This window comes from Streptomyces sp. NPDC015144 (assembly GCF_043079735.1).
GTDB lineage: Bacteria > Actinomycetota > Actinomycetes > Streptomycetales > Streptomycetaceae > Streptomyces.
In genome coordinates this window covers 54,694-104,399 of record NZ_JBIBUU010000024.1, presented here as the reverse complement: position 1 = coordinate 104,399, position 49,706 = coordinate 54,694, and the positions used below count along the sequence as shown (strand labels likewise).

At 73.4% G+C, this 49,706-nt stretch carries 47 protein-coding genes and 2 pseudogenes (1 of these 49 running past the window's edge); 23 read left to right on the top strand and 26 right to left on the bottom strand.

All coding sequences use genetic code 11. The annotated features are described in order from the left end of the window. The 3 genes and pseudogenes from ACF08W_RS30865 to ACF08W_RS30855 form a co-directional block, all read right to left on the bottom strand. Window positions 1-81: pseudogene (locus tag ACF08W_RS30865) on the bottom strand (electron transfer flavoprotein subunit beta); the annotation flags it as partial. 204 nt (window positions 82-285) lie between these two features. Then, on the bottom strand, window positions 286-792 hold the full coding sequence (locus tag ACF08W_RS30860) for a flavin reductase family protein (RefSeq protein WP_352274541.1): 507 nt from the start codon (window positions 790-792) through the stop codon (window positions 286-288). 196 nt (window positions 793-988) lie between these two features. After that, a complete protein-coding gene (locus ACF08W_RS30855; protein WP_392281286.1) occupies window positions 989-1,339 on the bottom strand; it encodes a TlpA family protein disulfide reductase in 351 nt (116 codons plus the stop codon). 194 nt (window positions 1,340-1,533) lie between these two features. Between ACF08W_RS30855 and ACF08W_RS30850 the strand changes: the two genes are divergently transcribed. Beyond that, the gene (locus ACF08W_RS30850) at window positions 1,534-2,256 is read left to right on the top strand and encodes a lysophospholipid acyltransferase family protein (protein ID WP_352274539.1); all 723 of its coding nucleotides are present in this window, start codon (window positions 1,534-1,536) and stop codon (window positions 2,254-2,256) included. A gap of 75 nt (window positions 2,257-2,331) precedes the next feature. On the opposite strand, the gene ACF08W_RS30845 is transcribed toward ACF08W_RS30850, so the two are convergent. The 3 genes from ACF08W_RS30845 to ACF08W_RS30835 are packed head-to-tail and all read right to left on the bottom strand — an operon-like array spanning window position 2,332 to window position 5,578. Further along, entirely contained in the window at window positions 2,332-3,414 is a 1,083-nt protein-coding gene (locus ACF08W_RS30845) for a threonine aldolase family protein (protein ID WP_392281285.1), read from the bottom strand. After that, window positions 3,393-4,154, bottom strand: a complete 762-nt coding sequence (locus tag ACF08W_RS30840; RefSeq protein WP_352274537.1) for an SDR family NAD(P)-dependent oxidoreductase — start codon at window positions 4,152-4,154, stop codon at window positions 3,393-3,395. The genes ACF08W_RS30845 and ACF08W_RS30840 overlap by 22 nt, the downstream gene beginning before the upstream one ends. 26 nt (window positions 4,155-4,180) lie before the next feature. Then, the gene (locus tag ACF08W_RS30835; protein ID WP_392281284.1) at window positions 4,181-5,578 is read right to left on the bottom strand and encodes a DUF6421 family protein; all 1,398 of its coding nucleotides are present in this window, start codon (window positions 5,576-5,578) and stop codon (window positions 4,181-4,183) included. Window positions 5,579-5,855: 277 nt separating this feature from the next. Here ACF08W_RS30835 and ACF08W_RS30830 point away from each other — a divergent pair, with 277 nt between their 5' ends. Beyond that, a complete protein-coding gene (locus tag ACF08W_RS30830; protein ID WP_392281283.1) occupies window positions 5,856-6,539 on the top strand; it encodes a glycerophosphodiester phosphodiesterase in 684 nt (227 codons plus the stop codon). Window positions 6,540-6,576: 37 nt separating this feature from the next. On the opposite strand, the gene ACF08W_RS30825 is transcribed toward ACF08W_RS30830, so the two are convergent. Continuing rightward, a complete protein-coding gene (locus tag ACF08W_RS30825) occupies window positions 6,577-7,140 on the bottom strand; it encodes a GNAT family N-acetyltransferase (protein ID WP_385213307.1) in 564 nt (187 codons plus the stop codon). Window positions 7,141-7,221: 81 nt separating this feature from the next. Here ACF08W_RS30825 and ACF08W_RS30820 point away from each other — a divergent pair, with 81 nt between their 5' ends. Then, on the top strand, window positions 7,222-7,608 hold the full coding sequence (locus ACF08W_RS30820) for a VOC family protein (protein ID WP_385213310.1): 387 nt from the start codon (window positions 7,222-7,224) through the stop codon (window positions 7,606-7,608). A gap of 8 nt (window positions 7,609-7,616) precedes the next feature. On the opposite strand, the gene ACF08W_RS30815 is transcribed toward ACF08W_RS30820, so the two are convergent. Further along, window positions 7,617-9,029 carry a PLP-dependent aminotransferase family protein gene (locus ACF08W_RS30815; protein WP_392281282.1) on the bottom strand — a complete coding sequence of 471 codons (1,413 nt, stop codon included), beginning with the start codon at window positions 9,027-9,029 and terminating at the stop codon, window positions 7,617-7,619. A 104-nt stretch (window positions 9,030-9,133) separates the two neighbouring features. Here ACF08W_RS30815 and ACF08W_RS30810 point away from each other — a divergent pair, with 104 nt between their 5' ends. From ACF08W_RS30810 to ACF08W_RS30780, 7 genes are all read left to right on the top strand, one after another. Further along, the gene (locus ACF08W_RS30810) at window positions 9,134-10,387 is read left to right on the top strand and encodes a Tm-1-like ATP-binding domain-containing protein (protein ID WP_385213316.1); all 1,254 of its coding nucleotides are present in this window, start codon (window positions 9,134-9,136) and stop codon (window positions 10,385-10,387) included. A gap of 57 nt (window positions 10,388-10,444) precedes the next feature. Beyond that, window positions 10,445-11,269, top strand: coding sequence for a phosphoenolpyruvate hydrolase family protein (locus ACF08W_RS30805; protein ID WP_392281281.1), 825 nt, complete (start codon window positions 10,445-10,447; stop codon window positions 11,267-11,269). Between the two features lie 140 nt (window positions 11,270-11,409). Then, window positions 11,410-11,979, top strand: coding sequence for a DUF5134 domain-containing protein (locus ACF08W_RS30800; protein WP_352274529.1), 570 nt, complete (start codon window positions 11,410-11,412; stop codon window positions 11,977-11,979). A gap of 85 nt (window positions 11,980-12,064) precedes the next feature. Next, window positions 12,065-13,000, top strand: coding sequence for a M56 family metallopeptidase (locus tag ACF08W_RS30795; protein WP_392281280.1), 936 nt, complete (start codon window positions 12,065-12,067; stop codon window positions 12,998-13,000). Window positions 13,001-13,082: 82 nt separating this feature from the next. Continuing rightward, the gene (locus ACF08W_RS30790; RefSeq protein WP_392281279.1) at window positions 13,083-13,772 is read left to right on the top strand and encodes a phosphatase PAP2 family protein; all 690 of its coding nucleotides are present in this window, start codon (window positions 13,083-13,085) and stop codon (window positions 13,770-13,772) included. Between the two features lie 60 nt (window positions 13,773-13,832). Next, the gene (locus tag ACF08W_RS30785; protein WP_392281278.1) at window positions 13,833-14,537 is read left to right on the top strand and encodes an HAD family hydrolase; all 705 of its coding nucleotides are present in this window, start codon (window positions 13,833-13,835) and stop codon (window positions 14,535-14,537) included. A gap of 66 nt (window positions 14,538-14,603) precedes the next feature. After that, window positions 14,604-14,783 carry a hypothetical protein gene (locus tag ACF08W_RS30780; protein ID WP_352274525.1) on the top strand — a complete coding sequence of 60 codons (180 nt, stop codon included), beginning with the start codon at window positions 14,604-14,606 and terminating at the stop codon, window positions 14,781-14,783. A 4-nt stretch (window positions 14,784-14,787) separates the two neighbouring features. Here ACF08W_RS30780 and ACF08W_RS30775 read toward each other — a convergent pair whose 3' ends face one another. The 3 genes from ACF08W_RS30775 to ACF08W_RS30765 all read right to left on the bottom strand — a co-directional run bounded on the left by ACF08W_RS30775 (window position 14,788) and on the right by ACF08W_RS30765 (window position 16,874). Then, window positions 14,788-15,159 carry an ArsR/SmtB family transcription factor gene (locus ACF08W_RS30775; protein ID WP_392281277.1) on the bottom strand — a complete coding sequence of 124 codons (372 nt, stop codon included), beginning with the start codon at window positions 15,157-15,159 and terminating at the stop codon, window positions 14,788-14,790. A gap of 134 nt (window positions 15,160-15,293) precedes the next feature. Continuing rightward, window positions 15,294-16,391 (bottom strand): NADH:flavin oxidoreductase/NADH oxidase, encoded by a 1,098-nt coding sequence (locus tag ACF08W_RS30770; RefSeq protein WP_392281276.1) that lies wholly within the window; start codon window positions 16,389-16,391, stop codon window positions 15,294-15,296. An 87-nt stretch (window positions 16,392-16,478) separates the two neighbouring features. Beyond that, complete coding sequence (locus ACF08W_RS30765) at window positions 16,479-16,874, bottom strand: hypothetical protein (protein WP_385213337.1); 396 nt, start codon at window positions 16,872-16,874, stop codon at window positions 16,479-16,481. A gap of 145 nt (window positions 16,875-17,019) precedes the next feature. Here ACF08W_RS30765 and ACF08W_RS30760 point away from each other — a divergent pair, with 145 nt between their 5' ends. Continuing rightward, a complete protein-coding gene (locus tag ACF08W_RS30760; RefSeq protein WP_352274521.1) occupies window positions 17,020-17,541 on the top strand; it encodes a GNAT family N-acetyltransferase in 522 nt (173 codons plus the stop codon). Window positions 17,542-17,645: 104 nt separating this feature from the next. Further along, window positions 17,646-18,734, top strand: a complete 1,089-nt coding sequence (locus tag ACF08W_RS30755; RefSeq protein ID WP_392281275.1) for a WD40/YVTN/BNR-like repeat-containing protein — start codon at window positions 17,646-17,648, stop codon at window positions 18,732-18,734. Between the two features lie 76 nt (window positions 18,735-18,810). Here the strand turns inward: ACF08W_RS30755 and ACF08W_RS30750 are convergent, their stop codons facing one another. After that, window positions 18,811-19,488 (bottom strand): uracil-DNA glycosylase, encoded by a 678-nt coding sequence (locus ACF08W_RS30750; protein WP_352274519.1) that lies wholly within the window; start codon window positions 19,486-19,488, stop codon window positions 18,811-18,813. A 126-nt stretch (window positions 19,489-19,614) separates the two neighbouring features. Here ACF08W_RS30750 and ACF08W_RS30745 point away from each other — a divergent pair, with 126 nt between their 5' ends. Next, a complete protein-coding gene (locus ACF08W_RS30745; RefSeq protein WP_392281274.1) occupies window positions 19,615-20,661 on the top strand; it encodes an N-acetylglucosamine kinase in 1,047 nt (348 codons plus the stop codon). Window positions 20,662-20,780: 119 nt separating this feature from the next. Continuing rightward, the gene (locus tag ACF08W_RS30740) at window positions 20,781-21,704 is read left to right on the top strand and encodes a hypothetical protein (protein WP_352274517.1); all 924 of its coding nucleotides are present in this window, start codon (window positions 20,781-20,783) and stop codon (window positions 21,702-21,704) included. A gap of 98 nt (window positions 21,705-21,802) precedes the next feature. On the opposite strand, the gene ACF08W_RS30735 is transcribed toward ACF08W_RS30740, so the two are convergent. The 3 genes from ACF08W_RS30735 to ACF08W_RS30725 all read right to left on the bottom strand — a co-directional run bounded on the left by ACF08W_RS30735 (window position 21,803) and on the right by ACF08W_RS30725 (window position 25,313). Next, window positions 21,803-22,879 carry a lactonase family protein gene (locus tag ACF08W_RS30735; RefSeq protein WP_392281273.1) on the bottom strand — a complete coding sequence of 359 codons (1,077 nt, stop codon included), beginning with the start codon at window positions 22,877-22,879 and terminating at the stop codon, window positions 21,803-21,805. A gap of 112 nt (window positions 22,880-22,991) precedes the next feature. Next, entirely contained in the window at window positions 22,992-24,497 is a 1,506-nt protein-coding gene (locus ACF08W_RS30730) for an FUSC family protein (RefSeq protein ID WP_392281272.1), read from the bottom strand. 216 nt (window positions 24,498-24,713) lie between these two features. Continuing rightward, window positions 24,714-25,313, bottom strand: coding sequence for a TetR/AcrR family transcriptional regulator (locus ACF08W_RS30725; protein ID WP_392281271.1), 600 nt, complete (start codon window positions 25,311-25,313; stop codon window positions 24,714-24,716). A gap of 249 nt (window positions 25,314-25,562) precedes the next feature. Here ACF08W_RS30725 and gndA point away from each other — a divergent pair, with 249 nt between their 5' ends. Continuing rightward, window positions 25,563-27,005, top strand: a complete 1,443-nt coding sequence (gndA, locus tag ACF08W_RS30720; protein WP_392281270.1) for an NADP-dependent phosphogluconate dehydrogenase — start codon at window positions 25,563-25,565, stop codon at window positions 27,003-27,005. Between the two features lie 162 nt (window positions 27,006-27,167). On the opposite strand, the gene ACF08W_RS30715 is transcribed toward gndA, so the two are convergent. Together ACF08W_RS30715 and ACF08W_RS30710 are read right to left on the bottom strand one after the other, a co-directional pair. Further along, on the bottom strand, window positions 27,168-28,277 hold the full coding sequence (locus ACF08W_RS30715) for a trypsin-like serine peptidase (RefSeq protein ID WP_392281269.1): 1,110 nt from the start codon (window positions 28,275-28,277) through the stop codon (window positions 27,168-27,170). A gap of 69 nt (window positions 28,278-28,346) precedes the next feature. Next, window positions 28,347-28,421 (bottom strand): annotated as a pseudogene (locus ACF08W_RS30710) (dienelactone hydrolase family protein); the annotation flags it as partial. A gap of 128 nt (window positions 28,422-28,549) precedes the next feature. Between ACF08W_RS30710 and ACF08W_RS30705 the strand changes: the two are divergent. Both ACF08W_RS30705 and ACF08W_RS30700 read left to right on the top strand, forming a co-directional pair. Further along, window positions 28,550-29,614, top strand: coding sequence for a Dyp-type peroxidase (locus tag ACF08W_RS30705; RefSeq protein WP_352274511.1), 1,065 nt, complete (start codon window positions 28,550-28,552; stop codon window positions 29,612-29,614). Further along, window positions 29,614-30,411 (top strand): family 1 encapsulin nanocompartment shell protein, encoded by a 798-nt coding sequence (locus ACF08W_RS30700; RefSeq protein WP_352274510.1) that lies wholly within the window; start codon window positions 29,614-29,616, stop codon window positions 30,409-30,411. Before ACF08W_RS30705 ends, ACF08W_RS30700 begins: the two co-directional genes overlap by 1 nt. A 7-nt stretch (window positions 30,412-30,418) precedes the next feature. On the opposite strand, the gene ACF08W_RS30695 is transcribed toward ACF08W_RS30700, so the two are convergent. Further along, window positions 30,419-31,819: a M64 family metallopeptidase gene (locus ACF08W_RS30695; RefSeq protein WP_392281268.1), complete on the bottom strand. Its 1,401-nt coding sequence runs from the start codon at window positions 31,817-31,819 to the stop codon at window positions 30,419-30,421. Window positions 31,820-32,025: 206 nt separating this feature from the next. Here ACF08W_RS30695 and ACF08W_RS30690 point away from each other — a divergent pair, with 206 nt between their 5' ends. Beyond that, window positions 32,026-33,399, top strand: coding sequence for a tetratricopeptide repeat protein (locus ACF08W_RS30690; RefSeq protein ID WP_392281267.1), 1,374 nt, complete (start codon window positions 32,026-32,028; stop codon window positions 33,397-33,399). A gap of 293 nt (window positions 33,400-33,692) precedes the next feature. Here the strand turns inward: ACF08W_RS30690 and ACF08W_RS30685 are convergent, their stop codons facing one another. From ACF08W_RS30685 to ACF08W_RS30670, 4 genes are all read right to left on the bottom strand, one after another. Beyond that, on the bottom strand, window positions 33,693-34,349 hold the full coding sequence (locus tag ACF08W_RS30685) for an aspartate/glutamate racemase family protein (protein WP_392281266.1): 657 nt from the start codon (window positions 34,347-34,349) through the stop codon (window positions 33,693-33,695). Window positions 34,350-34,392: 43 nt separating this feature from the next. Continuing rightward, window positions 34,393-35,355, bottom strand: a complete 963-nt coding sequence (locus ACF08W_RS30680; protein ID WP_385213940.1) for an alpha/beta hydrolase — start codon at window positions 35,353-35,355, stop codon at window positions 34,393-34,395. Window positions 35,356-35,637: 282 nt separating this feature from the next. Beyond that, window positions 35,638-36,780 (bottom strand): glycoside hydrolase family 3 N-terminal domain-containing protein, encoded by a 1,143-nt coding sequence (locus ACF08W_RS30675; protein WP_392281265.1) that lies wholly within the window; start codon window positions 36,778-36,780, stop codon window positions 35,638-35,640. A 189-nt stretch (window positions 36,781-36,969) separates the two neighbouring features. Next, entirely contained in the window at window positions 36,970-37,854 is an 885-nt protein-coding gene (locus ACF08W_RS30670; protein ID WP_392281264.1) for a GH25 family lysozyme, read from the bottom strand. 501 nt (window positions 37,855-38,355) lie between these two features. Here ACF08W_RS30670 and ACF08W_RS30665 point away from each other — a divergent pair. Then, window positions 38,356-39,222, top strand: a complete 867-nt coding sequence (locus tag ACF08W_RS30665; protein ID WP_385213375.1) for a methylenetetrahydrofolate reductase — start codon at window positions 38,356-38,358, stop codon at window positions 39,220-39,222. A gap of 60 nt (window positions 39,223-39,282) precedes the next feature. On the opposite strand, the gene ACF08W_RS30660 is transcribed toward ACF08W_RS30665, so the two are convergent. The 3 genes from ACF08W_RS30660 to ACF08W_RS30650 all read right to left on the bottom strand — a co-directional run bounded on the left by ACF08W_RS30660 (window position 39,283) and on the right by ACF08W_RS30650 (window position 42,525). Further along, entirely contained in the window at window positions 39,283-39,981 is a 699-nt protein-coding gene (locus ACF08W_RS30660; RefSeq protein ID WP_392281263.1) for a L,D-transpeptidase family protein, read from the bottom strand. A 133-nt stretch (window positions 39,982-40,114) separates the two neighbouring features. Continuing rightward, window positions 40,115-41,926 carry a choice-of-anchor A family protein gene (locus tag ACF08W_RS30655; RefSeq protein ID WP_385213380.1) on the bottom strand — a complete coding sequence of 604 codons (1,812 nt, stop codon included), beginning with the start codon at window positions 41,924-41,926 and terminating at the stop codon, window positions 40,115-40,117. Window positions 41,927-42,054: 128 nt separating this feature from the next. Then, window positions 42,055-42,525 (bottom strand): hypothetical protein, encoded by a 471-nt coding sequence (locus tag ACF08W_RS30650; RefSeq protein ID WP_392281262.1) that lies wholly within the window; start codon window positions 42,523-42,525, stop codon window positions 42,055-42,057. A gap of 327 nt (window positions 42,526-42,852) precedes the next feature. On the opposite strand from ACF08W_RS30650, the gene ACF08W_RS30645 reads away from it, so the two are divergent. The 3 genes from ACF08W_RS30645 to ACF08W_RS30635 all read left to right on the top strand — a co-directional run bounded on the left by ACF08W_RS30645 (window position 42,853) and on the right by ACF08W_RS30635 (window position 47,290). Continuing rightward, window positions 42,853-43,767, top strand: a complete 915-nt coding sequence (locus tag ACF08W_RS30645) for a diiron oxygenase (protein ID WP_385213386.1) — start codon at window positions 42,853-42,855, stop codon at window positions 43,765-43,767. A gap of 53 nt (window positions 43,768-43,820) precedes the next feature. After that, window positions 43,821-45,470, top strand: coding sequence for an FAD-dependent oxidoreductase (locus tag ACF08W_RS30640; RefSeq protein WP_392281261.1), 1,650 nt, complete (start codon window positions 43,821-43,823; stop codon window positions 45,468-45,470). A gap of 203 nt (window positions 45,471-45,673) precedes the next feature. After that, a complete protein-coding gene (locus ACF08W_RS30635) occupies window positions 45,674-47,290 on the top strand; it encodes a chitobiase/beta-hexosaminidase C-terminal domain-containing protein (RefSeq protein ID WP_392281260.1) in 1,617 nt (538 codons plus the stop codon). A 49-nt stretch (window positions 47,291-47,339) separates the two neighbouring features. Here the strand turns inward: ACF08W_RS30635 and ACF08W_RS30630 are convergent, their stop codons facing one another. Next, on the bottom strand, window positions 47,340-47,867 hold the full coding sequence (locus tag ACF08W_RS30630; protein WP_352274498.1) for a DoxX family membrane protein: 528 nt from the start codon (window positions 47,865-47,867) through the stop codon (window positions 47,340-47,342). Between the two features lie 233 nt (window positions 47,868-48,100). Here ACF08W_RS30630 and ACF08W_RS30625 point away from each other — a divergent pair, with 233 nt between their 5' ends. After that, window positions 48,101-49,706, top strand: partial view of an FAD-dependent oxidoreductase gene (locus tag ACF08W_RS30625; RefSeq protein ID WP_385213398.1) — the 5' portion only. It continues 410 nt past the right edge of the window; 1,606 of the gene's 2,016 nt are visible here — the first part of the coding sequence; it begins with the start codon at window positions 48,101-48,103; its stop codon lies off the right edge, out of view.

Sequence of the window (49,706 nt, the reverse complement as noted above, 5' to 3'; positions counted from 1 at the left end):
CACCGTCAGATCATCAGCGAAACGCCGGTCACCCGTCGCATCCGGCACATACTTCACACAGACAACGATCCTCAAGCTCACGCCGGCTCTCCTACTGCATCGTCTTTTCCGGGGGCTGCCTTGTTGCTCGCAGCATAGGCGCCTGAAGGGGCGGATTCCGGTCGGGGCGACCGACGCCCCGACCGGAAATATTACTAGTCAGTACACCCAGCGGACGGCACATCGGCAAGCGCGCGTACCTGTGACATGCCCAACGTACGACGGACTCGTGCCGTCGGGGAGGAATCAGTCCCGCAGCGCGTTGAAGCGACCCTGGTGGTACAGGAGCGGACGGCCGCTCCCGGCCGGGTCGCCGACCACGGCCTGGGCGATCACGATCCGGTGGTCGCCCGCCGGAACCCGGGCGACCACGCGGCAGACCAGCCATGCCAGTACGCCGTCGAGCAGCGGCACCCCCTCGGGGCCGCTGCGCCAGAAGGTGGACGGGCCGAACCGGTCGGCACCGCTGCGGGCGAACGTGGCGGCCAGCTCCCGCTGGTGCTCACCGAGTATGTGGACGCCGACGTACTCGGCCTCGGCCAGGACCGGCCAGCTGGAGGACCCGGTTCCGGCGCCGAAGGAGATCAGCGGCGGGTCGGCCGCGACGGAGTTCAGGGACGTGGCGGTGAAGCCGACCGGCCGGTCGCCGGCCGCGGTGATCACGGCCACCCCGGCGGCGTGCTGGCGGAAGACGGAGCGGAGGAGTGCGGAGGAGGCCTGGACCGGAGAGCCGATTTCGGGCGAAGCCGTCATGGAGATGTCCTTCTGCGGTGGAGACGTACGGGGCCGTGGTTGCTCAGGCACCCGGACAGCGCGCGCTCGCGTTACGGGCGAGATCGACGTGGGCCCGGCCGTAGAGAAGGGGTTCCGGCGGCATAGCGTCAGACTGACGATTCGTGGCCGGTGCCGTCAAGGGCGTCCCGCGATGTGGGAGATGCGTCACGGCCCGTCACATCACCCGTCCCAGCGCGGCGACCACGTCGACGGTGCGCGGCTGGCCGACGGCACGGCGGACGATCCGGCCGTCGGCGTCGAGGACCAGCACGGTCGGCGTCCGGCTGATCCCCAGCTCCCGTACGAGTCCGAGGTGGGCCTCGGCGTCGATCTCGACGTGGGCGACGCCCGCCACCATGCGCGCCACCTCGGTGAGCGTGCGGCGGGTCGCCCGGCAGGGCTGGCAGAACGCGCTGGAGAACTGTACGAGCGTGGCCCGCTCGCCCAGTTCGGCGCCGAGCCGGGCCGCGTCCAGCGGTCCTACTTGCGACTGCCCGTCCACCCTCGGCCTCCCGTCAGAGTTCATCACAAGGGCTCAGCACCGCCGGCCACCGGGGCATTCCCGGAGGCCGCACGTGACGAGAATCTCGCCTCCCGAGCCCCTTGAGACTGGCCACCGCGTCGCGCATGGGGCACGATCGGCGCCATGCCGCAAACCTACGGCTGCGTAACTTCCGCCGGGAGAATCCTCCTCAGGCGCTGAAGAAGGGTCTTCCCCAGATGGCAGAACTCGTCTATCGACCGGTCATCGGCGCCGCTCGCACGTTTTTCAAGGCGCTTGACCTGAAGATCGACACCCAGGGTTCCGAACACATCCCGAAGACCGGCGGCGCGGTACTGGTAAGCAACCACATCAGCTATCTCGACTTCATCTTCACCGGCCTCGCGGCCCTGCCCCAGAAGCGACTCGTCCGGTTCATGGCGAAGGAATCGGTCTTCCGGCACAAGGTCTCGGGACCGCTGATGCGCGGGATGAAGCACATCCCCGTCGACCGCAAGCAGGGCGAGGCCGCGTACGCGCACGCGCTGGACTCGCTGCGCTCCGGCGAGGTCATCGGAGTGTTCCCCGAGGCGACCATCTCGGAGTCGTTCACGCTGAAGAGCTTCAAGTCGGGCGCGGCACGGCTCGCGCAGGAGGCCGGTGTGCCGCTGGTCCCGGTGGCGCTGTGGGGCACGCAGCGGCTGTGGACCAAGGGGCGGCCGCGCAATTTCAAGCGCCAGCACGTTCCGGTGACCATCCGGGTCGGCGAGCCGGTGGAGGCCCCCGCCGACCAGTACGCGGGTGCGATCACCCGGCGGCTGCGGGAGCGGGTCCAGGAGCTGCTGGAGGCGGCCCAGCGGGCCTATCCGGTGCGGCCGAAGGACGCGGGCGACACCTGGTGGGTGCCCGCGCACCTCGGCGGTACGGCACCGACCCCGGCCGAGGTGAAGGGGCGGAGCTGACCCGGCCGAAACGTCACTGTGGCCCGTACCTCCCGGAGATCCGGGGAGTACGGGCCACAGGCCGTACGTGCGCGGCTACTGCCTCGCCATCTCCTCCTTGAGGGCGAGGACGAAGGCGTCGACGTCGTCCTCCGTGGTGTCGAAGGCGCACATCCAGCGCACGTCCCCGGCCGCCTCGTCCCAGAAGTAGAAGCGGAAGCGCTTCTGCAGCCGTTCGCTCACCGCGTGCGGCAGCCGGGCGAAGACCGCGTTGGCCTGGACGGGGTGGAGGATCTCCACGCCGCCCACCGCGCGCACGCCCTCGGCGAGCCGCTGGGCCATCTCGTTGGCGTGCCGGGCGTTGCGCAGCCAGAGGTCCCCGGCCAGCAGCGCCTCCAGTTGCACGGAGACGAAGCGCATCTTGGAGGCGAGCTGCATCGACAGCTTGCGCAGATGCTTCATCGCGCGGACCGCGTCCGGGTCGAGGACGACCACGGCCTCGCCGAAGAGCGCCCCGTTCTTCGTGCCGCCGAAGGACAGCACGTCCACCCCGACGGTGTTGGTGAACGTGCGCATCGGCACGTCCAGCGACGCCGAGGCGTTGGCTATCCGGGCCCCGTCCAGGTGGACCTTCATGCCGAGTCGGTGGGCGTGGTCGCAGATGGCGCGGATCTCGTCGGGCGTGTAGACCGTGCCGAGCTCGGTGTTCTGCGCGATCGAGACGACCTGCGGCATGGCGCGGTGCTCGTCGTCCCAGCCGTACGCCTGCCGGTCGATCAGCTCGGGGGTGAGCTTCCCGTCCGCGGTGGGCACGGTGAGCAGCTTGAGGCCGCCCACCCGCTCGGGGGCGCCGCCCTCGTCCACGTGGATGTGGGCGGACTCGGCGCAGATCACCGCACCCCAGCGGTCGGTCATCGCCTGGAGGGCGACGACGTTGGCGCCGGTCCCGTTGAACACCGGAAAGGCTTCGGCGGTGGGGCCGAAGTGGCTGTGCATGACGCGCTGGAGGTGCCCGGTGTACTCGTCCTCGCCGTAGGCGATCTGGTGGCCGCCGTTGGCGAGGGCGAGCGCGGCGAGGATCTCCGGGTGGGTGCCCGCGTAGTTGTCACTGGCGAAGCCGCGGACCTGCGGGTCGTGGTGGCGCCGCGCGTCGGTCCTTACGGTTGTGGGGTCAGCCACAGGCGCTTTCCGTTCACTTCCGGGGCGGGCCGGTCCCAGACGCCGGCGATGGCCTCGGCCAGCTCCTCGACGTCGGTGAAGCCCGCGAATTTCGCATTCGGGCGCTCGGCGCGCATCGCGTCGTGCACCAGTGCCTTGATGACCAGAATGGCAGCCGCGGTCCTCGGCCCCTCCTCGCCCCCCGCCTTGCGGAAGGCGTCCGCGAGCGCGAGGGTCCACGCCTCGGCGGCGGCCTTCGAGGCGGAGTAGGCCGCGTTTCCCGCGGTGGGCTTGGAGGCACCGGCCGCGCTGATCAGCACGTAACGGCCCCGGTCGCTGCGCTGCAGGCCCTCCTGGAAGGCCAGTGAGGTGTGCTGGACCGTGCGGATCAGCAGTTTCTCCAGCAGGTTCCAGTCGGCGAGGTCGGTCTCGGCGAAGCTCTTGCTGCCGCGCCAGCCGCCGACCAGGTGGACCAGACCGTCGATCCGGCCGAACTCCTTCTCGGTCCGGGCCGCCCACTCCCGGGTGGCGCCGAGGTCCAGCAGATCGACCGTGTCCCCGGTGACGGTGGCGCCGCCGTGGGCGTAGCGCGCGGCGTCGACCGCCTCGGCCAGCCTCGCGGCGTCGGCGTCGGACGCGACGACGGTCGCACCTGCCTCGGCCAGCCGCAGCAGCGTGGCGCGGCCCGCCGGTCCCGCGGCTCCGGCGACCGCGATCACGGCACCTTCGAGAGTCCCGCTGCCCTTGCCGTTTCCGTTCATGGCCACCGCCTCCTCAGACCCGGCGCTCACGCGGCTGCCCGCTCGGCATCCGCGGCGGTGATCCCCTTGGTCGAGGCGATCACGTTCTTCAGCTTCTTGGAGAGCGCCTCATAGAACATGCTCAGGGGAAACTCGTCCGGAAGCACGTCGTCGACGAGCTTGCGCGGCGGCTGCGACAGGTCCAGCGCGTCCGGACCCTTGGCCCAGCGGGATCCGGGGTGCGGGGCGAGGTAGGACGAGACCAGCTCGTAGGCGGCGAACCAGTGGACCAGCTTGGGGCGGTCGATGCCGTCGCGGTAGAGCTTCTCGATCTCGCCGCAGAGCTGGTTGGTGATCTGCGGGGCGCGGTCCCAGTCGATCTTCAGCGTGTTGTCGGTCCACCGGACGACGTCGTGCTTGTGGAGGTACGCGAAGAGCAGCTGGCCGCCGAGGCCGTCGTAGTTGCGGACGCGCTCGCCGGTGACGGGGAAGCGGAACATCCGGTCGAAGAGCACGGCGTACTGGACGTCACGGCCCTGGGGGAAGCCGTCGGCCTCCAGCTTCACGGCCTCCTTGAAGGCGGTGAGGTCGCAGCGCAGCTCCTCCAGACCGTACATCCAGAACGGCTGGCGCTGCTTGATCATGAAGGGGTCGAACGGGAGGTCGCCATGGCTGTGCGTCCGGTCGTGGACCATGTCCCAGAGCACGAACGCCTGCTCGCAGCGCTGCTGGTCGCCGACCATCTCCTGGATGTCCTCGGGCAGTTCGAGGCCGAGCAGCTCGACGGACGCCTCGGTGACCCGGCGGAAGCGGGCCGCCTCGCGGTCGCAGAAGATGCCGCCCCAGCTGAACCGCTCGGGGGCCTCGCGCACGGCGATGGTCTCCGGGAAGAGCACGGCGGAGTTGGTGTCGTACCCCGAGGTGAAGTCCTCGAAGGTGATGCCGCAGAACAGCGGGTTGTCGTAGCGGGTCGCCTCCAGCTCGGCCAGCCACTCGGGCCAGACCATCCGCAGGACGACCGCTTCGAGGTTGCGGTCCGGGTTGCCGTTCTGCGTGTACATCGCGAAGACGACCAGGTGCTGGAGTCCGTCGGCGCGGTCCTTGGCCGGCTGGAAGGCGAGCAGCGAGTCGAGGAAGTCCGGCACGCCGAAGCCGTCGGTGACCCAGCGGCGCAGGTCGGTGACCAGGGCGCGGTGGTAGGCGGCGTCGTGCGGCAGCAGCGGGGAGAGCTCCTCGACCGCGGCGATCACCCGGTCGACGGCGGAGCGCGCGGCCTCGGGGGACGGCGCCCCCTCGGCCTCGAAGTCGATGGAGCCGTCCTTCGACTGCCAGGGCCGGATCTCCTCCACGGCATTCTTGAGCAGGGGCCAGGCGGAGTGGTCGACCACCCGCTGATCCGTAGCTATGCCGCCTCCGGCGGCGCCTTGCACAAGAATTTCCGTCATGTCACTTCCTCCACAGGAGAACCTCGCGTTAAGCAACCGTATCCATGTGGGGTTCTTCGAGACAAGTGGGACTCAGTAAATTATCCTGCGGACCCCCCATGGTCACCGCGATTTTTCCTGTCCGAAGCGGGACTCGTGGCGACTTCCCCGGGATTCCCCGGGACCGTGGTGGCACAGGAGCGGGAGCTTGCTCCGACTGCCTCGCCGACGTCATGCCGGAGCGTCCGGTGGGTAGGAGACCGCACCGGGAAGACGTCTCGACGGAAGCGGGTTTGCCATGTCTTTTCTCACCATCGGACATCGCGGGGTGATGGGTGTCGAGCCGGAGAACACCTTGCGCTCGTTCGTCCGGGCCGAGCGCGCCGGGATGGACGCGATCGAGCTGGATCTCCATCTGAGCAAGGACGGCGCCTTGGCCGTCATGCACGATGCCGAGGTGGACCGGACGACCGACGGTACGGGGCCGATCAGCGAGAAGACCCTGGCCGAGCTGCGCGAACTCGACGCCGGACAGGGTGAGCGGGTGCCGGTCTTCGAGGAGGTGCTCGACGCCGTGCGGTCCCCCGTGCAGGCCGAGATCAAGGACGCGGCGGCGGCCCGCGCGCTGGCCGAGGTGATCCTGCGCCGCGGCCTCGCCGACCGGGTGGAGGTGTCGTCGTTCCACGACGCGGCGGTGGCCGAGATCGCCCGCCTGGTGCCGGGGGTGCGGACCGTGCTCATCGCGAGCCGCTGGCAGGGCGACGTGGTCGACCGGGCGAAGGCGGTGGGGGCGGCGACGCTGGCGCTGAACATCCGCCGCCTCACCCTGGAGGTGACGGAGCGGGCCCACGCGGAGGGGCTGAGGATCATCGGCTGGGTGGTGAACACCCAGGACCATCTACGGCTGGCCCGGGCGCTGCGGCTGGACGGGGTGACGACCGACCACCCGGAGATCCGCCGCGCCGGCCGCTTCACCGCCTGACCGCCCCGGCCCGCCGCCGGTCACCGGCGGCGGGCCGCTACGCCGCTCCGGTGGCGAGGTCCTTGACGAGCAGCTCGAAGGCGAGGTCGTCGCGCTGCGGGATGCCGAAGCGCTCGTCGCCGTACGGGAACGGGCTGAGCTCGCCCGTACGGCGGTAGCCGCGCCGCTCGTACCAGGCGATCAGTTCGTCCCGGACCGAGATCACGGTCATGTGCATCTCGCGCACGCCCCAGCCCTCGCGGACGGTGCGCTCGGCCTCGGCGATGATCACCTTGCCGAGCCCCTCGCCCTGGAGTTCCGGACGGACCGCGAACATGCCGAAGTAGGCGGCGGTGTCGCGGTGTTCGAGCTGGCAGCAGGCGACGAGCACGCCGTCTCGCTCCACCACGAGCAGCCGGCTGCCGGGCGACTCGACGATCCGGCGCACCCCGTCGGGGTCGGTCCGCTGCCCCTGGAGGATGTCCGCCTCGGTGGTCCATCCGGCCCGGCTGGCATCCCCCCGGTACGCCGACTCGATCAGCGCCACCAGCGCGGGCACATCGGCGTCGACCGCGTCGCGGAAGGTCGGCTGTCCGGGTTCCCGGGCGGAAACTGCGTCCATCGTGGTGGTTCTCCGTCTCTTCACTCTCACGGCCGTGCCGGAGCAGCGTAACCCCGGGAACGGGCCCCTTAGAGTCCGGGCATGGTGCACGTACTGAGCAGCCGGGTCCTGCTGCATCCGGTCGACCCCGAACGGTCACGGCGGTTCTACGGCGAGCGGCTCGGGCTGCCCGTGTACCGGGAGTTCGGCACCGGCCCCGAGCGGGGCACGGTCTATTTCCTCGGCGGGGGCTTCCTGGAGGTGTCCGGGCGGGCCGCCGGGCCACCGGTGCCCGGTCTCGAACTGTGGATGCAGGTCGCGGACGTACGGGCGGCGCACGTGGAGCTGTCCGGCCGCGGCGTCGAGGTGCTGCGGGAGCCGGTGCGCGAGCCGTGGGGGCTGGTCGAGATGTGGATCGCCGATCCGGACGGGCACCGGATCGTCGTGGTGGAGGTGCCGGCCGGCCATCCGCTGCGCTACCGCCCCTGACGCCTCCGTCAGTGCGCGGCGCGGCTGCGTTCCGCGCAGTCGACGAGTACCGGCAGGGCCCTGGCCAGGGCGCCGTCCCGGTCGGCGAACGGGAGCCGCACATGGTGCCGGAAGCCGTCCACGGCGGAGAAGGCCGGTCCGGGGACGATCAGTACGCCCGCGCGGCGGGCCAGCTGGGCGGTGGCCTCGGCGTCGGCACCGGGCAGCTCGACCCAGAGGGCGGAGCCGCCGTCGGGGCGCCGCCACCGCCAGCCGGTGCCCTGGTCCCGCAGGAGGCGTTCGGTCTCCGCGAGGCGTTCCCGCAGCCGGGCGCGGCGGCGCGCCCTGGCCTCGGGGAGCTGCCGGAGCAGCGTCACCGCGAGGAGCTGGTCCACCACCGGGCAGGACAGGTCGATGGACTTCTTGATGTCGGCGAGGCGGCGGACGACCGGGGTGGAGGCGCGGATCCAGCCGATCCGCAGGCCGCCCCAGAAGAGCTTGGAGAGGGTGCCGACGGTGGCCGTGGCGGCGGGCGGCAGCAGCCCGGCCAGCGGGGCGGGCGCGGCGTCGTGGTGCAGGGCCAGTTCGGCGTAGGCGTTGTCCTCCACCGTGTACAGGCCCTGGTCGGTGAGGACGGCGGCCCAGGCGCGGCGGGCGGCCTCGTCGGCGGCGCGCCCGGTGGGGTTGTGGAGCGAGGGCTGGAGGTAGACCAGGCGCGGGCGGACGTGACCGGTCAGCCGGGCCAGTGCGGCGGCGCCGTGCGGGCCGTCGGCGGGCAGGGGGACGAGCCGGGCGCCCCGGGCGCGCAGTGCTTCGAGGGCGCCGCGGTAGGTCGGGTCCTCGACGACCACGGTGTCGCCGGGCTCGACCAGGCCCTGGGTGATCAGCCAGACGGCCTGCTGGGAGCCGGCGGTCACCAGGATCTGGTCGGCGCTGGTCGGCAGCCCCGCCGACCGGTGGTAACCGGCGATCGCCTCGCGGAGTTCGGGCAGCCCGTACGGGAGGTACCCGTCCCCGGTCACCGCGGTGGTGAGGTCGGCGGCCGAGAGCGCGTCGGCGGCCGCCGCGACGGCGGGCAGCCCGTCGAGGGCGCCGCTCGACAGGTCGATGACGCCGTCCCTGGTCCCGAAGCTGGCCAGCCGCCCCTCGGTGACGGGCCGGCCCACCGCCCCCGAGCCCCGCAGCCGGGAGCCGCTGCCCCGTCTGCTCTCCAGCTGTCCGCCGGCCTCCAGCAGACCGTACGCGGCCGTCACCGTGGAACGGCTGACGCCCAGCGCCGCGGCCAGGGCCCGCTGGGAGGGCAGCACCGTGCCCGGCGCGACGTCCCCGCGCTCGGCGAGTTCGCGCAGCGCCGCGGCGAGCAGCGCGGGCAACGCGCCGGTGCCGTCCTTGGACCACCCGGTCAGCAGGCGGGAGAGCCGGGTGGGAGGAATCCGCTCCATGGCCCCATCATCGCCCGACGCAGGCCAATTGCCGTCAAGTGGTCTTTGCCGCTGCCGGGCGGCTCGCACATGATCGGGAGGACGCCGTTGCAAAGGAGCGAGACATGGCGACCGTGGTGCTCGTCGGGACACTGGACACCAAGGGGGCGGAGTACGCGTGGCTGTCGGAGCGGATTCGTGAGGCCGGCTGCGACGTGGTGCTCGTCGACGCCGGGGTGATGCCCTCGCCCATCGACGGCCCGGCGGGCGACATCGACGCGGCGGCCGTCGCGCGCCGCGCCGGGCACGGTCTGGACGCGCTGCGGGCCGCCGGGGACCGGGGAGCGGCGGTCACCGCGATGGCCGAGGGCGTGGAGCGGATCGTGGGCGATCTGCACCGGGAGGGGCAGCTCCACGCGGTGCTGGCCGTGGCCGGGAGCGGTGGTTCGTTCATCGCCGCGCGCGCCATGCAGGCGCTGCCGATCGGCGTCCCCAAGGTGCTGGTGTCCACCATGGCGAGCGGGGACGTGTCGCCGTACGTGGGCAGCAGCGACATCACGATGATGTACAGCGTCGTCGACGTGGCGGGCATCAACTCGGTGTCGTCGCAGATCCTGGGCAACGCGGCCGCGGCGGCGGCCGGCATGGCCGTCCACCACGAGCGGAGCCTGCGCAACCCGGGCCCCCAGGGGCGTCCGCTGGTCGGTGCCAGCCAGTTCGGCGTCACCACCGCCGCCGTCGACGCCGCCCGGCAGCGGCTGGACGAGCTGGGGTACGAGGTCCTGGTCTTCCACGCCACGGGGGCCGGCGGCCGGGCGCTGGAGAAGCTCACGGCGGGCGGGTTCCTCGCCGGTGTGCTGGACCTGACCACCACCGAACTGGCGGACGACCTGGTCGGCGGGGTGCTGAGCGCGGGGCCGGACCGGCTGACCGCGGCGGGCCTGGCCGGGGTGCCGCAGGTGGTCGCGCCCGGGGCGCTGGACATGGTGAACTTCGGCCCCGCCGACACCGTCCCGGAGCGGTTCGCCGACCGCCGTCTCCTGGTCCACAACCCGACCGTCACCCTGATGCGCACCACGCCCGGCGAGATGGCCGAGCTGGGCGCCTCGATGGGACGGAAGCTGGCCGCGGCCCACGGCCCGACGGCGGTGCTGTGGCCGTTGGGCGGTGTCTCCGCCGTGGACGCCCCGGGCGGCCCGTTCCACGATCCGGAGGCCGACGCGGCCGGGCTCGCCGCCCTGCGGGACGCGGTGCGCGGCAGTGCCGTGGACCTGCGGGAGATCGGCGCCCACCTCAACGACCCGTCGTTCGCCGTCGCCGCCGCCGACCACCTCCACCAGCTGATCACGGCGCACGGCGCGGCCCGCGCTCGGTCCTGAGCAGCCGCGCCCACCGACCACCCCATGAACACCTCTCGTCCGAACAGGAGCTCATCCGTGAACCGCACACAAGCACTGGCCCGACTGACCGAACAGGTCCGGTCCGGCCGGGCCGTCATCGGGGCGGGCGCGGGCACCGGTCTGTCCGCCAAGTGCGCGGAGGCCGGCGGCGTCGACCTGCTGATCATCTACAACTCCGGCCGCTACCGGATGGCCGGCCGCGGCTCGCTGGCGGGCCTGCTGCCCTACGGTGACGCCAACGCCATCGTGCTCGACATGGCGGGCGAGGTCCTGCCGGTGGTGCGGGACGTCCCGGTGCTCGCCGGGGTGTGCGGCACCGACCCGTTCCGGATCATGGGCAACTTCCTCGACCAGCTGAAGGCCGTGGGCTTCACCGGTGTGCAGAACTTCCCGACCGTCGGCCTGTACGACGGGAAGTTCCGGGAGAACCTGGAGGAGACCGGGATGGGCTTCGGCCTGGAGGTCGACATGATCCGCCAGGCCCATGAGCGCGATCTGCTCACCGCTCCCTATGTGTTCGACCCGGATCAGGCGGCCGCGATGGCGCGGGCCGGTGCCGATGTGCTCGTTCCGCACGTCGGGCTGACCACCAAGGGCTCGATCGGCGCCGCGACCGCGCTCACGCTCGACGAGGCCGCCACCGCCGTGCAGGAGATGCACGACGCGGCCAAGCGGGTCAATCCGGAGATCGTCGTGCTCTGCCACGGCGGCCCGATAGCCGAACCCGAGGACGCCCGTTACGTCCTGGAGCACACCTCGGGGATCGCCGGGTTCTTCGGCGCCTCGTCCATGGAACGGCTGCCCACCGAGCTGGCCATCACCGAGCAGGCGCGCGCCTTCAAGGCCCTCACGCTCGACTGACCCCGGGGCCGGAACCGCACCGCGCGCGGAGGGAACGCTCCCTCCGCGCGCTCCCCCTGTACCCCAGTGCGCCGCGTACGGCAGTTCCCGTACGGGCATCGACCTTGGGGGTACCGCGTCGTACGTCCAGGGGGTGTGCCGTGCACGGACCGGTGGTTCCGGGCTGGTTGTTGATGGCCTTGTGCGCGGCGGCGGGGGCCTACTGCCTGCTGCGCACCCGGGGCGAGAGCGGGGAGGGGCGCAGGGCGGCGCGCGCGGAGGCGCTGATGGGCTTCGGCATGGCGGCGATGGCCGTGCCCGCGGCCGTCGTGCCGCCGCCCGCCTGGGGCTGGGCGGTGTACGCGGTGCTGTTCGGCGGGGCCGCCCTGCGCGCCCTCTGGTTCGCCCGGCTCGACCGGCACCATCTGCATCACCTGGTCGGTTCCGTGGCGATGGTCTACATGGCGCTGACGATGGCGCCCGGTGCGGGCGCGGGGCACGGCGTCCACGCGGGCCACGGGGCGGCGGTGGCGGGAGGCGTCCCGCTGCTGACCGGGGGGCTGCTGGCCTACTTCGCGGTGTACGTGCTGCGGTCGGGGGCGCGGCTGATACCCGTGGCCGCGGCGTCCGGCGGCGGCGCCGCGGGAGGCTGGGCCACCCGGCCCGAGCTGGCCCTCGCCTGCCGGCTGACGATGGGGATGGCGATGTTCGCGATGCTGCTCGGCCTGTGAGACGACCGCCCGGCAAACCGTGGCGTGCGTCACTTGCCGTGCACGGCCATACCCGTGGCCGCCGCGCCCCTCATAGGCTGGCTCCATGTTGGTCTCCCTCGCACTGCTGCTGCTCGGTGCACTGGCCGCCGTCCTGACCCCGCGGCTGATGGCCCGGGCACGGTGGCCGGAGCGCGAGCCCGTGGTGGCGCTCTGGGTGTGGCAGTGCGCGGTGGCCGGGGTGCTGGTCTCGTTCGCGCTCTCCATGACGTTCAGCGCCGCCGCCGCCTGGCAGGCGGTGCGCGGCCATGTGTTCGCTCCGGCGCCGCGGGCCGTGGTGGAGGCGTACGCGCTCGGCGGGCACGGCTCCTGGTCGGCGGCGATGGCGGTGCTGCTGGCGCTCGGCGGCGTCTGGTCGGCGGTGATGCTGACCCGGGAGATCCGCCGGGCCCGGGTGCGACGGCGCACACGGCGTGCCGAACTGCTGGTGCGGGCCCCGCTGTTGCCCGGCGAGGAGGCCGGCAGCGCCCGTCTGGTGGTGCTGGAGGGTGACCGTCCGGATGCCTGGTGGCTGCCGGGCGCCGCCCCTCAACTGGTCATCACCACCACGGCACTCCGGCGCCTGAAAGGCCGTCAGCTCGACGCGGTACTCGCCCATGAGCAGGGGCACGCGAAGGCGCGCCACGACTGGCTGCTGCACTGCTCCGGCGCCCTGGCCTCCGGGTTCCCGCAGGTCCCGGTCTTCGCGGCGTTCCGCGACGAGATGCACCGGCTGGTCGAACTGGCCGCGGACGACGTGGCGTCCAAGCGTTTCGGGCGGCTCACGATCGCCCTGGCCCTGGTGGAACTGAACGAGGACCGCGGGGTGTTCGGCCCGTGCCCGACGCCGGGCGCACAGCTCCCGATGCGGGTGAACCGGCTGCTGACCCCGGCGGACCGGCTCACCACCGGGCGCAGGCTCCGGCTGACCGCCGCGGCCGCGCTGGTTCCGGTGGTCCCGCTGCTGATCGCGTTCCTCCCCGGGCTCAGCGCACTGCGATAGCGCACCGGCCCCGGCGTCGAAAGTGCGCCGCCACAAGGCTCTGTGGTGGCCGCGGCGGCCCGTCGTCCGCGAGGATCGCTCCATGCCGTCCACCCCGCTCGCCCCGCCTCCCCTCCGCCACCACCGGCTCACCGCGCTGCGCGCGGGCACGGTCTGCGGGCTGCTCTTCCTGGCCCTGCTGGCCCTCGTGGCCGTGCGGTGGTCACCGCTGATGGTCCTGGACCGCACCGTCGCGGACACGTTGCACCGCGGAGCGGTGACCGAGCCGGGGCTGGTGCACGTCAACCGGGTCCTGACCGACTGGTTCTGGGACCCGTGGACCATGCGGGCCCTGATCGCCGTGGCGGTGGTGACGCTGTGGTGGCGGGGGGCCCGGCCGCTCGCGGTGTGGGTGGCGGCGACGAGCCTGCTGGGCACGCTGGCGCAGCAGGGGCTGAAGTCCGCGGTCGGCCGGGAGCGGCCGCGCTGGCCCGACCCGGTGGACTCCGCGCACTACGCCGCGTTCCCCTCGGGCCACGCGCTGACGGCCGTGGTGAGCTGGGGGCTGCTGCTGTGGCTGCTGCGCCGGTACGGTGCCGGGCCCCGGCTGTGGCGCGGGGCGCTGGCCGTGGCGGGCGTCTCCGTCGTCGGGGTGGGGGTGACCCGGCTCTACCTGGGGGTCCACTGGCTGAGCGACGTGCTGGGCGGCTGGCTGCTGGGGGCGGCCCTGGTGGGTCTCTCGGTCGCCGGGTTCGGGTGGTACGAGCGGCGCGGCGGGGCGCGTACGCGGTGAGCCACCGGCCCGGACCGGCCCCCTTGCGGTGTGTCGCGCGGACCGGGAAGTATCGCGATCATGCAGATCAAGGGCGTGTTGTTCGACTTCTCCGGGACCCTCTTCCGTATCGAGCCGGTCCGTTCCTGGCTCCGCGCGGTCCTCACCGAGCGCGGCGTCACGGTGGACGAATCCGCCTTCGAGCGGTACGCGGCCGGCCTGGAAGCCGCCGGGGCCCTGCCGGGCGGCCCTGCTCCCCGGCACGTCCCGGCCCCGCTCGCCGCCCTGTGGGCCGGCCGGGACGAGAGCGCGCGGGCGCACCGGGAGACGTACACCGCTCTGGCCCGCCAGGTGGCGCTCCCGGACCCGGGGCTGTACGACGCGCTGTACGAGCGGCACCGGACGCCCGCCGCCTGGCAGCCCTACCCGGACGCGGCCGAGGTCCTCGGGGCGTTGCGCGGGAAGGGTGTCCGGGTCGGCGTGGTCAGCAACATCGGCTGGGACCTGCGCCCGGTCTTCCGGGGGCACGGCCTCGACGGCCTGATCGACACCTACGTCCTGTCGTTCGAGCACGGTATCCAGAAGCCGGACCCACGAATTTTCCACATGGCCTGCACATCTCTCGGACTGGATCCGGCCGATGTGGTGATGGTCGGGGACGACCGGGAGGCGGACGGCGGAGCAGCCGCGATCGGCTGTCACGTGCGGTTCGTCCGGCATCTGCCGGTGTCGGAGCGGCCCGGCGGACTGCGGACGCTCGAACTGGTACCGGGCGTTCCCCGGTAGGCATGTGAGAGATGTCCCTGACGCGCAATGGGTCCGATTGTCACATCGTGGCCTTAGCCTGTAACCATGTCCCGTTCTTCGTGCTCCTCCGATTCCACGCGCACCGCCGCCGCGGTGAACGAAGAAATCCGTGACCTGTGGCAGCGCTCGGGCGGCTGCCTGTCCCCGGAGGACGAGGAGCAGTACCAGCGGCTGCTGGTGGAGTGGGCCGCGGCGACGGGCGACTCCTCCCGGCCCGCCGCCTGACGGCTCAGCGTTCCTCGCCGATGCGCCGCGCCTGGCGGGCGGCCGCGTCCAGCACGTGGTCGAGCAGCCCGGGGAACAGCTCCTCCAGATCGTCCCGCCGCAGGCCGTTCATCTTGGCCGTGCCCCGGTAGACCTGCTGGACGATGCCGCTCTCGCGGAGCACCCGGAAGTGGTGCGTGGTCGTCGACTTGGTCACCGGGAGGTCGAAGCAGGAGCAGCTGAGTTCGGACTCGGCGGCGGCCAGCTCGCGGACGATACGCAGACGCACCGGGTCGGAGAGCGCGTGCAGCACCGCCTCAACGCGGATCTCGTCCCGTGCCGGATGGTCGAGTACCCGGCCGCCGGCCTCGGCGGCGGGGGCGCTGGCGGGGGTCACGGCGGCTCCACTTCCTGGATGTGCACGGGCCCGTGCGGGTGCCCATGATACGAGACACGTCGAAGTCCGAGGCGCCCCCGCCGCCCCGCCCGCGCCCCTTCCCGCCGGTCGCGCACCCGGACCGGGCGGGGCGGTCAGACGACGCGGAGGTACTGGTCCGGGGTGCGCAGCTCGCCACCCAGCTCACGGGCCGCGCGCTGGGCCCATGACGGGTCGCGCAGCAGTTCGCGGCCGAGCAGGACGGCGTCCGCCCGCCCCTCGGTGATGATCTCCTCGGCCTGCTGCGGTTCGGTGATCAGACCGACCGCCGCCACCGGGAGCGAGGTCTCGGCCCTGACCCGCTCGGCGAAGGGGACCTGATAGCCCGGCCCGGTCGCGATGCGGACCCTCGGGGCGTTCCCGCCGCTGGAGACGTCCAGCAGATCGACGCCGTGGGCCTGGAGCAGCCCGGCCAGGCGCACGGTCTCGTCGACCGTCCACCCCTCGCGGTCGTCCTCCTCGTCCTCCGTGAGCCAGTCCGTGGCCGAGATCCGGAAGAGCACCGGCAGCTCCTCGGGCCAGACCTCGCGGACCGCGTCGACGATCTCCAGGGCGAGGCGGGTGCGGTTCTCGAAGCTGCCGCCGTACTCGTCGGTGCGCCGGTTGCTGTACGGGGAGAGGAACTGCCCGACGAGGTAGCCGTGGGCGCCGTGCACCTCGGCGACCTGGAACCCGGCGTCGAGGGCGCGGCGGGCGGCCTCGCGGAAGCTGTCGACGACCTCGCGGATCCCGTCCGTGGTCAGCTCGTGCGGCACGGGGTGGCCGTCGTCGAACGGCAGCGGGCTCGGGGCGACCGGCGTCCAGCCGTGCGCCTCCGGTCCGACCGGGGCGCCGCCCAGCCAGGGGGCCGCGGTGGAGGCCTTCCGTCCGGCATGGGCGAGCTGGATCCCGGGAACGGAGCCCTGGCTCTTGATGAAGTCCGTGATCCGGCGGAACGCGGCGACCTGGGTGTCGTTCCAGATGCCGAGGTCGCTGGGGCTGATCCGGCCCTCGGGGCTGACGGCCGTCGCCTCGGTGAGGATGAGCCCCGTTCCCCCGATGGCGCGCGCCGCGAGGTGCGCGAAGTGCCAGTCGGTCGCGACACCGGTCTCCGGACCCTCCGGTGCGGCGCTGTACTGGCACATGGGTGCCATCCAGACCCGGTTGGGAACAACGAGCGACCGCAGGGTGTAGGGCTCGAAGAGGGCACTCACATCGGACTCCGTTTCGACGACTGCGAAGGATCACTACTACGGCAGTCATCGTACTACGACATTCATCAAAGTACGAAGCCTCTCGTACTAGATTCGGGATCCGTCGCCGCGCCGCCGGAGCGTGATGGCGGCCGCCGCGTCATAGCCCTGGGTCCAGCTCCGCCCGGCCCCCGACCGCCAGGTGACCTGGGCGGTGGCGCCGTCGACCCGGACCGCCTCCACGGTCATGGTGCGTTCGCCGTCCCGCACGTCCCCCCGGCGCAGCTCACACGCCTGAACGGTCACGAGCCGTACGGTGCCGGCGCGGTCGGCCTCGTCCGCCGCGCGGAGCAGCTCGGCCGCCAGCTCCCGGGCCCGCTCGGGGGTGCAGAACAGCGAGACGCCGCCCGCGGGCCCCGCCGCCCTGATCCCGACCCGTGCCCCGGCCGGGTCCACCTCCAGGACCGCTCCGCGCCCCTCGACGTCCTCGACACCGCTCACCATCGCTCCACTCCTCCGTCCCGCCGGGCCGACGCGGTCCGCCGGCCCGGTCCAGCCTGCGGTGCAGGGGGCGCCCGGCGCCACTTCCGCCGCCGTCCCCCGGTATTGCGTTGCGGACCCCGGACGGCCGTGCGTACCGTCTGCGGCCATGACGACCCCTGTCCTGCACACCGCACGCCTGCGCCTGGAGCCGTACACCCCCGCCGACGAGGAGGACTTCGTCGGACTGTTCCAGGACGCGTCGGTCGCCCGGTGGATGGGGGAAGGACTCCAGACCGAGGCCGAGGACCGCGCCCTGTTCGGGCGGATCTTCAGCAAGGTCTACGCGCGGGAGTTGTTCGACGTCTGGGCGGTCCGGCACGACGGCCGCTTCATCGGCCACGCGGAGATCAAGCCGTCCTCGAGCGTGGACGGCCACGAGATCGTGTACGCGCTCGCCGCCCCGGCGTGGGGGCACGGTTTCGGCACCGAGACCGCGCGGGCCCTGACCCGGTACGGGTTCGACACGCTCGGCCTGTCCGAGGTGCACGCCACGGTGGCCGCCGGGAACACCGCCTCGGTGGCGCTGCTGGAGCGGATCGGCTTCCGGCACGTCCGGGACATCACGGAGGACGACGGCGGCACGACCCTGGTCCTGACCTGCTCCGAGGAGGCCGGCCGTCCCGGGTAGGGCCCGGACCGGACCAGGTGTCGGCGGCGACCTGCGGGCCACTGTCAGTGGCCGGGTGCAGACTGGCCCGTATCCGGCACAACGGCGTTTCGGGAGGTTCGGTCATGACCGACTTACTGCTCACCGTGGGCACCCGCAAGGGACTCTTCATCGGCCGCAGGCACGGTGGTACGTGGGAGTTCGACGGCCCGTACTTCAATGCCCAGGCGATCTACTCGGTGGCCATCGACACCCGCGGAAAGGTCCCGCGCCTCCTGGCCGGGGGTGACAGCGCGCACTGGGGCCCGTCGGTCTTCCACTCCGACGACCTGGGCCGCAGCTGGATCGAGCCGGAGAAGCCCGCCGTGAAGTTCCCCCCGTTCACCGGGGCGTCCCTGGAGCGGGTCTGGCAGCTGCACCCGGCCGGGCCGGAGGCGCCCGGCGTCGTGTACGCGGGCACCGAACCGGCCGCGCTGTTCCGGTCCGAGGACGGAGGGGAGTCGTTCGAGCTGGTCCGCCCGCTGTGGGAGCATCCGACGCGCTCGCGCTGGGTGCCGGGCGGCGGCGGTGAGGGGCTGCACACGATCCTGACGGACCGCAGGGACCCCCGCGCCGTGACCGTGGCCGTCTCCACGGCCGGGGTGTTCCGCACCGAGGACGGCGGCGCCAGCTGGGCACCGGCCAACAAGGGGGTCTCCGCCGTCTTCCTCCCCGACCCCGACCCGGAGTTCGGCCAGTGCGTCCACAAGGTGACGAGGGACGCCGTCGACCCCGACCGGCTCTATCTCCAGAACCACTGGGGCGTCTTCCGCAGCGACGACGCGGGCGACCACTGGACCGACATCGGCCAGGGCCTCCCCTCCGACTTCGGCTTCGCCGCCGCCGCCCACCCGCACCGCGCGGACACCGTGTACGTCTTCCCGATCAACGCCGACGCCGACCGGGTGCCCGCCGAACACCGCTGCCGGGTGTTCCGCACCGGTGACGCGGGCGCCAGCTGGGAGCCGCTGTCGACGGGCCTGCCCGAGGAGACGCACTACGGCACCGTGCTGCGCGACGCCCTGTGCACGGACGACGCCGATCCGGCCGGCGTCTACTTCGGCAACCGCAACGGCGAGGTGTACGCCAGCGCGGACGACGGCGACAGCTGGCAGCAGCTCGCCGCCCACCTGCCGGACGTGCTGTGCGTGCGGGCGGCGGTGATCGACGCCTGACGCGCCGGAGGGGCGGGGGCGGCGCGGGCCGGTCCCGCCCCCGCGCCTCGGATGGCCGGGGTACGGAGGGCGCCGCCTACGGCAGCCGCCAGTCGACCGGCTGGGCGCCCTGGCCGAGCAGCAGCTCGTTGGTGCGGCTGAACGGGCGCGAGCCGAAGAAGCCCCGGTCCGCGGACATGGGCGAGGGGTGGGCGGACTCGATCGCCGGGTAGTCGCCGAGGAACGGCCGGAGATTGCGGGCGTCCCGCCCCCACAGCACGGACACCAGCGGCTTGCCGCGCGCGGCCAGGGCCCGGATCGCCTGCTCGGTGACCTCCTCCCAGCCCTTGCCCCGGTGCGCCGCCGGCTTGCGGGGAGCGGTGGTGAGCGCCCTGTTCAGCAGCAGAACGCCCTGCCGCGTCCAGGGCGTCAGGTCGCCGTTGGACGGACGAGGGAGCCCGAGGTCGGTATGCATCTCCCGGAAGATGTTCTCCAGACTGCCGGGGACCCGCGTCACCTCGGGGGCGACGGAGAAGCTCAGCCCCACCGCCATCCCCGGGGTCGGATAGGGGTCCTGACCGACGATCAGGACGCGTACCTCGTCGAAGGGCTGCTGGAACGCGCGCAGCACGTTCGCCCCGGACGGCAGATAGGTGCGCCCGGCCGCCACTTCGGCGCGCAGGAAATCACCCATCGCCGCGATGCGTCCGGCCACCGGGGCGAGTGCTTCGGCCCAGCCGGGCTCGACTACTTCGTTCAACGGTCGTGGTGCCACGAAACGTCACTCTACCGGCGTACACGGACAGCCCCGCCCGCGAACGCCGCTCCCTGGGACCGCACTCCGGGACCTGGGGATAGGCTGCCGCCGTCATTCGTCTTCCCCCTCTCCCTGGAGCCGGACATGAGCGCATCGCGGCCGTCGCCCGAAGCCACCGCCGCACCGGGGTGCCGGGTGCTCGGCGTGGACTCGGGGGGCTCGGGTCTGCGCATCGCGCTGGGCACCGCCGACGCGGCGGCCCCGGTGGCGACGGCGGTGTGCGAGGCCCCGGTCCGCACCGGGCCCGCCGGGATCGACGCGGGCCATCTGCTGGAACAACTCCTGCCCGCCGTCCGGAGCCTGCTGGCGCGGAGCGGCGCCGGGGAGGACGCCGGGGTGGACACCGTCGCGATCGGCGCGGCCGGTATGGCCACCCTCGGCGAGCGGCTGCGCACCGAACTGCCCGCCGCCCTGGAACAGGCGCTCGGGGTGCGGCGGCTGGCGCTGGCCGCCGACGCGGTGACGGCGTACGCGGGCGCGGTCGGCCAGCGTCCGGGGGCGGTCGTGGCCGCCGGAACCGGCATGATCACGCTGGGCACGGATCTGGTGGGCTGGCGCCGGGCCGACGGCTGGGGCCATCTGCTGGGCGACTGCGGCGGCGGGGCCTGGATCGGCCGGGCCGGGCTGGACGCGGCGATGCGCGCCCACGACGGGCGGCGCGGCGGGTCCGCCGCGCTGCTGTCCCGGCTGGAGGCGGTGTTCGGACCCGCGCCGGGGCTGCCCGCGCTGCTCTATCCCCGGACCGACCGGCCCGCCGTGCTGGCCTCGTTCGCGCCCGAGGTCGCCGCGTGCGCCGGGGACGACCCGGTCGCCGCAGGCATCCTGCGCGAGGCCGCGGCGCACATCGCGGAGGCGGCCGCGGCGGTCTGCCCGGCGGCGGGGGCCGCCGGCGAGCCGTGCGAAGTGGCGCTGACGGGCGGCCTGTTCCGGATGGGCGATCCGCTCCTGGTGCCGCTGCGCGAGGAGTTGTCCCGGCAGGTTCCGCAGGCCAGGGCCGTCCCCGGATCGGGTGATCCGCTGACCGGCGCGCTGTCCATCGCGCGGGCGCTGGCGGTCGGGGATCTGCGGCTGCCGCTCCACCCGACGCTGCTGCGGGTCGCGGGTGAAGAGCCTGGACAGGGGAGCGAGTAGGCGGCGACAGAGCGGGACAGTCACCAGTTAAGCCACTCATCGGATAAAAGTGGACAGATAACGCCTGTCCGGGCCCTCCCCGAACAGAGGCATACCCAAAACCAGTAGCATGCGGCGCCATGAGCACCCCCACTGGGCCCGCTTCCGGCCTGCCTGTACGAATGCCGCGACCTCGCCAGTCCGGACGGCACCGCCGCCCGGAGCCCGTGGTCGCACCCGAGGGCGCCGCAGCGCTCGTCCTCGCTGTTCCCGGTACCCCCTCTCCGGCCACGCGCAGCCTGGCCGAAGAGGTGATCAGCATCGCCCGTTCCGAGCTGCCCGGCCTCAACGCCCGGATCGGCTACCTCGACGGCGGCGACGACGAGTACCCGGCGCTCGGCGCCGTCCTCACGCACTGCGCCGCCGAGCGCGTCGCGCGCTACGAGCAGGCGCGGGCGGCGGGCCGCGAGGTGCCCGAGCCCGAGGGTCCGTCGGCGGTCGTCGTGCCGCTGCTCGCGGGGCCGGACAGCTCCCTGATCCGGCGGATACGACAGGCCGTCATGGACAGCGGTACGCAGGTCGAGCTGACCGATGTGCTCGGCCCGCACCCGCTGCTCGCGGAGGCGCTGCACGTACGGCTCTCGGAGGCCGGTCTGGCCCGCGCCGACCGGGCGCGGCTCTTCACGGTGGCGACCGCCGCCGACGGCATCGTGCTGGCCACGGTCGGGGGCGACGAGGCCGTGCAGGCGGCCGGGATCACCGGCATGCTGCTGGCCGCCCGTCTGGCGGTGCCGGTGATGGCCGCGGCGCTCGACGTCGAGGGCTCCGTCGCCTCGATCGCCGAGCAGCTCACCGGCTCCGGCTCGGTGCAGCTCGCGGTGGCCCCGTACCTGGTCGGCCCGGAGGTGGCCGAGGGGCTGCTGGACGCCGCCGCGAAGGAGGCCGGCTGCCCGGTCGCCGAGCCGCTCGGCGCGTACCCGGCCATCGGCAAGCTCGTGCTCTCGATGTACATGACGACGCTCGGCATCACGCCGACCGCGCCGCAGGGTGCTCAGGCGCACTGACCCGGTGCCGGGCAGGCACGGCCCGTCCGTCCACGATCGCCGTACGGGTCCGGTTCTCCGGACCCGTACGGCGATCGTGTTGTGTGCGCGGCGCGGTGTCAGGCGAAGATCACGCAGGACGCGGCCGGGGCGGCCAGCGAGCCCGCACGGCGCGGGACGCCGGTCTCCGGGTCGATGTCGAACCAGCTGACGTCGCCGGAGCGCTCGTTGGCCGCGTACAGGCGGCGCCCGGTGGGGTCGAGGACGAGGTCGCGCGGCCAGTGGCCCCCGCAGTCCACGGTGGTGACGAGGGTCGCCCGCTCCCCCGTGGCATCGAGCGCGAGGACCGAGAGGGTGTCGGCGCCCCGGTTGGCGGTCCAGAGGAACCGTCCGTCGTGGGAGACGACCACCTCCGAGGGGTAGGTCGGCGCGGCGCCGTCCCCCGCCCCCTCGGGGAGCACGGAGGTCTCCCCGACCGGTTCGAGGGCGCCGGCGGCGGCGTTCCACCGGCACACGGTGACGGTCGGGGCGAGTTCGTTCAGTACGTAGGCGTGGCCGCCCTCCGGGTGGAAGGCCAGATGGCGCGGGCCCGTGCCCGGCCGCAGCCGTGTCTCGTCGTGCACGCGCAGTTCCCCGGTCGCCGGGTCGAGGGCGCAGACCCGTACCGAGTCGGTGCCGAGGTCCACGCCGAGCACCCAGTTGCCCGAGGGGTCGGGCAGGACCTGGTGGGCGTGCGGGGCGAGCTGCCGGTCGCGGTCCGGTCCGCTGCCCGTGTGCGGCAGTACCGAGGCCACCGGTCCGGGGGTGCCGCCCGCCCGCACCGGCAGGACGCTGACACTGCCGGAACCGTAGTTGGCGGTGAGCAGATGGCCGGCGGCCAGCGCGAGGTGGGTCGGGCCGTCGCCGTCCACCGGGCGGAGCCCGCCGAGCGGCCGGGGGACGTCCGCGCTGATGTCCAGGGCGGCCACCGCGCCCGGTTCGGTCTCGCTGACCGCGTAGAGCGTGCGGCCCCCCGGCCCGTGCCCCAGGGCCAGGTAGGAGGGGTCGGGGACGGCGTCCGTGGCGCCGAGGACGGTCAGCGCTCCGCTCTCCGGGTCCACCGCGACGGCCGTGACCCCCCGCCCGCCCGCCGAGGTGAACGACCCGATGAATGCCCGCACCACGACGTCGTCTCCGCTCACCGCAGTGTCCGTCACCGTTTCTCCCCTTTGCCGCCGGCCGGCCGCGGCGGCACGCGCCCGCCGCGGTTCTCGGGGCGACGGTAGCAGCCGGAGGAAAGGTCCGGACCAGCACCTCGGCCGGTGCGGTTCAGGCGCCGACCGGCACCCCCGCGGCCCGGCGGAGCGGAACGGCGAGTTCGAGCAGGGCCTGCTCCAGCGCGTGGAGATGGGCGAGCACGGGCCCGCCGGCCACCGGCTCCGGCACGACGGCGGACGGGCGCCGCACCGCGCCGACCGGCTGCTCCGTGAGCGCCTCGACGGCGACCTCGACCCGTCGGCAGGCGGCGGCCAGCCGCGCGTCGTGCGAGGCGTCCGGGTCGGCCGCGGCGACGGCGAGACCGCGCACCTCGCGGGCGCAGTCGTCGAGCAGGGCGAGCACCCGCCGGGCGCGGCTCTTGCGGGCCTTCATCGGGTGGAGCGGGTGCACGAGCGGCGCGAGCGAGAGCCGCACCCGGCCGAGGATCGCCTCCAGTTCGGCGACGCGCGGCGCCGGGTCGGCGGTGGCGTCGCCCGCCAGCCGCGCGGCCGTCTCGGCGGTGCACACGCGCACGCAGCGCAGCGCCCGCTCGACCCAGGCCTCGGTCACCGCGTGCGTGGTCACCGGCAGCACGAGCAGTACCGCGGCCGCGGCTCCCAGCGCGCCGACCGCCGTCTCGGCCACCCGCAGGGCGAGCAGCCCGGTGTCGAGGACGCCCAGCAGTCCGTAGAGCATGCTCGCCATCACGGTCACGGCGAGCATCATCCAGGTGTAGGAGACGGCGGCGGTGTAGAAGATCCCGAAGACGCCGGCCGCGACGACCACGGCGGCGACCACCGGCTCGTGGTGGAGCGGTACGGCGACGGCGAATCCCAGGACGATCCCGAGCGCGGTACCGAGGAACCGCCGGAACCCGCGGACCAGCGTCTCGCCGCGCGAGGTGGTGTTGACGAAGACCCACCAGGTGGCGCCGACGGCCCAGTACCACCGTTCGCCGGAGAGCGCCTGGCCGATCGCGAGGGCGAGGCCCGCGCCCACCGTCGCCTGGACGGCCTGCCGGGTCGTGGTCCGCAGCAGCCCCTTCCCGCCGGTCGGCGCGGGGACGGCGGCCGGGACCGGCATGCCCCGTTCGTAGCACCAGGCACCGAACCGTACGGCGGCGGCCGTGGCCAGCGACAGCAGCACGGCGGCGTACAGCTCCGGGAGCTGGCCGGGCACGGTGTGCAGGAACTGCGCGGAGAAGAACATCATGAAGGCGAACACGCCGAGCGCGTGCCCGCGCGGCCCCCACCGCCGCGCGTACACCCCCGCGCCCACGACGGCGAGGAACGCGAGGTCACGGGCGAGGGGGACGTCGTGCAGCGCGGCGGCCAGCGCGAGCACCGGAAGTCCGGCGACGGGCAGCAGCGCGGTCGTGACCGCCTGCCTGCGCACCGTCGGGTCGGTCACCGTGAACAGGGCGAGCAGCGCGGCCAGGCCACCGGTGATCGCCGCCACCAGCGAATGCCCGGCCGCCCCGCACAGCGCGACGGCGAGCCCGATCCCGAGCACGCCCCGGCTCGCGAAGCGCAGCCGTACCCGCCCCGGGTCCGGTGCCACGAACACCCTCTTCAACAACGCGCCCCGCCCCTTTCACGCCCGTACCGGCGCAGACATGGAAAGGGCGCCGCGGGGATCCCGGGAGGGAACCCGCAGCGCCATTGATGGATCTATCCCAGCATCCAGGGGGCTAGTGGTTCAAACCAGGTCCGATCGACTGGGCCAATGGCCCAGAAAGAGGAGTCTCCGCCCGGCCATGTCCGGACCAACGGACCAGCTGCGCGCGGCAGGGGCTCAGGGCGTGTTCCGAACGTCCCGTCCGCCCGTCGCGGCCGACCAGTTCTCCAGCAGGAAGTGCAGCGCCTCGACGGACCGCTCCCAGGAGGCCCGCACCTCGCGGGGCGCGCCGAAGCCTCCGCTCGCCTCCAGGGCGCAGTAGCCGTGGAAGGCGCTGCGCAGCAGTCGTACCGCGTCCGTGAGGTCGGGCTCGGTCAGTCCGTAGGCGCGCAGCATTCCGCCGGTGATCTCGACGGTGCGGTGGTACGCGGACGAGGTGGCGACGATCTCGGGGGCGACCTTCATCTGTGTCGCCGCGTACCGCCCGGGGTGCTCCAGGGCGAAGGACCGGTAGGCGTCGGCGAAGCCGGTCAGGGCGTCCCTGCCGGCCCGGCCCGCGACGGCGTCGGTGATCCGGTCGACGAACTCCCCGGCGGCCAGCAGCGCGACCCGGATGCGTAGATCGTCCAGGTTCTTGACGTGCGAGTACAGGCTGGCGTCCTTGACGCCGAAGCCCCGGGCCAGCGCGGAGAGGGTGACCTTCTCGAAGCCGATGGAATCGGCCAGGTCCGCCGCCGCCACCACGACGCGTTCGGTCGTGAGACCCGCGCGTGCCATCCCCACCTCCGCCGAAGGAATCCGAATACCTCCAGGCCCTGTCCTCAAACTGCCGTCCGCCGTGCGGCCCGGCCTCCGGCCGGACGACGGCACTTTGAAGACAGGGCCTAGGAATCTGCCGAATATACACAGGAAGCCCGGCCCGGACGGGTGAGGCCGAACAGGCCGTCGGACCGTCCCCCGCCCATACTGGAGACTCCGGCCTGTCGAAGATCCAGGCACTTCCGAGACGGATTGCGGAGCACCACCATGAGCGGTACCGCGCAGATCGGCGTCACAGGACTGGCGGTCATGGGCCGCAACCTCGCGCGCAACTTCGCCCGCCACGGGTTCACCGTCGCGGTGCACAACCGGACCACGGCCAGGACCGAGTCGCTGGTCGAGGAGTTCGGCGGCGAGGGCTCCTTCGTCCCCGCGCGCACGGCGGAGGAGTTCGTCGCGGCGCTGGAGCGTCCGCGCCGGCTCGTGGTCATGGTGAAGGCGGGTGGGCCGACCGACGCGGTGATCGAGGAGTTCGCCCCGCTGCTGGAGGAGGGCGACGTCATCATCGACGGCGGCAACGCGCATTTCGAGGACACCCGCCGCCGGGAGCGGGAGCTGCGCGGGCGCGGCATCCACTTCGTCGGGGTCGGCATCTCGGGCGGTGAGGAGGGCGCGCTGCACGGGCCGAGCATCATGCCGGGCGGCTCGGAGGAGTCGTACCGCTCGCTGGGGCCGCTGCTGGAGCGGATCGCCGCCAAGGCCGAGGACGGCACCCCGTGCACCACCCACATCGGCCCGGACGGGGCCGGGCACTTCGTGAAGATGGTCCACAACGGCATCGAGTACGCGGACATGCAGCTGATCGCCGAGGCGTACGATCTGCTGCGCACCGTGGCGGGCTACTCCCCCGCGAAGATCGCCGAGACCTTCCGGGGCTGGAACTCCGGCCGTCTCGACTCGTACCTGATCGAGATCACCGCCGAGGTCCTGGCGCACACCGACGCGGCCACCGGCAAGCCGTTCGTCGACATCGTGGAGGACCGGGCCGAGCAGAAGGGCACCGGCCGCTGGACGGTGCAGACGGCGCTCGACCTCGGGGTGCCGGTCTCCGGGATCGCGGAGGCCGTCTTCGCGCGGTCGCTGTCCGGGCACGCGGAGCTGCGCGCGGCCGCCCGTCATCTGGCGGGCCCGACGGCGGTCCCGCTCGGCGAGGAGGCCGCCGCGGCGTTCGCCGCCCGGGTGGAGCAGGCGCTGTACGCGTCGAAGATCGTCTCGTACACGCAGGGGTTCCACCAGATCCGGGCCGGCAGCGAGACGTACGGCTGGGACATCGACCTCGGGGCGGTGGCCTCGATCTGGCGGGCGGGGTGCATCATCCGGGCGGCGTTCCTGGACCGTATCCGGGCCGCCTACGACGCCCGGCCGGACCTGCCGAGCCTGCTGTCCGACGCGCGGTTCGCCGAGGAGATCGGGGCGGCGCAGGACGACTGGCGCGCGGTGGTCGCCGAGGCGGTGCGGCAGGGGGTGCCGACGCCGGGGTTCGCCGCCGCGCTCTCGTACTACGACGGGCTGCGCGCCGACCGGCTGCCCGCCGCGCTCACCCAGGCCCAGCGCGACTTCTTCGGCGCGCACACCTACCGGCGCACCGACCGCGCGGGCTCCTTCCACACGCTCTGGGGCGGTGACCGCTCCGAGGTCGCCACGGGCTGACCAGCATCCGCGAGTACACCCCCTGCTGGACGTCGCGGGAGGAGCGCTTCCCTCCGGATGCCGCGTCCGGCGCGAGTTTCCCGCGCCGGATGCGCCGGTGCGGTCCGGCGGAGCCCCCGTGCGGCACGGGGCGGGCGGCCGGCCCGATCCGGACACCAGGCCCTACCGCGACTGAGCCCAGTCGTAGAGGCGGTGGGCGCTGTCACCGAAGCGCGTGGCGTAGAGCGTGGGCGCGGGTCCGCCCGCGAGTTCGTGGTCGGCAGTGGTGACCCCCACGACGGTGCCGGTGCCGGTGCGGGGATCGAAGTGGGCGAGGTGCGGGCCGCCGCTCGACCCCGCGGACATGTCGCAGGTCTCACCCCACAGCAAGGGGGCCTCGGGACCGGGGCGGCTGCTTCCCGCGCAGTGGACCATACGGGATCCGACGTACTTGTCCGTGGGGTCGTTGAGCCCGTAGTTCGGGTAGCCGAAGGAATGGACGAACTCGTCCTCGACGGGCTTGCCGAAATCGATTTTCTGGCTTCCGGTGACATCCTCGATGGGGCGGCCCCCGGCAGCGGGGTTCGCCACGAGAAGTCCCGTGTCGAAGCCGGCGGCAGCGACGTCCGACGATTCCGTGGTGTCCGGATCGTCGTCCCAACGGGAAGAGGTGGCCATGGTCCTGACGCTGAAGCCGCCGAGCGGCTTCGTTCCGTTGCGGTAGCCGGGCACGAAGTAGAAGTTGTGGTTCCAGGTGTCGTCGGCAGAAGGCGACCCGACGCTTCTCAGGCAGTGTGCCGCTGTGACGATGGTGCTGCGGTTGGCGCTGGTGACGACCGTCGCGGTGCAACTGCCGTCGTAGCCGTCGGAGAAGGTGAAGAACAGCCGGCCGACGTTCTTCTCCACCGCCCCGCCGTGTGTCCACACGGCCCCGGGGTCCGGGGTGTTCCCGGGGAGCGGCCGGGGGTCGTCCGGTGTGTTGTCGTTCTCGGGCACGGGGGTGATTTCGGGGACCAGAGCCCCTGCCAGCTTCATCCGCCCGGGGGTCCAGTAGGCGTTGATCCGGTTGCGTTCCTTCGTGGTCGTGGCGCCGGCGTGGGTGGTGATGGTGTCCGGTCCTGCCGCACCGGCGCCGGAGGACGAGGGTCCGGGCGGCGCGGCGTTGGCGGCCGCGGTCGGTGCGAGCAGTGCGGCCATGGTCGCCGGAACGGCGAAGGCGGCGCCGATCGCGCGCCGAAGAGCCCTGCCGGTGCTGCCCTGGTGACCGTGTGAGCGGTGAGGAGTTGTACACATGTGCGAGAAATTAGTGACACGATGTCAGGAAGCGGTCAGAAGAGTGTGAGGGTGGTGTCCGAGCGAATGGGCCGCCTCGCCCGGTCGGCCCGTGATCAGGCCGTTGACCGTCCCAATCGCACGCAGGCCGACACCGTCACGACCGGGCCCGTCGCCCGGGCGGGCGACCCGGGGTGCGGTGGCGGCGGGGCCGTGCGTAAGTAGCAGCAGGCCCCTTCCCCGATGCCGTCACCGCCCCCGTCCCCCACCCTCGCCGCCCAGGGAGCTCCCGCATGTCCGATGCCACCCCGGACCCGGCCGCGGCCCAGCCCGTCGTCGCACCGCTGACCACTGCCGCGCTGATCCTGGTCGCCACCATCGAGCCGGGCGGCGAGGCGGCCGTGCGCGAGGTGCTGCCGGACCTGGCGGCCTTCGCCCGCTCCATCGACTTCCGCTACCCGGAGGCCGGGCTGATCTGTGTGACCGGTTTCGGCTCCGACGCCTGGGACCGGCTGTTCAGCGGGGAGCGCCCGGCCCTGCTCCACCCCTTCGAGGAGCTGCGCGGCGCTCGGCACCACGCGCCGGCCACGCCGGGAGACCTGCTGTTCCACATCCGGGCCGAGCGGATGGACGTCTGCTTCGCCTGGGCGGACCGGCTGTTCAAGCGGCTCGGGGACGCGGTGCGGGTCGTCGACGAGACGCAGGGATTCCGCTCCTTCGACCACCGGGACCTGCTCGGTTTCGTGGACGGCACGGAGAATCCGGTGGGCGACGACGCCCGTTCGGCGGCGCTGGTCGGCGCCGAGGACCCGGCGTTCGCGGGCGGCAGCTATGTCGTCGTGCAGAAGTACCTGCACGATCTGACCGCCTGGAACGCGCTGAGCACCACGGAGCAGGAGCGGGTCATCGGCCGTACCAAGCTGGACGACGTCGAGTTCGCCGACGAGGTCAAGCCCCCGGACTCGCACGTCGCCCTGAACACCATCACCGACCCCGACGGTACGGAACGCGACATCCTGCGCGCCAACATGCCGTTCGGCAGCTTCGAACAGGGCGAGTTCGGCACGTACTTCATCGGGTACGCCGCCGATCCGGGGGTGACCGAGCAGATGCTCCGCAACATGTTCCTCGGCAGCCCGCCCGCCACCCACGACCGCATCCTCGACTTCTCCACCGCGGTCACCGGCACGCTCTTCCACGTCCCCAGCGCCGACTTCCTCGACGCTCCGCCGCCCCCGCCGTCACCGGCCCCGGCCGCCGCCGTCCTGCCGGAGCCCGCGTCCGCGCCGGTCACGGTCCCGGACCGGTCCGCCGACGGTTCGCTGCACATCGGCAGCCTGCACGAAAGCGCCCAGTGATGAACAATCTGCACCGCGAACTCGCCCCTGTCACCGATGCCGCCTGGGACCAGATCGAGGAGGAGGCCCGGCGCACGTTCAGCCGCCATGTGGCCGGCCGCCGGGTGGTGGACGTCACCGACCCGGAGGGCCCGGGGCTGGCCGCCATCGGCGACGGGCATCTGCGCGGCATCGACCCGCCCGCGCCCGACGTCGTCGCGCGGGCCCGCACCTCGGTGCCGGTCATCGAGTGGCGGGTGCCGTTCACGGTGACCAGGGCGGCGGTGGACGATGTCGAGCGCGGCTCGGACGACAGCGACTGGCAGCCCGTCAAGGACGCCGCCCGGACCTGTGCGTTCGCCGAGGACATGGCGATCATCGACGGGTACGCGGCGGCCGGGATCACCGGACTGCGGGACGGCTCCTCGCACACGCCGCTGACGCTGCCCGCCGACGCCCGCGACTATCCGGCCACCGTCAGCCAGGCGCTGACCCGGCTGCGGCTGGCCGGGGTCGACGGCCCGTACCGGCTGCTGCTCGGGGCCGACGCCTTCACCGAGGCCACCGAGACCTCGGACCACGGGTACCCGGTCGCCACCCATCTGGGCAGGCTCCTCGACGACCAGATCCTGTGGGCGCCCTCCGTCACGGGCGGGGTGCTGCTGTCCACCCGGGGCGGTGACTTCGAGCTGTGCCTCGGGCAGGACCTGTCCATCGGCTATCAGGACCACGACGCGACGAGCATCCGGCTCTACTTCCACCAGGCGTTCACCTTCCGGATGCTGACGCCGGAGGCCGTGGTCCCGATCATCGCCTGAGCGCGGGTCACTTCCTCCGGTGTCCGGACGCCTTGACGTCCCAGCTCAGGGTGGAGGTGGCCAGGGCGCGGACGGCGGGGTCGCGGATGGCGTCGGTGCGGTCGACGGCCCGTGCGGTCACCCGGTGGCCGCGGCCGTCCGGGCGGACGCCGAGCGAGGCGGGGGTGACGGCGGTGCGCCCGCGGGCGGCGGTCCGCTCGACGCCGTCCACGTACCAGCGCAGCTCGGTGCGGGCGAGACCGGCCGGGGCGCCCGGACGGTGGGCGCGGGGTGCGGTGCCGGTGGTGCGCACGGTGATGCGGTGGCCGGGGGCGAGGGCGGTGCCGGTGTCGACGGTGCTGGTCAGGGCCTTGCCCGCGCGGTAGAACCCGGCGATCATCGCCTCGCGGCCCGGCAGGTTGAACTCGGTGTTGCCGAGTTCGCGCATGATCGAGGACGCGGTGGGGCGGTAGAGGCCGGACGGGTAGTAGGCGCTGCCCTCGTACGTGCCGACGCTGCCGCCCGCCGGGTCCGCCTGGCCGAGCCAGCGGTACCACTTCGCCTGCTTCTGCGTGAGCCGGTCGGCGGTGTACGTGGTGGAGTTGATGCCTCCGGGCTCGCCGCCGGTCCAGGTCCCGTACTCGTCGTAGGTGTACTCGTCGTCGAGCAGGCCCACCGAGTGGCCGATCTCGTGGGCGGCGATCATGCCGGACGCGGGGTGGTCGGAGGAAAGGGTGGAGACCCCGTTGAAGGGGTAGCCCTCGGCCTGGAGACCGGAGTAGCCGGCGCCGCCGTACTTGGTGGAGTTGGCGATGACGACCACGAGGTCGGCGGCCGGGGCCTTCGCGGCGTACGCGGCCACCTTGTCGATGTCCGCGCAGATCAGCCGCTCGATGTCGGAGCACCAGAAGCCGCTGCCGAGCGCGGTGTTCCGGACGGTGCCGGGGTCGGGGTCGCCGCTGATCCCGGATTCGGCGGAGACCGCGTCGACGGTCCAGACGTTGAAGAGGTCCTGGTAGCTCCGGTAGGGCTCCAGGGCCGTGATGTCGGCCCACTTGGCGGCGGCGTCGGCGTGGAAGTCGTCCTGCTGGCCGGCCGTGTAGCCGTCGCCGACGATCACGACGTCCAGGCGGTCGTCGGTCGGGCCGGTCACCGCCTGTTCGCCCACCGTGCCGTCGGCGGCGGCCTCGGCGGCGCTCAGCGGGGCGGCGGTGGCGGCGGCGCGGGCCGGGGAGGTGGCCGGGACCTCGGTGGTCCGGCCGGCCCCGCCGGGGTCGGGGAAGTACTCGGCCGCCACCCGACGGCCGTCGCCGGGGCCGGTGGGGGCGGCCGAGGCCGGGGCGGTGACGGCGGTCGCCGCCAGGAGGGCGGCGAGGGCGAGCCCCGCCGTCACTCCTGCCGTTCGACGCGCGCGGGGGCGTATCCGCATGGACAACTCCTTCTGGTCCGGAGCGACTTCCAGGGCACGATCAACGTGTAACCCATGGGTTAAGTCGAGTTGATGCGACGCTTAACCTAGAGGCGAACGAACCTTCGAACAAGGCCCGGCGTCCGGTGCCCGGGGGTCGTATCCGGGCATTTACGATGCGTGGACCGCGTTCCGGCGCGGCACACGCGGGCGAAGGGGGTGGCGCGATGGGCGCGAAGGGCACGGCGGGACGGGGAGCGGCGCCGGAGGAGGGCCCCGAGCCGCTCGGCCGACGCGTCCAACGTCTGCGTACGGAAAGAGGACTGACGCAACGACAGCTCGCGGAGCCGTCGTACACCCCGGCCTATGTCTCCACGGTGGAGGCGGGCCGGGCACGCCCCTCGGAGGCGGCCCTGCGCCATCTCGCGGACCGGCTCGGCGTCACGTACGAGGAGCTGGCGACGGGGCGCCCGGCCCATCTGGCGACCGCGCTGCGGCTGCGGCTGGTCGAGGCCCAGCGGACCCTGGCCACCGGCGCCGCCGAGGACGCCGCCGCCGACTACGCCGGACTGCTCGACGAGGCCGCCCGGCACGGACTCGACGAGGAACGCGCCACGGCCCTGCTCGGCCTCGGCCACTGCGCGCTGGAGACGGGCGATCTGCCGGTGGCCCGCGAACACTTCGAGGCCGCGGAGCTGCTGCTCGCCGACGCCCCGCTGCCCCGCCGCGCCCCGGCGGTCCGGGGCCGGGCCGTCGCGCATCTCCTGGCGGGCGAACTGCGTTACGCCTGCTACCTGCTGGAGAGCGCCATCGACGAGCTGAACGCCTCGGGGCTCCAGGATCCCGGCGCGCTCCTGCTGCTGTACACGGCCGCGATCGCCCCGTACATGGACATGGGCGCGCATGCCCGCGCCGCCCAGGCGGGCGAGCTGGCGCTGGCCCTCGCCCCGCGGGTCGCCGATCCGGAGCTGGTCGCCGGGCTGCACCGCAGCGTCGCCCGCACCCTCATCGCGGCGGGCCGCACCGCCGAGGCCGACGCCTCACTGGCCCGGGCCGCGGAGATCTACCAGCAGCTCCAGATCCGCACCGAGCTCGCGCACTGCCACTGGATGCGCGGCTACGTCCACGCCCAAGACGGGGACCTGCCGGGTGCCGAGAGCGAGTTGCGCGCCGCCCGCGCCATGCTGGCGTCCAAGCGGGCCCGGCTGTACACGGCGCAGGTCGAGGTGGAGCTGGCCGATGTGCTGCGCCGCCGGGGCCGGGCCGGGGAGGCGCGGGAGCTGCTCCTGCGACTCCTGGGCGAGCTGCACCCGGACCGGGGCGCGGTGCACGCGGGCGGGGCGCACCGGCTGCTCGGCCTGATCCACGAGGAGCAGGGCGATCCGGAGGCCGCCGAGGAGCACTACGTCACCGCGCTGGGCCTGCTGGAGCGGGCCGGGGCCGCCGGGGACCTCGCGGACATCTGCCGGCTCCTGGGCGACCTGCTGCGCCGTACGGGCCGGACGGAGGCGGCCATGGACGCCTACCGGACCGGGCTCGGCCACCGCTCCTCCCCCGGCACCACCACCCTGGGCCCGGCCCCCGTCCGCCCCCGGCCCTGATCCGGCACGGCCGTCCTACTGCGGGGCGGGCTCGGGGCGGGGCTCCGGGGGCTGCGGGATCGGGTCGGGCGAGGGGCCGGGCGGTACCGGACCCGGCCCCGGGGGCGGTTGCGGGGGTTGCGGAGGTTCCGGCACCGGTGCGGGCGGGCTCGGCATCGGCCCGGGGGTGGGTGCCGGCGGCACCGGGTCGGGGTACGGGTTGGTCATCGGGGCCTCCGGGGGGATCACATGGTCGCGTCGTACGTCCCGTGTCCCTCCACCGTCCCCCGGGACGGCCGGGCGCGCCCGGTGGGTCAGCCCGTGCGGGTTCGGAACACCCGGTCCCGGGCCACGGCGGCGGCCGCGGCGGCGAGTCCCGGCCGGGGGCTGGCGAGCACCGGCACCCGGGCGGCCGTCCGGGCGGCCGCCCCGGCCATGGACGCCTGGGCGAGCACGATCACCTCGGCGTCCTCCACCGCGTCCACCGCGTCCGCGACCAGGTCCAGGTAGCCCTCGCGGTCACCGGCCTCGAACCGCTCCCAGGCGCCGTCCACCACCTCGGCACGTACCTCGACGGGCCGGTCCCCCGCCTCCTCGGCGAGCAGCGCGAGGGTCGGTGCCAGCGTGCTGCGCACGGCCGCGAGCACCACCACCCGGTCCCGGGTGACGGCGGCGGCCGCCATCGGCCGGTCGACGCGGAGGACGGGGACGCCGAGCGGGGGCGACCCCGCCTCGGCGACGGCGCCGATCGTCGAGCAGGTGCAGAGCACGGCACGGGCCCCGTCCGCGACGGCCCCGGCGAGCAGCGCCCCGACCTCCTCCGCCACCGCTCCGGGGCCGGCCTCCCGGGCCCGGTCGAGCAGTTCCTCCCGTACCAGGTGGCGCAGGACGAGCCCGGGGTGGTCGGTGTCCCGGAGGGCGTCGAAGACCGGTACGTGGACCGGGGAGGTGTGCAGCAGCGCGAGGGTCACCGGCCGCACGCTACCGCCCCGGTCCGCGCACCGGCCGGCCGGATCAGCCGTCGGCCCTCAGGGCCCGGAGCAGCATCGGCAGCGAGGAGTGCAGTTCGCGCTGCCAGTAGGGCCAGCTGTGGGTGCCCGGTCCGTAGAAGTCGGTGACGACGTGCTTGGCGCCCGCGCGCTTCAGCCGGGCCGCGAGCGCCTGGTTCTGCCGGTGGAAGTCCGCCTCCAGCTCGCTGGTGCTGCCGGGCGGGTCCAGGGGGCCGGTGGTGCCGTCGCCGGACGACAGGAAGAGGGGCGTCCGGGCCAGGCTCCTGGCCAGGTGGAACGGGTCGTGGGCCGCCCAGATGTCGCGTTGTGCGACCGGGTCGCCCCAGACCCGCAGCGGGTCGTTGCCCTGGCCGGCGAAGAATCCGAGGATGCGCTGCGTGGACTCGTCGTCGAGCAGCGGGTGCACGGAGCCGGAGTACGCCGCGGCCGCCTTGAACATCCCGGGGTGCCGGGCCGCGTACAGCAGGGCTCCCTGACCGCCCATGGAGAGCCCGGCCACGGCCCGGGTGCTGCCCGCTCCCCAGTCGCGTTCCAGGAGCCGGCGCAGTTCCCCGGTGTGGAAGGTCTCCCACGCCGGGTCGCCGCCCCGCCCATAGTTCCACCAGTCGCTGTACCAGCCGTTCCAGCCGCCCTCGGGCATGACCACGAGGACGTCGCGCAGGCTGTCGGTCCGCGCGACGTCGGTCCGGGCGGTCCACGAGGTGTAGTCCCCGCAGCAGCCGTGCAGCAGCCAGAGCGTCGGCCAGTGGCGGCTGCGGTCTCCCGGGTTCCAGCCCTCGGGGGTGAGCAGCCGGACGTTGACGGTGCGGCCGCCGAGGGCCGGTGAGCGGACCGACAGGTCCACCTGCCGGTCGGCGACCCGGGTGACCGCGACGACCTCGGCGCCCCGGGCGGGGGCCGCCGCCCCGGCCGGTGACGCCTCGGCCGCGGTGGCGAGCGTCGGCGCGGCCGAGGCGAGGGCGAGCATCAGTGCGGCGAGGACGAGCCGGAGGCGGGGCCGACGGGTTCTCGGCGGAACGGCCGGACGGGCGGCGCGCGCGCCCGGAACCCCGCGCGTGCCGGGCAACTTGCTGTTCACATGACTCCTTCGGAAGATCGGCCCCGCAACGGTGCGTGCGGCGGCAGCCACCGGTCAAGACATGTGCATGCCCAAAGAAGTGGTCCGCCCGAGGGCGGACCGGTCCACTTCGCCGCCGCGCGGAGAGCGGGGGTACGGGCGGCTCGGCGCGGCGGCGAGGTGGTCGGCCGGTCAGGCAAGCCCGGCGCGCAGGGCGTTGACGCGGGCGGCGGCCGCGTCGAAGGCGGCACCGTCGAGCGTGCCGTCGGTCAACGCCCGGCCGAGGGCGGTCACCGCGTCGTTCCCCTGGGCGACGTCGCGGGCCGAGCACAGCAACAGGTCCATGCCCGCCCCGGCGGCCAGTACGGCGCGTTCCGCGGTGCCGCCGAAGGCGCGCAGAGCCCCGGCCTCCAGGGCGTCGGTGACGGTCACGCCGGGGAATCCGAGCCGGTCGCGCAGCTCCCCGACCACGGCCGGGGAGAGGCCCGCGGGCCGGTCGGCGTCGAGCGACCGGTAGACGGCCCAGGAGAGCATGACGAGCCCGACCCCCGCCCCGATCGCCGCCCGGTACGGCGCCTCGTCGGTGGCGCGCAGGGTGGCCGCGGAGGTGGTGAGGGTGACCGGGCCCAGGTCGGTGTTCTGGTTGGTGGTGGCGGGGCCGAGGCCGGGGAAGTGCTTGGCGGTGGCGGCAACCCCGGCGTTCTGCTGCGCGGTGACGAAGGCCGCGCAGCAGGCGGCCACCGCCGCCGGGTCGCTGCTGTAGGACCGCTGGTACCGGTCGGTGAAGTCACCCGCCTTGCGGTACACGTCGAGCACCGGTGCCAGGTTGACGTTCATGCCGACACCCGCGAGGTTCATGCCCGCGCCCTCGCCGGTGAACGCGGCCTGCGCCTTGGGGTCCGCGGAGGCGCCGACGGCCTTCGCGGACAGGACGGGCTCGCCGGGCAGGCGGCGCACCAGGCCGCCCTCCTGGTCGGTCATCAGGAGCAGCGGGGCCTTCACGGGGGCGGAGGCGTGCGCCTCGTTCATCGTCCGGACGACGCCCTCGATCTGGGTCAGGTTCTCGATGTTCTCGCCGAAGAAGATCACTCCGGCCGTGCGCCCCTCCCTGATGGCGTCCAGCAGGGCGGCGGGAGGCGTGAGCCCCGGGTAGGAGTGGATGACGCACTGTCCGGCGCGCTGGGCCGGGGTCAGCTCGGGCAGCCGCAGGCGGGCGCCCTCGGGCAGGCGCGGGGCGGCGCCCGCGCGGCCCGTCGCCCCCACCCCGCCGACCAGGGCCGCGGTCGTGGCGAGCAGGGCGCCGCGCCTGCTGAGGGGCCGTGGTGTCGCGGTCATGACGTGCTCCTTCGCGAACTGTCGTTGCGTCCGGCCGGAGAGGGGCCGGCGGGCCGGTCCCGGCCGTACGCCGGCCGGTCGCGGCAGGGCTCCGGGCCGGAGCGGCTCGCACCGCCGCTCCGGCCCGGGTCGCCGGTGGTCCCAGGGTCACAGAGACCCGGGGCGGTCACCGGGTACCGACACCCGCCGTCACGGGGTGTTGTTGGCCAGGGCCAGCAGACGCGAGCGGTCGCCGCCGAAGCGGTCGCGGTCGACGTTCCCGGAGACACCGCTCACCGAGCCGGTGGAGCTGTACTGCCAGACGGTCCAGTACGGGAAGCCCGCCGGGATGGAGGGGTTGCTCGCGGTGGTCCAGTGGGCCACCCACAGCGGGCTGCGCGCGGACATGCCGCTCCAGCCGCCGGTGCAGGAGTTCCACCAGCTCGGGCTGGTGTAGATCACGACGTCGCGGCCGGTACGGGCCTTGTACCTGTTGTAGAAGTCGAGGATCCAGGTCTGCATGGCGGCGGCCGTCTTGCCGTAGCAGCTGCCCTCGATGTCGAGCACGCCGGGGAGCGTCAGGTTGTCGCGGGACCAGGCGCCGCCGTTGCTGGCGAAGAAGTCGGCCTGCGCCGCGCCCCCGGACACGTCGGGCCGGGCGAAGTGGTAAGCGCCCCGGATCACGCCCGCGTTGTAGGCGCCCAGGTAGTTGGCGCTGAAGGTGGGGTCCTTGTACGTGGTGCCCTCGGTCGCCTTCATCCAGGCGAACTCGATGCCGGCGCCGCGGACCGAGCCCCAGTTGATGCCGCCCTGCCAGCTGGAGACGTCCACGCCCAGGGGGGTGGCCTGGATGTTCATGTCCGGCTTCGCGTCGAGGCGGAGCTGCCGGGTGTCCGGCTTGAAGTCCCTGCCGTCCTGGACGTAGCCCACGCCCATGTACCCCTTGCCCTGCGGTACGGCGTTGTCCGACGCGTGCGGTGCGGCGGAGGCGGTGCCCGACAACAGACCGACGGCCAGGGCGAGGCTCGCCCCGACGACGCCGGCCGAGGTGAGTCTTTGCTGTGCGGATTTACGGGAAAGGCTCCGGGAGAACAAGGCTTCCTCCTGCTGGGTGGGGGGAGTGGGATGCAGTGGTGCCGCGTGGTCCTTCGTGCGGTGGATCCCACGGCGCCTGTGTACGGGCGGCGCCGTGATCGGCGGAGCTGCGTGCGTCCGGTCAGGAGGAGTCGGCCACGCGTTCCCGAGGGTCTACGCGCGTCCGATGACGCGAACATGACACAGTGAGCCACAGGAGGGCCGGTCCGGTAAACAGTTTTCCGTTCTGTTAGTGGACCAGACCAATACGCGCTCCGGTGAGCTGCGGGAACGCGCGGAGCCGGGCAGAAAATTTTCAACCTCCAAAGGAAGTAGGGCTGTTGGGGCCTGGCCCCACCGGATCGTCCGGGACCGGGGCGGTCGCCCGCCGGCGCCCGCGCCCCGTCGATGGCCGCACCCCGGGGCCGGCCGAGCGCCGTGGCGCCGTCCGCGCGGCCCGGCCCGCCCCCACGGCCGTCTCCGGGCTCTTGTTATCCTCCCTCGGCCCCCGACAGGAGCACGATGAACCCTCACAGCCCTTCCGCCCCGGCGACGCGCCCGCCGCTGCTCGACGACTTCTCCCTCGAAATGACCGGCAAGGACGTACCGGGACTGGAGGAGGCCGCGCACCTCGTCCCGCCCGGGACCCGGATCAACGTGACCTTCCTCGGCAACGAGGACCAGGAGGCCCGGCTCGGGGCGGCCCTGGCCGCGAAGCGCCTCGGGTTCCGCCCGGTACCGCACATGTCCGCCCGCCGGCTGACCTCCCGGGCCGAGTTCGAGGCGTTCCTCGGCGGTCTGCGGTCCGGCGACGCCCACACCGACGTCTTCGCCGTGGGCGGCGACCCCGCCCGCCCGCAAGGGCCCTACCCGGACGCCCTCTCCCTGATCGAGTCCGGTCTGCCGTCCGCCCACGGGGTCCGGCACATCGGGATCGCCGGGTACCCGGAGGGCCACCCGGCCATCGCCTCCGACGTGCTGTGGGCCACCCTGCGCAAGAAGAGCGCGGCCGTCGCCGACCAGGGGCTGGGCGCCGACATCATCACCCAGTTCGGCTTCGACGCGGATCCCGTGCTGGCCTGGATCGAGCGCGTCCGGGACGAGGGCATCACCCTGCCCGTCCGGGTCGGCGTCCCGGGACCGGCCGGGGTGCGGCGGCTGCTGAACTACGCCAAGCGGTTCGGCGTGGGCACCAGCACGTCCATCGCCAGGAAGTACGGCCTCTCCCTCACCAACCTGATGGGCACCGCGGGCCCGGACCGGTTCCTGCACACCCTGGCCGAGGGGTACACCCCGGCACGGCACGGCGAGGTGAAGATCCACTTCTATACGTTCGGCGGACTCCGGGCCACCTCCGAGTGGGTCGCCGGATTCACCGGCGGAACGTGACGGCGCCCCGGGCCACTCGCGCCCGGGGCACCTCGGCGGACCCACCGCCGGGTGGACCGCTCAGGAGCCGGTGCCCGGCTTGACGCCCCAGACGTAGACGGCGTCGTCGAGCTTGAGCAGGTCCCACAGCTTGGCGGCGTCGTCGACGGTGAGGTTGACGCAGCCGGCGGAGCCGCCGCCGTCGAAGAGGTCGCCCGGATGTCCGTGCAGGGCCTGGCCGCCGTCGAAGAACTGGGAGTACGGCATGGGGGCGTCGTCGTACAGCGAGGAGACGTGGTCCTTGTCGCGCCAGTAGATGGAGTGCCAGCCGGGCCGGGTCTCCTGGGTCTGGCGCCCGGTGCGTATCGGGACCGGGCGGAAGTCGATCCGCTTGTTCGTCTGCACCCACAGCAGTTGCCGGTCCATGTCCACACAGGTGACCCGGTAGGTGCGGACCGGGCAGTGCCCGGCGGCGTTCGGGTCGTCGGCCGCCTGGACCGCGAGCATGTAGCGGTACGTGGACAGATCCGCGTACCCGTCGGTGCGGGGCAGCTCCTGCTTGGCCTGGAACGTTCTGATGGCCTCGCAGTCCGCCTCGGACTGGATTCCGTCGACGGGGCGGCCGAGGTACTTCTCCAGCTCCCGCTGGTAGGGGCCGGTCGGTGCGGTGCACCCGGCGGAGGGGGCGGAGGCCGCGGTGGCGGGGGCCGCGAGCGCCACGGACGCGAGGACCGCCGCGGCGGCGGCGGTCGCGAGGGCGGATATGGGGGCAGGACGCACGGGGCGAACCTCCTGGCGGACGTGGGGAGACCGTTTCCGCCAGTGAAACAGCGCACCGGTCCGGCCGCCCTGTTGTGGTGGCCGAACCGGTGACCGCCCCGGTCGCCCGGGGCGGTCGTACGCCGTATCCGTGTCAGCAGGACTTGCCCTTGCAGGGCTCACCGCGCTCGTTGGAGAGTTCGACGTGCACGCCCTCGGCGCTGTTGGCCCCGGTCACCGCGTAGGGGCCGAAGACCGGGTTCTCGGGCAGCTCATAGCCCTCGGGCACGGCGGTCTCCAGCAGGTAGTAGTCCCCGAGCGGCAGGTCCGGGAAGGTGCACAGCCCGGCCCGGTCGGTGGCGCAGCCGGGGCCGAACCGGGTGTCGGGGTCGGCGCCCGTGGTCTGGAGGCCGGCGATGCCGTTGGTCTCCTTCCAGCTCTCGAACACGGCCCCGGGCAGCGGCCTGCCGTCCTTGCGGTCGGTCTTGGTGAGGTGGATCGAGCCGTGGTTGTGCGGCTCGACGGCGCTGACGTCCCGGGCCTCGGCCTGCACGCCCCGGCTCGCGTTGTCCTCGGTGAGGACCAGCGGGCCGAAGACGTCCGGGTCGGGCAGTTCGTAGCCGGGAGGGGCGGCGGTCTCACGCCAGTAGTACGTGCCGAGCGTCGTGGTGACGGAGCAGCGCCCGTCGGCCGCCGTGACGCAGGTGGTCACCCGGGTGTCGGGGGTGGTTCCACCGGTCTGGAGCCCGGGGAGGCCGTTGCTCTCCCGCCACAGCTCGAAATGGGCGCCGGGCAGGACGTCCCCGGTGTCGGCGTCGGTCTTCAGGATCCGGACCTGGCCGGTGACCATGGGCACGCCGGAGCAGTCGGGCAGGTCGCCGTCGAAGGGGTAGGCGTGGAACTCCTGGCCGCCACCACCGCTCGCGAGGCTGGTGTGGGTGAGCGAGCCGGTGGTGAAGAAGCGGCCGTTGACCCCCGCCATGGTCACCGTCGTCATGGACGACTGGTCGCCGATGAGGAAGCTGCCCTGCATCTGGCCGATGCCCTGGAGGCGGACGGTGGTGGCGTCGGGGATGTTCCACAGCAGCCGCTCGCGCAGCGCGTTGAGCGGGTCGTCGCTGTCGTTGATGGCGCCGCTGTAGGTGTTGACGGTGCGGTTGGCGCCGACGATGTTGACGAGAACGGTGGCGTCGGCGGGGATGTCCTCGAAGACGATTCCCTGGGGGCCGCCGCCGGGCGCGGTCAGGTCGAAGTCCACGTTGAAGACCTGGAGCGCGGACCGGCCGTCGCCGTGGAAGACGGTCTGCCCACCCTCGTTGACCGCCGTTCCGGTGGCTTCCCGGGGGCGCCCGTCGACCCGGGCGTAGCAGCGGCTGGCCGCGGTCAGGTCGTCCCGCAGCCCGGCGTACGGCACGGCGGCGTCCGGGTCGTGGACGAGCCGTCCGTCCACCGTTCCGGACTCGGTTCCGGCGTACCGTGCGACGCCGGGTTCCTCGATGACCCCGCCGGTGAGGTCGAGGCGCTGGCCCGGGGCCACCGTCAGGTTCCCGCCGGTGGTCAGGAAGTCCGCGCCAGGGGACGGGGGGACCCGGGAGCCGACCCCGGCGATCCCGAGGTTGTACAGGCTGCTGGCCCCGGCCTCCTTCTGCTGGTCGAAGTTGTCGAGCACGACCACGCGACCCTCGGCCTCCGCGGCCCGGCCCCGTACCAGGAAGTCGTCGCCGACGAAGACGTTGACGGCGTCGTCGCGGCCGGCGAACGGACCGTTGCCGACCCCGGGGAACGGGTCCGGACAGGAACCGGGTACGCAGGGGCCGAGGCCGCCGGGCAGCGGCGCCGCCTGGGCGGGCGCGGCACCGATTCCGAGGGTGAGCACCGGCACGGTCGCCACGGCCACGGCCAGGGCCGTACCGGTGCTTCCGACTCGGACGCGCAGCGCGCCGAAGCGTTGGGAGATACGTCTCATGAGGGCATGTTCGATCTCCGACCGGCACCGGATGCCCGCGTGACACGGAGCACTGACCGGATCTCGCGATCGATCTCAGTCGAACGGCGTACGCCGGGCACGGCGGGTCGTGTCCGCCGGGGACGGGCTCACTCCCCGGACTCCGGCCCGCTCCCGGGCGGGGGCGCCAGGATCACCGGCCAGTCCTCCTCCGCCTCCCCGGCGTCCGGCGCGCCGCCCGGTTCCTCGGCGAGGAGCACGGTGGCGGGTGCCGCCCGCGCGTACAGCTCAGGGTCCGCCTGGGCCTCCGCGCGCAGGATCAGCACCGCCTCGGGGTCCACCGCCGAGCGGTCGGGGAACTCCGCCGGGTCCACGCCCGTACGCGCCAGCACGGAGGCGTACACCGCGAGGCCGACGGTCAGGCGGTGGCCGTCGAAGGCGCGCTCGGCCCAGCCGTCGGTGCGCACCAGGTAGAGCACGCCGTCGCCCTCGTAGCAGTGGTCGCCGAGCCGGGCGGCGACGCGCTCGCCGGGCGTCCCGTCCGGGTCGACGTGGAGGGTCACGAAGGGCGTCGCGGGCTCGTCGGGGTCGACGCCGGTACGGACGTGGAGCCGGGCCATGAGCGGGCCTCCGGTGAGAAGTGGGGCGGGCGGTGCCCAGTACAGCACGGCCCACCGACAGCCCGGTCCGGCGTACCGCCCGGCCGACGGGGAATCCTTCAACAGGGCGGAGCGCGAAGCGGGTTGACGCCCATGGGTCCGCACCGGAACCCGATCCTCCGCGACCGCCGGGCCGGAGATCGGGTGACCGGATTCCGTCCAGGGGGTAGGCCCGCACCGCCCTCTTGCTATACGTTCCGTCTAACAGCTTGCTAGACGTGACGTCTAACAAGGGAGCGAGGCGCCCGGCGAGCGCCGAGTCGATCAGTCGAATCGAGGAGCCGCACCATGGCAAGCAGCACCGTTCGGCCGCAGGACCAGGACCGGTTCGACGAGAACGACGTCGCCCGGCGCCTGCTCGCATCGTCGGCGAAGCTCTCGTACGACCCGGCCACCGAGGTGGACTGGAACACCCCGCTGGACAAGGAGTTCCACGGCGCGAGCCCGGAGTGGAGCACGCTCTACGGCACCTCGTACTGGGCCGAGATGACCGAGGAGCAGCGCAAGGAGCTGACGCGCCAGGAGGCCGCCTCGGTGGCCAGCACCGGCATCTGGTTCGAGATGATCCTCCAGCAGATGGTGCTGCGCGACATCTACACCACGGATGCCACCGATCCCCGGTTCCAGTGGGCCCTCACCGAGATAGCGGACGAGTGCCGGCACTCCATCATGTTCGCCCGCGGGGCGGCGAAGCTGGGGGCTCCGGCGTACCGGCCGCGCCGCGCGGTGGTCGAACTCGGGCGGGCCTTCAAGACGCTGGCCTTCGGCGAGGCGGCGTACGCGGCGATCCTGGTCGCCGAGGAGGTCCTCGACGTCATGCAGCGCGACTGGATGCGGGACGAGCGGGTCGCTCCGTTCGTCCGCACCATCAACAACATCCATGTCGTCGAGGAGTCCCGGCACATGAAGTTCGCCCGCGACGAGACCCGCAGGCGGCTGCGGAACGCGGGTCCGGTGCGGCGGCAGATCCACGCGTTCGTGATCGCCGTGGCGTCCTACTTCATCGTCACCAGCATGGTGAACCGCGAGGTCTACGCGAACGCCGGGCTCGACGCCCGGCGCGCCCTCGCCGAGGCCGCCGCCAATGAGCACCACAAGTCCCTGATGCGGTCGAGCTGTTCGGGGCTGATGGAGTTCCTGGCCTCGGCCCGGCTCCTCACCCGGCCCGCGCTGGCCCTCTACAGGCGCGCCCACCTGATCTGACCCGTCCCGACCCCGAGAGAGCCGATCCGAGCCGAGCGACCCGAGCCGACGAGATGACCTACGCGATCACCCAGACCTGCTGCAACGACGCCACCTGTGTCGCCGTGTGCCCCGTCAACTGCATCCACCCGACCCCGCAGGAGCGGGCCTTCGGCAGCACGGAGATGCTGTACGTGGACCCGAGGGCCTGCATCGACTGCGGGGCCTGCGCCGACGCCTGCCCGGTCGACGCGGTCTTCCCGGTGGACTCCCTGCCCGAGGGGCAGCGGGAGTACGCCGCGATCAACGCCGCGTACTACGCGGGCCGGGAGCCCGAACCGGCCGACGAGGGGCCCAACTTCCATCACTGGGACGCCCCTTCGTTCGATCGGAGCCTGCCCTCGGACTTCGGGCCGATCCGGGTCGCGGTCGTCGGCACGGGACCGGCCGGCATGTACGCGGCCGAGGACCTGCTGCTGCACACCAACGCCGAGGTGACCCTGGTCGACCGGCTTCCGGTGGCCGGCGGGCTCGTCCGGTACGGCGTGGCGCCCGACCACCCCTCCACCAAGAAGGTCGGCGAGACCTTCGCCCGGTTCCACGCCCATCCCCGGGTGCGGATGCTTCTGGGCGTCGAGATCGGCAAGGACGTCACCGCCGCGGAGCTGGCCGCCCACCACGACGCGGTGGTCTACGCGGTGGGCGCCTCCACCGACCGCCGGATGAACATCCCCGGCGAGGACCTGCCGGGCAGCGTCTCGGCCACCTCGTTCGTCGCCTGGTACAACGCACACCCCGAGGCCGCGCCGGACCCGGTCGCCCTGGACACGCCCCGGGTGGTCGTGGCGGGCAACGGCAACGTCGCCCTCGACGTCGCCCGCATCCTGGTCACCGACCCGGACACGCTGGCCGGTACGGACATCGCGGACCACGCGCTCGCGGCGCTGCGGGCCTCGAAGGTGCGCGAGGTGGTGCTGCTCGGGCGGCGCGGACCGGAGCACGCGGCGTACAGCGCCTCGGAGCTGTTGGCCCTCAAGCGGCTGCCCGGGGTGGAGCTGGTGGTCGACGACCGCGACCCCCGGACCGGTGGCACGATCGACGGAGCGGCGGCGGACGACCGGGCGGCGCTGCTGCGCGGGGTGCCCCGGGAGACGGTCGACTGGTCGGCCGCGCCCGGCCCGGGGCGGCGGATCGTGCTGCGGTTCCACTCCGCCCCCGTGGAGGCACTGGGCGACGAAGCCGTGCGGGCGGTGCGGGTGACCGACGGGCGGGAGGAGTCGGAGATCCCCGCGGGCGTCCTGCTGCGGGCGGTCGGCTACCGCGGCGTACCGGTCGCGGGCCTCCCGTTCGACGAGGGGACCGGCACCGTTCCGCACGAGCGCGGCCGGGTGGCGGGCATGCCGGGCACGTACGTGGTCGGCTGGATCAAGCGCGGGCCCTCGGGCGGGATCGGCGCCAACCGCACCTGCGCCGCCGAGACGGTGGGCACGCTGCTGGCCGACGCGGTGGCCGGCCGGCTGACGGCGCCGACGCCCGCGCCGAAGGAGTTCCGGAAGCTGGCCAGGAGCCGTAACCGCCAGGTGGTCGACGCCCGGGGGCTGGCCGCCATCGACCGGGCCGAGCTGGCCCGGGGCCGCGCCGAGGGACGCCCCCGGGTCAAGCTCGGCACGGTGCGGGAGCTGGTCGCGGCGGCGCGGGGCGGCCGCCGGCGCACCTCGGGCTGACCGGGCACGGGATGGGGCGGCGGGGCCGGAACGGGCTCGCCGCCCCACAGACGTTCATGATCGCTTCATCCGGGCGCCCACCGGGCCGCACCGGAGGCTGACCCACGGCACCTAACTTCTCTGGTTCAGACCGGTTATCCACCCGTTACCCAACCGGTCCGGAAATCCGGAGCGGGCTTTCGGACCGGGGAACAGGCACCCCCGTGAGATTCATCCCCCTCGCCGTCGCCGCGACGTCCGTCGCGCTGATCGCCCCGACCGCCGCGCAGGCCGACTCCCCCGGCACGCGCACCCCGTCCGCCCCCGCCGTCACCGTCCCGGGCGGACGGTACGAGCACGCGGTCGAGGTCAGGTTCCAGGCCGAGCGCGGCACCACCGTCCGCTACACGCTCGACGGCACGACCCCGACCCGCGACAGCAGCGTCTACTCCCCCGGCCGCCCGCTGCGGATCGCCAAGGACACCAACGTCACCGCGGTCGCCTTCCACGGCAACCGGAGCAGCGTCCCGGTCTCGTACGGCTATCTGATCAAGACACGGGAGAAGCCGCTCGCCCGGCTCGTCGTCATGTCCGACGTACACGTCGGCAGCCACAAGGACGCGGACCGGAAGTACGAGAGCTTCTTCGACACCATCGGCTCGATCTTCCCGGAGCCCGACGCGATCCTGTCCAACGGCGACATGATCAACGACAACGGCGACGGCAAGGGCCCCGACCACCGCATCGTCTCCGAGATCTTCCAGGCCAACCTGGCCCGCAAGGGCATGACCGGCACCCAGCTGCTGGTCTCCAACGGCAACCACGACGCGAGCCTCGCGGCGATCCGGGCCGGCTACCCGGCCACCTGGTTCCCCGACTCGGGCGGCGGCTACTACGAGTCCGAGGTGAAGGGCGTGCACGTCCTCACCGTCAACACCGAGACGTACGACTCCGACACCGCCCAGCGCGGCTGGCTCAGGAAGCGGCTCGCCGCGATCACCTCGGCCCCCGGGGCCCGGGACAGGCCGGTCCTGGTCCAGGGCCACCGGCCCACCACGGGCACGACGATGGACGGCCAGCAGGCGGCCAACCCGCGGCTCGCCGAGGACCTGGGCGCCTTCCCGCAGGCCGTCCTCTTCTCGGGCCACTCGCATCTGAACGTCAACGACGACCGTTCGATCCACCAGCGCGACTTCACCTCGGTCAACGACGGTTCGATGTCGTACGTCGAGGTCGACCACGGCTACCAGGCGGTCACCGAGAACGGTCTGGCCGACCGCTTCGAGACGCCCACCGCGCAGGCGCTCTTCGTCGAGGTCTACCGGGACCGCACGGAGATCGCGCGGGTGAACATGGCCGCGGACAAGCACGACATCTACACCGGCGGAAAGTGGTCGGCGAACTGGCAACCGCCCTACGCCAGCGCGGGCACCCTCGCCGGGTCCACCTGGACGGTGCGGCTGAAGGGCTCGACGAACAAGGAGATCAAGGAGAACTTCCGCTACACGGACACCACGCGCAACACCGTCGCGCCCGCGTTCACCACGAGCCGCCCGCTGTCACGGGTGGACGGCGCCAAGGGGGGCACGGCCCTGCGGATCGCGCAGGCGCGGGACGACCAGATGGTGCACCACTACACCGTCGACATCACGGACGCCTCGACCGGCGCCCCGGTCGTGTCGTCCAAGGTCCTCTCGGACTACACCTTCATGCCCCGCCCGAACACCCTCGACATCCCGGTCCCGGGGGCGGTGCCCGGTGGCCGGTACGTGGCCCGGGTGGTCGCCGTCGACGCGTACGGGAACGCCTCCCCGGCCGCCTCGCTGACCTTCCGGGGATAGCCGTGCCGCCGGCCCTCCGGGCATGGCCGGGAGGGCCGGGGCCGGGCCGTCAGGTGGCGTCGGGATCCACCGCGGCCCGGCCCCTGGCACGCCTGCCGACCACGGCCGCGGCGGCGACCGCGCTGCCCGCGAAGGCCAGGGCGACGGTCCACGGCCGGTTGAGGACATGCCCGGTGACATGGTCGAGGGAGCAGCGGCCCGGCCCGATGAGGCCGATCGCGGCGGCGGTGAAGCCGAGGAACGCCGGGTACTCGTAACCGCCGCCCTGCGCGAAGAACCCGGCGGGCGCGTGGACGGCCACGGCCCCCGCCATCGCCCCGGCCGCCGCCGCGCCGGCGGCCGGGGTGGCGAGGCCGAGGGCCAGCAGCGCGCCGCCGCCCGCCTCGCCGAGCCCGGCGGCGACCGCGCTGTGCTTCGGCGGGTGGAATCCCATCGCCTCCATCGCGGCGGTGGTCCCCTCGATGCCCCCGCCGCCGAACCAGCCGGCCAGCTTCTGGGTGCCGTGCGCGGCCAGTACCGCACCGGTCCCCACGCGCAGGACGAGCAGGCCGAGGTCACGTCGGTCGAAGCAGGGCATGGGGTCTCCACGGGGGTTCGGGCCGGCGGACGCGGGCGGGCCGCGCGCCCGACCGGCCGGGACGGTCGTGGTTCCACTCTCCGTGGCGCGGGGCCCCGGCGGGCCGTGCTGCTGGGCCGTCCGGGCGACGGGCGCGGGTCCGGCGGTGAGACCCACGCCATTGTGCAACTTGTTGCATAGCGGCGTTCCGGTGGATTACAACTGGCGGAACCGACCGCGCGAGGAGCCGCCGCATGAGCCCGTACCCGAATCTGCTGAGCCCGCTCGACCTGGGGTTCACCACACTCCCCAACCGGGTCCTGATGGGCTCGATGCACATCGGCCTCGAAGAGGCGGAGAACGGCTTCGAGCGGATGGCCGCCTTCTACGCGGAGCGTGCCCGGGGCGGCGTCGGCCTGATGGTCACCGGCGGCATCGCCCCCGACGAACGGGGCTGCTCCTTCCCCGGCGGGGCCATGATGACCACCGAGGCCGAGGCCGAGCGGCACGCCCTGGTGACCTCGGCGGTCCACGCGGCGGGCGGCCGGATCGCCATGCAGATCCTGCACTTCGGCCGGTACGCGCACCACCCCGGGCTGGTGGCCCCCAGCGCGATCCAGGCTCCGATCAGCGCCTTCACTCCGCACGCCCTGACCGACGACGAGGTGGAGGAGACCGTCGAGGACTTCGTCGGGGCCGCCGTGCTCGCCCGCCGGGCCGGGTACGACGGGGTCGAGATCATGGGCTCCGAGGGCTATCTGATCAACGAGTTCATCGCGTCCGCCACCAACCACCGCACCGACCGCTGGGGCGGCTCGTACGAGAACCGCATCCGTTTCCCGGTCGAGATCGTGCGGCGGGTCCGGGAGCGGGTCGGTGCGGACTTCATCCTGATCTACCGGCTGTCGATGCTGGACCTGGTCCCGGGCGGCTCATCCCTGGAGGAGGTCGTGCACCTCGCCCGGGAGATCGAGGCGGCCGGCGCCACGATCATCAACACCGGCATCGGCTGGCACGAGGCCCGGATCCCCACCATCGCCACGTCGGTGCCGCGCGGCGCCTACACCTGGGTCACCGAGAAGGTGCGCGGCGCGGTCTCGGTGCCGGTGGTGACCAGCAACCGCATCAACACGCCGGAGGTCGCCGAGGAGGTCCTCGCCTCGGGCCGGGCGGACCTGGTGTCGATGGCACGGCCGTTCCTGGCCGATCCCGACTTCGTCGCGAAGGCGGCCGCCGGCCGCGCCGACGCGATCAACACCTGCATCGGCTGCAACCAGGCCTGCCTGGACCATGTCTTCAGTGGCAAGGTCACCTCCTGCCTGGTCAATCCGCGCGCCTGCCACGAGACCGAGCTCGTCCTCGCACCGACCCGCACGGTGAAGCGGGTGGCGGTCGTGGGCGCCGGGCCCGCCGGTCTCGCCTGCGCGGTCTCGGCGGCCGAACGCGGGCACACGGTGACGCTGTTCGACGCGGCCGAGGAGATCGGCGGCCAGCTGAACGTGGCGCGCCGGGTTCCCGGCAAGGAGGAGTTCGACGAGACGCTGCGCTACTTCACCACCCGCCTCCGCGAGGAGAAGGTGGAGCTCCGCCTCGGCGCACCGGTCACGGCCGAGGACCTGGACGGCTTCGACGAGGTGGTCCTGGCCACCGGAGTCACCCCGCGCTCCCCCGGCATCCCCGGCCAGGACCACCCCAGCGTGGTCGGCTACCTCGACGTGCTGCGCGACGGGGCGCCGGTCGGCGACCGCGTCGCGATCATCGGGGCGGGCGGTATCGGCTTCGACGTCGCCGAGTTCCTGACCGGCCCGAGCGAGGGGGCGGGCCGCGACGCGGAGGCGTTCTTCCGGCAGTGGGGCGTCG

Excerpts from the sequence above, each read along its gene's own strand:
- ACF08W_RS30815 (WP_392281282.1), bottom strand. The coding sequence starts at position 9,029 with ATGGAGCGGATTCCTCCCACCCGGCTCTCCCGCCTGCTGACCGGGTGG.
- ACF08W_RS30820 (WP_385213310.1), top strand. The coding sequence starts at position 7,222 with ATGGTGCACGTACTGAGCAGCCGGGTCCTGCTGCATCCGGTCGACCCC.
- ACF08W_RS30790 (WP_392281279.1), top strand. The coding sequence starts at position 13,083 with ATGCCGTCCACCCCGCTCGCCCCGCCTCCCCTCCGCCACCACCGGCTC.
- ACF08W_RS30705 (WP_352274511.1), top strand. The coding sequence starts at position 28,550 with ATGTCCGATGCCACCCCGGACCCGGCCGCGGCCCAGCCCGTCGTCGCA.
- ACF08W_RS30655 (WP_385213380.1), bottom strand. The coding sequence starts at position 41,926 with ATGAGACGTATCTCCCAACGCTTCGGCGCGCTGCGCGTCCGAGTCGGA.
- gndA (WP_392281270.1), top strand. The coding sequence starts at position 25,563 with ATGAGCGGTACCGCGCAGATCGGCGTCACAGGACTGGCGGTCATGGGC.
- ACF08W_RS30785 (WP_392281278.1), top strand. The coding sequence starts at position 13,833 with ATGCAGATCAAGGGCGTGTTGTTCGACTTCTCCGGGACCCTCTTCCGT.
- ACF08W_RS30765 (WP_385213337.1), bottom strand. The coding sequence starts at position 16,874 with ATGGTGAGCGGTGTCGAGGACGTCGAGGGGCGCGGAGCGGTCCTGGAG.
- ACF08W_RS30650 (WP_392281262.1), bottom strand. The coding sequence starts at position 42,525 with ATGGCCCGGCTCCACGTCCGTACCGGCGTCGACCCCGACGAGCCCGCG.
- ACF08W_RS30725 (WP_392281271.1), bottom strand. The coding sequence starts at position 25,313 with ATGGCACGCGCGGGTCTCACGACCGAACGCGTCGTGGTGGCGGCGGCG.
- ACF08W_RS30825 (WP_385213307.1), bottom strand. The coding sequence starts at position 7,140 with ATGGACGCAGTTTCCGCCCGGGAACCCGGACAGCCGACCTTCCGCGAC.
- ACF08W_RS30795 (WP_392281280.1), top strand. The coding sequence starts at position 12,065 with ATGTTGGTCTCCCTCGCACTGCTGCTGCTCGGTGCACTGGCCGCCGTC.
- ACF08W_RS30700 (WP_352274510.1), top strand. The coding sequence starts at position 29,614 with ATGAACAATCTGCACCGCGAACTCGCCCCTGTCACCGATGCCGCCTGG.
- ACF08W_RS30715 (WP_392281269.1), bottom strand. The coding sequence starts at position 28,277 with ATGTGTACAACTCCTCACCGCTCACACGGTCACCAGGGCAGCACCGGC.
- ACF08W_RS30760 (WP_352274521.1), top strand. The coding sequence starts at position 17,020 with ATGACGACCCCTGTCCTGCACACCGCACGCCTGCGCCTGGAGCCGTAC.
- ACF08W_RS30675 (WP_392281265.1), bottom strand. The coding sequence starts at position 36,780 with ATGACCGCGACACCACGGCCCCTCAGCAGGCGCGGCGCCCTGCTCGCC.
- ACF08W_RS30810 (WP_385213316.1), top strand. The coding sequence starts at position 9,134 with ATGGCGACCGTGGTGCTCGTCGGGACACTGGACACCAAGGGGGCGGAG.
- ACF08W_RS30840 (WP_352274537.1), bottom strand. The coding sequence starts at position 4,154 with ATGAACGGAAACGGCAAGGGCAGCGGGACTCTCGAAGGTGCCGTGATC.
- ACF08W_RS30645 (WP_385213386.1), top strand. The coding sequence starts at position 42,853 with ATGGCAAGCAGCACCGTTCGGCCGCAGGACCAGGACCGGTTCGACGAG.
- ACF08W_RS30680 (WP_385213940.1), bottom strand. The coding sequence starts at position 35,355 with ATGCTCGCCCTCGCCTCGGCCGCGCCGACGCTCGCCACCGCGGCCGAG.
- ACF08W_RS30830 (WP_392281283.1), top strand. The coding sequence starts at position 5,856 with ATGTCTTTTCTCACCATCGGACATCGCGGGGTGATGGGTGTCGAGCCG.
- ACF08W_RS30745 (WP_392281274.1), top strand. The coding sequence starts at position 19,615 with ATGAGCGCATCGCGGCCGTCGCCCGAAGCCACCGCCGCACCGGGGTGC.
- ACF08W_RS30855 (WP_392281286.1), bottom strand. The coding sequence starts at position 1,339 with ATGAACTCTGACGGGAGGCCGAGGGTGGACGGGCAGTCGCAAGTAGGA.
- ACF08W_RS30755 (WP_392281275.1), top strand. The coding sequence starts at position 17,646 with ATGACCGACTTACTGCTCACCGTGGGCACCCGCAAGGGACTCTTCATC.
- ACF08W_RS30780 (WP_352274525.1), top strand. The coding sequence starts at position 14,604 with ATGTCCCGTTCTTCGTGCTCCTCCGATTCCACGCGCACCGCCGCCGCG.
- ACF08W_RS30665 (WP_385213375.1), top strand. The coding sequence starts at position 38,356 with ATGAACCCTCACAGCCCTTCCGCCCCGGCGACGCGCCCGCCGCTGCTC.
- ACF08W_RS30740 (WP_352274517.1), top strand. The coding sequence starts at position 20,781 with ATGAGCACCCCCACTGGGCCCGCTTCCGGCCTGCCTGTACGAATGCCG.
- ACF08W_RS30690 (WP_392281267.1), top strand. The coding sequence starts at position 32,026 with ATGGGCGCGAAGGGCACGGCGGGACGGGGAGCGGCGCCGGAGGAGGGC.
- ACF08W_RS30630 (WP_352274498.1), bottom strand. The coding sequence starts at position 47,867 with ATGCCCTGCTTCGACCGACGTGACCTCGGCCTGCTCGTCCTGCGCGTG.
- ACF08W_RS30835 (WP_392281284.1), bottom strand. The coding sequence starts at position 5,578 with ATGACGGAAATTCTTGTGCAAGGCGCCGCCGGAGGCGGCATAGCTACG.
- ACF08W_RS30640 (WP_392281261.1), top strand. The coding sequence starts at position 43,821 with ATGACCTACGCGATCACCCAGACCTGCTGCAACGACGCCACCTGTGTC.
- ACF08W_RS30695 (WP_392281268.1), bottom strand. The coding sequence starts at position 31,819 with ATGCGGATACGCCCCCGCGCGCGTCGAACGGCAGGAGTGACGGCGGGG.
- ACF08W_RS30850 (WP_352274539.1), top strand. The coding sequence starts at position 1,534 with ATGGCAGAACTCGTCTATCGACCGGTCATCGGCGCCGCTCGCACGTTT.
- ACF08W_RS30860 (WP_352274541.1), bottom strand. The coding sequence starts at position 792 with ATGACGGCTTCGCCCGAAATCGGCTCTCCGGTCCAGGCCTCCTCCGCA.